Below are 56715 nucleotides of genomic sequence, written 5' to 3'. Positions count from 1 at the left end.
GGCAGGTAGGGTAGTGTCCAGAGAATTCGCATCGCTCAGGGTTTCCATTCCAGAATTTGCAGGGTCGGCTTGAGGGCCAGGCTGACGCCTTGGGCATTGCTCAGTTCAGTGCGGGTGCCGCTCAAGGGGTCGTGAAGTACCGCTGATTTGATCGCGGGGAAATTCAGCGTAGTGCCCGTGGCACTCCAGAACATCAGCAAGCGTTTGCCGTCGCTGCGGGTCCAGGGCACGGCGAATAGATCGCTGGGTACCGCGCTGACGCCAGGCGGGTCGGCTGGTTCAAGGCGCGGACCGGTGATGCTCAGAAAGTTCTTCAGGGCGGTATAGACCGGCTTCGGATTACCCTGCAGATCAAGCAAGCCGTAAGCCTGATCGCGGGCACTGGCGCGTTCGTCGAGATCACTCAGGTTGAACAGAAAAATCCGTTGGTAATCCAGCGCACTCATCAGTGCCAGGCGGCGCAGGGTGTAATCGGCCTGACCCTGCTGGCCGATGATAGCTTGCATTTCTACCGGCCCGTTGTAGCTGGACCAGCCCCATTCAGTCGCCCAGACTTGCTTCACGCCGTTGCTGCGCAGCAGCTTATTCATGGCGTTGGCTTTGACCAGGAAATCCCGGTCTGGCGGTGAGTCGCCTTCCGGGTATTCGGAGTACGGGTGATACGCGGCGACGATGTCGCGTGTGCCCAAACCGCGGTCCAGCAGGGTTTGCAGCATGTAACCGGGGGTGCTGTGCATCTGGCTGTAATAGGCCATGCCCGCAGTGACGATGGTCTTGTCCGGCTCGGCATCGCGGATCGCCTTGGCGGTGGTCGTCAACAGCGTGTCGTAAGCAGCCGGGTCTTCCTTGGGAAGCCAGACAATGTTCGGCTCGTTCCAGACTTGCCAGTTATTGACTTGTGGATAGCGCTTGGCGAGGGCGGCCATGCGCGCTGCAAACAGGTTGAAATCCCGGGGTGGGTACTGATCGCGGCTGGCTACGCCCTCGGGAGCGCTGCTGGCATAAGGTGCTGAACCGACCATATACGCAAGAATGTTGTAGTGGTGAGCGTTCATGGTCGCCATTGCGCCATCCAGATCAACCAGGTCGAACTGGTTCTGCTCCGGCTCGATGATCGGCCAGTGAATGGTCAGGCGCACCCAATTCAGGCCCAGCGCGTCTAGCTGATCCATCTGCTGCTGGTACATGGCCGGTGAAAAATACTGGAACTGCGCGTTGACCCCCAGAAAGTCCTGCCAGACCACTGCACGCGGCGCGCGCAGGACGGTTGCAGCCTGTACCTCAGGGATCAGATCAGACACCAGCGCTGAACAGGCCAGAACTCCGGCCAACCACAAACCCGCTGCAGATTTCATCTCAGTTGGCCTCGCATGCCTGTTGGAAGAGCTGGCGGAAGCGTTCGGCGGTCTGGCTCCAGACTCGCTGTTGGCCGAGTACACTGGCCTGCGCAGCCCATTGCTTAGCCCGTTCCGGCACCGCGCAGACTTCATTCAATGCGGTGCTCAGGGCCTCGACATTGCCCTGAGGAAAAATCATGCCGTTGCCGTGGGAAACCTCTTCCGCGAAGGAGCGCGCATCGGAAGTAATCACGCCACGGCCACAGGCCACCGCCCAGGACAAAGCACCGCTCGTGCCGCGCAACTTGCCGAGTAGTTTCAGCTTGCTGGACTCGCGGTAAGGCAGAACCATGACGTGATGGGCCTGAATGACTTCGGCAATGGCGTTGGCCGGCAGGTCCAGATCCCAATCGATCAAATCGGTCAGCCCGAGTTGCTGAATGCGCAGCCGCAGTTGGTCCAGATAACTGCCGGAAGGACCGAAGGCCATTTCCGGCTCACTGCCGCCCGCCAGCGTCAGGCGCACCCGTGAGCGCAGTTGCGGTTGACGGGTGAAGAGGGCAGCCAGCGCATCCAGCAGGTCTTCAATACCTTTACCGCGATAAATAAAACCGAAGTACAGCAAGCGCATCGGTTGCAATGGCGGTAGCGGCGCGGGCGGGATCGGCAGGTTGCCATGGGCAATCACCGCCATTTGCTCCTCGCGCAAACCCATGCGCTGGCGCAAGGCAACGCCACCTGCCTGGGTCAGCGTTATCAACCGGGTCATGCTGCGCGCCAGTTGCCGCTCTTCGTACAGGCACAACGGGTCGGCAACCACTGTAGCGATTTCCGGCAGAGGCGAGGGCAGCGAACTGGCCATGGACAGCGGCCATGGCAGCCTGGCCCGTCGCCATACCAAGCGCTCCGGATCATGCACTGTCGCCGTCAACGGTAACTGCGCGAAGCGCTGGCGCAAGGCGCGCAGGGCATGAAACTCCGCGAGTCGTCCGCCACCGATTTCGGCGTGCACCAGGTCAATGCCTTGCCAATCGGTTTCAGCCACGCGCTGGACGGCGCGCACCTGGTCGTTGCCGACGCCCGCCAGCGGTGTGCTGACCTGTACGCCGAGCTGCTCCAGCGCCTGCTTGAGGTGCCCGGCGTAGTCGGCAATACCGTTCTGCTCGGGCGGGAGTGGCGCGAGTAGGGCAATGTGCATGTCAGCCTCGGTTCTGGAAGCGCTTGAGGTAATCCATCACGCGTTTCGGCACTTTGTAACGGCGACGGTTGATGATGATGCCGTCAACTTTCTTGAACGCGGTGTGTAGCGTTGCCAGCACGTTTTCCAGCATCGGCACTGTGGTTTCTTCGGCTTTGACGATCAGCAAGATCAGGTCGGAATCACGCAGTAAGGCAAACGCATCCTGATTGCTGAAAATGCTTGAAGCATCAATCAGCACGATCTCACCCGGCGCTGCGGGGCCGGGGCCAGCGGTGCGCACTGTGTAGCCGTGTTCTTTTAGCAGGCTGGCAAGGTGGCCGATGACAAAGCTGACACCTTCGCCCTCGTGAGATGAGGTGAAGCCCAGCGCCAGTCCTTTTTCGGCGACCTGACGCAATGGCAGTGTCCCGTACAACCTGTGCAGGCTGGCCGTGAACGCTGTGTTGCGCGTGTCCTGGGCGTTGCCCAGCTCTTGAAGGCTGGTCCAGACCGGCACCCCGAAACGGTTTTCGATCTTGTCGCCGTCGTGAATCCTTTGATCCAGCAGGTAGAAGAAGTACAGGGCAACCAGACCGACGCCGACACTGAGCGGAAACGCCAGAATCAGCATCAGCAAGCTTTTCGGAAAGACCCGGCTGGGGTTGTAAGTAGCCTGCTCAATGATGGCAATGTTGCTGATCTGACTGCGATCCAGTTCACGGTCTATACGGGCCTTTTCAAGGCTGCTGCTGTACAGGGCGAAGCTCTTCTCGGCGGCGTCCAGTTCACCCTGCAGGCGGGACATCTCCGGTTCCAGATTCAACGCCAGTTGGCGGCTTTTTTCCCACTGCGCCAATTGCAGGTTTTGTTGGGTCAGTTGCGATTGCAGACGCGCGTAGCTGGCTTGTTGGTCGGCCAGCACGTTTTGCATGCGGTTGTAGATCGGGTTGGGCGTGATGCTTTCTGAGCGTTGAATGGTTGCATCCTGCTGGTTCAGGATTTTTTTCAGGTTGTTTATTTCTTCATTGAGTGCACGAACCGGTGGTGCCGACTCCTTGAATGAGCGCAGCAGTTCCTGGCGCTCGACTTCCTTGCCGTTGATGCGGTTTTGCAAATCCTGGCGGTTGGGGTTGAGGCTCAGTTCGCGACCGGCACTGACCGTTTTCGATTGTTGCCTGAGCTGCTCCTGCAACTTGTCGAGACCGGCCTTGGTTGAGGCAATCGAACGCATGGTGTTGTTGCGCTCGGTGGTCAGGTCATTAAGGCCTTGCGAGGTGTCTGCCAGGCGTTGGGCAATGCTCACTGCACCCAGCTGATTGAGGTAGGTCTGGATTTGCTTCTTGTAACTGAGAATCCGCGACTGTGTGTCTTTGACTTCGGTTTCGTAGAATTGATAAAGACTGACGCGGCCGAGTACACGGGTACGTTGCTGCTCGTATTCGGAAATCCAGGTTTCCAGGACTTCCTTGGCCACCTGCGGGTCATTCCAGGAAAAGGTCAGTTCCATCACTGCTGAGCCAGGGTCATGGCTGACTTTGAAGTTCTTCGACAAGTCTTCAGCCAGTCGCTCCTCCGGGGAGCGCTTCTCGACCAGCCCAATGAGTTGCAATGCACCGCGGAACACGCCGATGACTGAATTCACGGTGTCTTTGAGCAGGTTTTTCACCGAGGCCAGAAAACCTTGCTCCTGCTCGGCTTTGGATATCTCGGCCAGGTATTTTTCGGCAACAGTGCGCATGATGGGCCGCCCCGTGAGCATGCGTTCTTCATCGAGGATCGGGTCGCGCTGGGCACTGGGAATCACGATGGCCTGACGGTCAGCAAACTCGATCGGCACGGTGCTGCTGTCGCGGCCAGGTTTGACCAGCAACAGGGCGGTGGATTCGTAGCGATTGGGCAGCAGAAAGGCACCGAGCACGATGATGATGAAAGTCACCATGACGGTCAGTCGAACTTCATGTTTGAAAATGAAGAACAGGCGCAACAAGTCGCGCAATGAACGAATATTGATCATGTCTTTTCCCTGACTTTAGTTTTCGCTGCGCAGGTTGTAATTCACGCCGAAACCCAGTGACTTGGCAAAAGGGATCAGTTGGTTGAAATACAGATTTACGCCGTCGGCCTTGTCACCCGCTGATGACTTGGGCACGAACACCACATCGCCGCGCTGTAACAGCACCGGGCCACGTGGCCCCGAACTGTCTGCCCAGAGCAGCTTGCTGAAGTCGAAAAAGTAGGTCTTGTAGAGGCCGTTGTCTTCCTGACGAAGCAGGGCGACCATCGTCGCGTCGCCGTCATTGGCAACGCCACCGGCACCGACAATCGCCTGAACCAGCGTGGTGGCGACTGTGGCGGGAAGGGTCGTCGAGTTGCGTACCGCGCCGCCGACGAACACGGTGTTGCCCGGCGATTGCGAGATGTTGATGGTCATCGCGGTTTCACGATAGACGTCCTGCAGCTTGCCTTGCAGGTGTTCGGTCAACTGCGGCAATGTCATGCCGGCAGCCTTTACGGAGCCAATGTATGGATAACTGAACGTGCCGTCGTTGAGCACCTGAAACAGGGTCAGCTCGTAGATGGAGTTTGCTGTAAAAGCCGAAATGGACGGTGCTTCCCCGGTATTGCGCACGATACGCAACGTATCACCAGGCCGCACACGTTGCGGTGGCAATGGTTGACCGGCAAGCGCGCGGCCGGCGGCCTTGCCGGCTTCAATCTGTGCTTCGTCGTCTGGCAGACCTACGCGTGCCGGGGTGCTGCAGGCGCTGACCACCAATAGGCTCAGCACCAGCAACGTGTTTCTGACCACCCCCAAACTCCTGTCTTGCATGAAGTACTACTCCCGTATCGGGTAAATCAATCATGTAGGCGGTTTACCGCTGTCATCCGTGTTGCAAAGTGCATACCGCACAAGCAGGTTTATCGTGGTCGCTGTTGTTCACTGCGAGTCAGGGTGTCGGGAGCGGTGCCGCTACCCGACCATAAACATCGGTGAAGCGCACGATGTCGTCTTCTCCCAGGTACTCGCCGCTCTGTACTTCAATCATCACCAGATCGATCACGCCAGGATTGACCAGCCGATGAGTGTGCCCCGGCTTGATGAACGTCGATTCGTTGGTGTCGAGCATGAATTCGCGTTCGCCATTGGTCACTCTGGCCATGCCGCTGACGACAATCCAGTGCTCGCTTCGGTGGTGGTGCATTTGCAGCGACAGCGAGGCTTGCGGGCGAACGACGATGCGTTTGATCTTGAAGCGCTTGCCTTCTTCAAGCACGGTGTAGGTGCCCCACGGACGGGTGACCGTACGGTGCAAGCGGTAGGCATCGTGACCTTGACGCTTGAGTTCTTGAGCGATGTATTTCACGTCCTGAGTGCGTTTGCCGTCGGCGATCAGCAGTGCATCCGGTGTGTCGATGATGATCAGGTCATCCAGACCCACGCCACCGACCATTCGCTTGGAATCGATGTAACAGTTGCTCACATCGTGCAGTACGGTCGGGCCATTGCACTGGTTGCCAGCTGCATCGGCGGGGACCAGTTCGCGTACTGCCTGCCATGAACCGATGTCGTTCCAGCCCAGTTCGCAAGGCACCACCGCGACCTTTTGCGAGCGCTCCATCAAGGCGTAGTCAACGGAAATATCCGGGGCTTTGGCGAATGACTCACTGTCCAGTTCGATTTGCAGCTCGTTATTGCCTTCCTTGCTGGCGCTCACCTCCAGGCAGGCCTTGACCGTTGCCAGAACCTGCGGTGCATGTTCGGCGAACTGTTTGATGAGGCTGTCGGCGCGCATGCAGAACATACCGGCGTTCCATAGGTGCAGACCGCCATCCAGGTAAGCCTGGGCAGTGGCGGCATCCGGTTTTTCGACAAAGCGTGCTACCTGGTAGCCGTCGTTGTTGAGCGACGGACCTTTTTCGATATATCCGAAACCGGTTTCCGGCTTGCTCGGCAGAATGCCGAACGTCACCAGCCAGCCGTCATCGGCCAATACTCTGGCGGCCTGAACCGCCTTTGAGAAAGCGGCCACGTCAGCAATCAAATGATCGGCGGGCAGCACCAGTAACTGCGCATCCTCGCCATACAGCCGGGAGACATGCAGCGCGGCCGCCGCGAGCGCTGGCGCTGTATTGCGGCCGAAAGGTTCGAGGATGAAATCCAGTTTCACTTTGGTTTTGTTGAGCTGGCGATAGTCGTCCACCGTGCGGAAATACACTTCCCGGTTGGTGACCGTCAGCAGGCGTCCGACATCCGGCAGGCCAACGGCCCGGTTGAATGTTTTCTGCAGCAGGCTTTCGCCGTCACGAAGGCGCATGAAAGGCTTGGGCATGGCTTCGCGCGAGACCGGCCACAGCCGGGTGCCGGCACCGCCGGCGATAATGCAGGGGATGAGGATGCTCATCAATAAGCCTCACGAGTGAATAGCACTGCTGGAACAGTGCGAAGAAGGATGTAAATGTCGAACCAGACGGACCAGTTTTCGATGTACTCCAGATCGAATTCCACGCGTTTTTCGATCTTTTCCACGGTGTCTGTCTCACCACGATAGCCATTGATCTGCGCCAGACCGGTAATGCCCGGCTTGACCCGATGGCGTGACGTGTACTCCTTCACCGCTTGCTCGAAAAGAATCCCGGCCGCTTTGGTGGCCGTTGCATGGGGGCGCGGTCCTACCATGGACATGCTGCCTGCAATCACATTGAACAGCTGAGGCAATTCATCCAGGCTGGTCTTGCGGATGAAACGTCCGACCCGGGTAACTCTGGCATCCCCCCGGGTGGTTTGTTGCGCTGCGGTCGCGTCGCTCTGATGGTGATACATAGAGCGAAACTTGCAGACCTTGATCATGCGGTTGTTATAGCCATAGCGGTTTTGCCAGAAGAACACCGGGCCGCGGGAGTCCAGCTTGATGGCGATGGCGGTTGCCAGCATCACGGGTGACAACAGCACCAGGGCGAGGCTCGATAGCACCAGGTCCTCAACCCGCTTGAATAGCGGCGACCAGCCGGAAAGCGGCACGTCTGATGCGTTGAACATCGGCAAGTTGGCGACTTCTGTGATGCGGTTGTGGGCGTGACGGAAGGCGACCATGTCCGGGACCAGCAGCACATTGACCGGCAGGCGACGCAGCTCGCGAATGATGTAATCCATGCGGTTTTCCGCTGACCAGGGCAGCGCCACCAGCACCTGGGTAACCTTTTCTTCGCGAATCAGCCGCTCCAGATCGTCACTGTTACCCAGCAGTGGCAGGCCGGCCATAGTCTTGGGCAGGCGCCCGATCCGGTCATCGATGAAGCCGCTGACGCCAGAGCGGATATCCTGATTTTCCAGCAGATACTCGGCCAGCCGCTGGCCGTTTTCGGTGGCCCCCAGGATGATCGCGTTTTGCAGGAACACACCCTTTTGCATCAGGTGCTTGAAGAGCATCAGTTTGCACAGCCGTTCAATGCAAAACAGCGCCAGGCTGGAGACGTACCAGATCACCAGATGATCATTGGTAATGTAGTCAAAGAACGCCAGAGTCTGATGCATGAACAGCAGCAGGCAGAACGCGGCCGACCACGCGACGATGATCAGCCGGAAGCGGAACGCGTTACTGAACATGGCTTCGGAGTAAATACCCAAGGCTTGAAAGATCAGGACGCTGAGCAGCCCGAAGAGCAGTTGCACGGCGAAATAGCTTTGCGGGACCTCGGAAAGGCTGTCCTTGGAAAAGATCAGAATCAACAGGCCTGGGAGGATGCAGGCGATCCCGTGGGCCAGGCGAATAGCGAAAAGAAAATACACAATCAAACTGTTTCTGGTTTGCAGGAGGCTGTTAACAGGCTGCAATCGCATAACACTTCCTCACTTCATCGGTCCGTGACTACTTATCCGCGATCCAGATACGAAGCGCTTTCAAGTGGAAGTCAATAAAATGTCCTTTTCTGACTTGCTAGGTGAATATAGCCATTTATTTGGCATTCGCACGTCAGGTACTGCTAATTCTCATCATTTCTTAAGAATGGAAACAGGCCTAATACTTTAGTGATGTAGGACTCATCAGTGCGTTAGGTAGGTTTTACCCTCAAATGAGTGCATAAACGGAGTAAAGCTCAAGACTTGCATAAAGCCATCGCATCGAATTGATTTCCTTTCAAAACTCCCTGAAATGGCACCTTTTCATGCCGCGTGTGTTGAAGGGTGTCACCCGCGCGAGCCAATGTTTTCGGGGGGACAGCAGGACAGCTTCGGTGAGTTGAAAAATTATCTGATCAGAACGGGTTTTTTTCCGTCCGGTGAGGTCAACATCTTGCGCATCGACTCAGGGGAGCAAGTAGCAATGACACGGCGGGCATTTTTGATTTTGCATGGCAAACAGGCACTCAACGAAGAAGTTCGCGAGGCTGTTACCCGAAAGCGCAATGAAGGCTGGGACCTCGACGTTCGCCTGACGTGGGAGGGCGGTGATGCTCAGCGTCTGGTGAGTGAAGCGCTGGCGGCCGGGCATTCGCAAATCATTGCCGGGGGTGGTGACGGTACGTTGCGGGATATCGCTGAAGCCATCGCGAATGCCGATACCGACGCTGAACTGACCATCATGCCGTTGGGTACCGCCAATGATTTCGCTCGTGCTGCAGGCGTTCCGCTTGAACCGGATGCCGCGCTGGATTTGCTTGACGTGCCCGCCCGCCCTGTGGATTTGGGCGAGGTCAATGGCAAGGTATTCCTGAACATGGCAACGGGTGGCTTTGGCAGCCAGGTTACTGCCAATACCTCTGAAGACCTTAAAAAGGTGTTGGGGGGCGCAGCGTATCTCTTTACCGGGCTGACGCGTTTCAGTGAGCTGAGCGCGGCCTACGGCGAATTGAGCGGACCTGACTTCCACTGGAGTGGGGACTTGCTGGCCCTGGGGATTGGTAATGGTCGTCAGGCCGGTGGCGGGCATGTGCTGTGCCCGTCAGCGTTGGTGGATGATGGCCTGCTGGATATCAGTATCCTGCCCGCACCTCAGGAAGTGGTCGGGACACTTAGAGGGTTACTGGAGGGCGGGCTGGGCATCGACAACATGTTCATTCGCGCACGGCTTCCGTGGGTGGAGCTCAAGTCGGCGCAGGGGCTGGATATCAATCTGGATGGCGAGCCGCTGTCCGGGGAGAATCTGCGATTCTCGGCGCGTCACGCAGCCTTGAAGGTGCACCTGCCGGTGGGCTCTGAGTTGTTCGGGGAAACACCGCAGCTCAATCGTCCAGACTGATAATGCCTTCACGCACACAAAACAGGACCAGCCCGGCCACGTCATGAATTTGCAGGCGTTTCATGACCTGGGCGCGGTGGGTTTCCACGGTCTTGATGCTCAGGCCAAGGCCGCTGGCAATTTCCCGGGTGGATTTGCCGCGTACGATAAGCCGCAGGATTTCCAGTTGGCGAGCCGTGAGGTTATGGTTCTGCGGTTTTTCGATTTTGCTGGCCTGAACGCTGATCAACGCCTGGCTGATGACCGTATGGGCGATTGCCGGGCTCAGGTAACGTTCGCCATTGCTCAAGGCTTGCAGCGCCTGTTCCAGTTCGGTGGCTGCGGCGTCTTTCAGCAGGTAGCCATGAGCGCCAGCCTCCAGAGCCTGCATGATCCGGGTCGGATCGCTGTGCATCGAGAGGATCAACACTTTGCTGTCGGGCAGAACGCTGTTCAGCTGTTTGAGTGCTTCCAGCCCGTCCACATCCTTCATCGAAATATCCAGCAGGATGATGTCGGGGTTCAACTCCGTGGCCAGAGCGCTCAGTTGCGAACCATCGCAGGCTTCGCCAATGACTGAATAGCCGGGAATGTCGCCTACCAAGGCGCGAACTCCGGCCCTGATCAGAGAGTGGTCGTCAATCAACAGCAATGTGCAGGTCATCTAGCCTTCTTGTTCAGATTTGCTCGTTCATGAGTTCGGGGTGTCCAGGGCAGCAGCACATCGATGCGCGTTCCAGCGCCGGGCTCACTGTTTATCGTCCACGTGCCGTTCAGGAGGGCTGCGCGTTCAGTCATGCCAGCCATGCCGCGCTGCCCCTCAAGGGCAGGGTCAACTGCAGGTGTAAACCCCAGGCCGTCGTCGCTGATATGCAGTTCCAGCCCCAGCGGCGAGCGCCGTACGCGCACCAGCAGGTTTTTTGCCTGGGCGTGGCGCAGAACATTGGTCACGGCTTCCTGGGTAATGCGAAATGCCGCGACGCTCATTTCTTCCGGTATACCCGCCAATTGCTGCTTGCACTCCAGGCTCCAGCGCACCTGGCTGTCAGCCAGGGTTCGGAGCAGATGCCCGCGCAGGCTTGCTTCAAGTCCCAGGCTGGTGAGTTGACGCGGATGGAGGATGGCGGAAACATCGCGGACCTTGGCCAGGGTTTCGTCGAGCGTCTCGTTGAGCTGCCTGCTGTGCTCCAGCAGCTCCGAAGGCAAGCGACGTCTAAGCCATTCGGATTGAAGCTTCGCTGCGGTGAGCATCTGGCCAATGTCGTCATGCAGTTCGCGGCTCAGGCGATGCCGTTCGGTTTCCTGAACCTGAAGCATGTGGTCAGCCAGTTCTTGAGGCTGGAAGCGAATTGACTGGCCATAGCGCAACTGCGCTTGCCAGACGCTGGCAAAGGTCGCGAGATTGAGCAGTAGCAGGGCAACGGGGAATTCGTCAGAAGTCAGGTACAGCGCAACATTGCCAACTGCTGCCCCAATGCATAGAACGGCATTCAGCCAGAGAGCGTTCCTGGTACTTAGCGGCCGAAATCTGAAAACATTGGTACGGGCATGCATAGCGATGGAGCCATCGGGTGGTCACTGCGAACAACCTGCCATCAGGATGCCAGGTCAATATCGGGCGAATCATTGAGACTGCGCGCCTTTACTTCTCTTACCGGTTTTTCGGGTATTTCATCAACCATTCTGCGCGATCATCAGCATGTCAATAATGCTGCGGGTCGTGATATTACATCAATGTTTAAAGATTGAACGAGTCGCCCTGGCTCGGCGCAGGCTTTTCGATAACTTCTGGCAGATAGTCAATGCGCCCAGTACCGCGAGGGTGGGGCAAAGCAGCCCCAGGCACGTTTGGTTTATAGAGGAGCCGCAGGGGCTGGTTTGGGATCTGTGTGCTGTTTTTTCGCTGTGTGCTGACGCCGTTATGGGCAGTCAGCGGTCTGCTAATCCGTGCTGCCCTTCGGATTGAAGCCGGGGTGGTTCCTGAGCGAACTCGGGCATTTCCAAACCACAGGTGTAGGCGAGCTTGTCCAGCAGTTCTTTTTGCTCGGTGTCATCCAGTGGCAGTTGCCCCGTCTGTGGGTCGATCAGTTCAAGTTGCCATGCCAACAGGGTGACGCAGTGTTCCAGCGTCTGCAGCGCATCATCGCTGAGGCGGACACCGGGACACGCAGCATTCAGCATGCTCCGCAACTGGCGCGCGAAATCGGCAGTGCAGGGGATCAGAGCGTTGTCGGCGGCTTCCGATAATTTGAACAGGGTACCCAGCAGGCACTCGACGGCGTCCTGGTCATTACTGATCATTTCCAGGTGCGCGAGGCATTCCTGACAGGTGCTCAGCAGTAACTGTGACTCATCAAAAAAATCGGGGTGGATCTGCTGCCACTCTTTGTCGTTCAGCATGGGGTATCTCCATGGGTCATGGATCGCTCCAGTGTAGTACCCGGTGCGTATTGCAGAACGTTAATGTGGAAGTGAAACGGAAGTCTGTAGGGCGCTTCCGAATGTTTCGAAAAAGAAGGGCGTTTGATCAATGTTGCGCCTGGACGCTGATGGCTTCGAACCGAGCTGAAATTCACAATTGCGGCGGGCACGAAAAAGCGTTCGCCGTATGCGGCAAATCGAGACGGCAATATTTTTCGGGATGCCGACAACGCAAACACGACTTTGACTCCATTCAATAATGAGAATGGTGTCACAATAATGGCTAACGCTTGGCGCGAAAATCAGGTTAGCCCTGAGGCGGGTCTAGGGGTTGCCCTTAGGTATAGAACGCACGGCCCATGCAGGCTGTTGTCGGCGGTGGTTACTGGTCGGAATGAGCGCAGGTCATTCGCCTATGAGTAAATCATGATGTTAAAGTGATATCAACGTTTGTTTTTAAACGTTCATTACTATTAAGGTCCCGCTGTTTTCAGCCGATAACAACTTCGCAGACTCACTGTGACCCACGCTTCAGGAGCAATAAATGGCTGGCATTCTCGACTCGGTAGATCAACGCACACAACTGGTGGGCGAGAACCGCCTTGAAATCCTCATGTTTCGCCTGGCGGGCCGACAGCTGTTTGCAATCAACGTGTTCAAGGTTCAGGAAGTTCTGCAACTGCCTAAACTGACGCTGATGCCGCAGCGTCATTCGTTTGTGTGCGGTGTGGTGAACCTGCGTGGCCAGACCCTGCCGGTCATCGACTTGTCCCAGGCCATTGGGATGAAGCCGCTGGTACCGGGGCCGAACAGCACTATTATCGTCACCGAGTACAACCGCTCGGTACAGGCTTTCCTGGTGGGTGGCGTTGATCGCATCGTCAACATGAACTGGGATGCAATCATGCCTCCGCCAGCCAGCGCAGGCCGTCAGCATTATCTGACGGCAATCAGCAAAGTTGACGATCAGTTGGTTGAAGTCATCGATGTTGAAAAAGTTCTTGCCGAGATCGTGCCGTACAACGCCAAAGTGTCCAGCGAGAAGCTCGAGGATCCTGTACTCGCCGGTGCAGTGGGTCGTGAAATCCTGTTGGTGGATGACTCCAAAGTCGCCCTTAGCCAATTGCGCGATACGTTGTCTCAGTTGGGTCTGAAGCTGCACGTGGCCAGTGATGGTCTCAAAGCGCTGAACATGCTCAAGACCTGGGCTGACAGCGGTGAGGTCATGACCGAGAAATTGTTGATGGTCTTTACCGACGCGGAAATGCCGGAGATGGACGGCTATCGCCTGACTACCGAAATCCGTAACGACCCACGTCTGCGTGAACTGTACGTGGTGCTGCATACCTCGCTGTCCGGCAGCTTCAACGAATCCATGGTGAAGAAAGTCGGCTGTGACAACTTCCTCTCCAAGTTCCAGCCGGACAAACTGGTCGACGTGGTCCGTGAACGTCTGATCATGGTTCAGGGCTGACCGAACCTCCAGGGCCGATGGGCCTGGGCAAGCGAGCCAGGCGCAGCGTTTGATCTGCGCCCTGGCTCGCATTGCCATGCCTGACACCGATCAAGTTCGTATAAGCTTGTGGCCTTCATGATTACGGCGATTCAAGCCGAACAAGGACCAGGCCATGATGCATCTCAGTGCGCTCTATCGTTTCCCCCTCAAATCCTGCAAGGCTGAAGTCTTGCAGCAGGCGTCGTTTGACGAGTTGGGGATGACCGGGGATCGACGCTGGATGTTGGTGGACGAGGCCAGTGGCCGGTTTCTCACTCAGCGTGCCTTGCCGCACATGTCGCAATTGTCAGTGCTATTGAGCGCCGACGGTGGCGTGACCCTTCAGGCGCCAGGCTTCGCGGCGCTGGATATCCCTGTCCCGCAAAATATCGAACAGTCTCTACGCGGCGTTACGGTGTGGCGTGACACGTTGCGTGTTCCGGATGCCGGTGACGAGGCCGCTCGTTGGGTCAGCGATTTTATTGGTAAACCGACCCGCATGGTGCATGTACCGGCTGACCGCGCGCGCATGTTGCCCGGCGGTCTTGGCGTGGACGATAAGCGGGTCGGGTTTGCCGACGGTTTCCCCTTGTTGCTGATCGGTCAGGCCTCTCTCGATGACCTTTCGGCGAAGATCGGCCGTCCTCAGGAGATGCTGCGTTTTCGGCCGAACCTGGTGGTGGAAGGGGCCGAAGCATTCGCCGAGGATGGCTGGAAGCGCATTCGTATCGGTGACATCGAGTTTCGCCTGCTCAAGGGATGCACGCGCTGCATCCTGACCACTATCGATCCCGCCACTGGCGAACGCAATGCGGACCGCGAACCGCTGACGACCTTGAAGACTTATCGTGAACGTGAGGGCGACGTCTGGTTCGGGCAGAACATGGTCAACGACGGGCCGGGCATCATCGAAGTCGGCATGCCGGTGACAGTGTTGGAGTGAAGCCTCGACTCAGGTACTGTCCCTTTTTTCATGGTTTGCGGAGCCCTGCATGACAACCACAGTTTTGGTGCTGGTCGAGAGCGTTAATGAATATCTGCCCATTCTTGAAGACAGCGGCTACCGACTGATACTGGCACCGACCCCCGCAGCGCGTGCTGAAGCCATCGCCACCCGCAGCGACGAAATTACTGCGGTTTTGACCCGCGGACCGCTCGGGTTGTATGCCGAGGAGATCGCGGCGCTGCCGCATCTGCAGATCATTTGCGTGCTGGGCGCCGGGTATGAACACGTCGACCTCGCTGCCGCCCAGGCGCGGGGTATTACGGTCACTAATGGCGCAGGCGTGAACGCCCCCACAGTGGCCGATCATGCGATGTCGTTGTTGCTGTCTATCGTGCGTGATATTCCTCAAGCGGACGCTTCGGTGCGTCGCGGCGAGTGGCGCAAGGAGACGCGTCCTTCGTTAGAGGGCAAGCGTCTTGGCATTCTCGGGCTTGGCGCGGTTGGCCTGGCAATCGCCCGGCGAGCGGCGGGCTTTGGCGTCGTGGTGAGCTATCACAATCGCAAGCCCCGTACCGATGTGGACTACGACTACCGCGCAACGCCTCTTGAGTTGGCCAGCGCTTCGGACTTTCTCGTCATCGCCACACCGGGTGGTGGCGGGACTCAACACCTTATCGACAGTCAGGTCCTTGAAGCTCTGGGGCCGCAAGGGTTCGTGGTCAACATCGCACGGGCCAGTGTGATCGATACCGCTGCGCTGGTTGATGCCCTGCAGCAGCGGCGAATTGCCGGTGCGGCGCTGGATGTCTTTGACGATGAGCCGCGGGTTCCGGATGCACTGAAGGTCCTCGACAACGTGGTCCTGACCCCGCATGTAGGCGGCTTGTCGCCGGAAGCATCAGAAGCGACGGTGCAAATGGTGGCCGATAACTTGCTGGCGTTCTTTGCAGGCAAACCGGTGTTGACGCCAATACATGATTGACCGGAAAGCGTTGATGGGCTTCCTCAATCAATAAGCGCAGGTCGTATCATGAAGTAAGCATCATGACACGGCCTGGAGGCGCTGTTTACATGCGTTGAAGACAGCGTTATAGCGAGGCGAATTAACCGGCGACTCATCAATGCACATATGTTTCCAAAAACTGTCATTTATGACAGTTGTCCATTTGAATAGACGGTATTAGATTCAATACTTGTTAGTGTGCGATTAACAAGGAGAGTTGTGATGGCTACTACCATTAAAGAGTTGTCGTTCAGGGCCGCAGTTCGGCTATACCAAAAAAATAAAACCGCCTATTTTGACTTTTCCAGAATAACCTTAAGCTCGGGGTCGTCTGCCTATGTCCCTCTTTCAGACGAGCAGTTGCAATCAGGGGCTAAGGATGTTTATTTCCGAGGCACTGAAGAGCAAAAGTACCTGGCTGCTACAACAATGCCCCGAGGGGGCACCGCCGCAACTCCTCGTCAGCAGTTCTGGTTTATTTGTCGCCAGTTTGATGATGGGCATACTAGCTATCAGATAAAAGCCAAGCATGACATGTTCGTTGATTTCAAAGGTTTTTTTAATGATCTTGTCACTGAGAAACGAACACAATATAGTTCTCTGACCAGGAGCCTCCAGTCTCTTGATTATTATGTCGCTTCTTCCGGTAGTTCATCTGCCGAATGGAGCGTTCTATGCGGCGGACGCGCGCTAACATCCAGTATTTTAACCGCCGGTGTGCTGGATGACGTTTCAATCATTGCGCCCAATGGTAATACTGTCGGGATTAATAACTCGGAGGCATTTGATCAGCATTGGTGGGCGTATGTTTCTTGTTGCAAGCCCAAGGAGCCGCTTTTCATTGATCAGAAAGTCGTCGTTCCATTGACGCTGGATATTCTTGAAACCAATATTGGAGACCCTGTTGCCTGAACGTACTACCGCAATAGTTTTACACCGTCTGCGTGGGGAGCGGCTTAGCCGGGAAAAGGCCAGAAAACTCATTAAATTTTTGTCTGGTGACCTGCAGCTTTACCGATTAAAGCCGTGGCCACGGTTTAGATTGCCACGGGCGGTTCTCTCGAGCTGCATCTTCTTTCTCACTTACCTGCGCGAATTGCTTTTTTAAATCCTCTCAGCGGGCTATCGTCCTGTTTCATATGCAGAGGAGGATCGTCAGGATGCTCAGCCGTCTGTTGGGGCGCGTGTTGCGCGGGCGTGGTGCGACCGAGAACAAGCTGATCTGGAATCACAAGGCCGTGGCGTTTTCGCCGGTGGTCATTGACGTGCGCAGCCCGGCGTTCGCCTCCATGGCGCAGATTCCGCAGTCCCATGTCGGATCGGCCAAGGGCGGTAATCTTTCGCCGCCATTGGAGTGGCATGGGCTGCCAACCGGCACAAAGGAGCTGGTACTGATCGTTGAAGACGCCGATGCGCCGATACCCTTTGCGTTTGTCCATGCAATTGCCGTCGGTATTTCGCCGCAGCTCAACGGGCTACCTGTCGGGGCGTTAAGCACTGCGTCACGCGGCTTGCTGACCTTGGGGCGCAACACATTTGGCGGCGCGACCTATATCGGGCCGCAGCCTCTGATTGGCCATGGTCCGCATCGATACAGCTTTCAGTTACTGGCGCTGGATCGACAGCTGGATTTCGACAGTCCTCCCAATCGCAATCAGTTGCTCAAAGCCATAGACGGCTCAGTCATCGGTCGTGGGCGGCTGGACGGGATTCATGAGCGCGCCTGATGCCTTGCATGTGTCCGTCGTGGTTGTCGCTTCACACGGGGATGTGCCAGCCTTGGCCACTTGCCGTTCCTTGATTGACGTATTTGCGCAGGCACCTATATGAGCCAGAGTCCGACGACAGTCGCTGTGTTGCAGATTCCCGACAGCTTGCGCATTGCTCCGCGAGTGCTCTGCCATGCAACCAGTCTGCGCAAGGCGACCCGGCGTATTTCGCAGTTGTACGACTCGGTTCTGGCACCCTGCGGTCTGCGTTCGACACAGCGTTCGATCCTGATTCAGGTAGCACGCAATCAGTCACCGGCGGTGACTGAGTTGGCGGCGATTCTGGTCATTGATCGCTCGGCGCTGGCACAAAACCTCAAACCACTGGAGCGTGAGGGGCTGATCTCGGTAGAGGTCGACCCGCAGGACAAGCGCAGCCGCCGAGTGCGATTGACGCAGGCCGGCCTCGACAAGCTGCTGGAATCCCAGGTGCTGTGGGAACAGGCTCAACAATGCTTTGAAAAGTCGCTGGGTCGGCAGCAGGCCTGTGAACTGCGCGAGCTGCTGGCCAAAGTCGCCGCGCTGGATTATGGCGACGATTGTTCAGCCTGAGTCATGATGTGGCAAAAACAAGACCTGTAGGAGCTGCCGAAGGCTGCGATAGCGGTCTGTCAGGATGAAATGCTTCGCAGCCTTCGGCAGCTCCTACAGAAAAAGCTCTTCCATTGGAGGGACACATTTTTAGCACTACGGACGCATCGGCGGTATGTACGCCAGGGTCGAGCCCAGAATCCACAGCAGGAACAACACCAGCGGTGTGTGCACCAACAATTGCACGAACGAGAAGCCGATCAAGTCCCGGGCCTTCAGACCCAGCACGCCCAGCAGTGGCAACATGTAGAACGGATTGATCAGGTTCGGCAGCGCTTCTGCAGCGTTGTAGATCTGTACGGCCCAACCCAGGTGATATTCGAGGTCATTGGCGACCTGCATTACATAGGGCGCTTCGATGATCCACTTGCCACCGCCCGACGGAATGAAGAAGCCCAGTACTGCCGAGTACACGCCCATCAGCAGCGCATAAGTATCATGGGAGGCGATGCTGGTGAAGAACGTCGAGATGTGATGCGCCAGGGTTTGCGCATCGGTGCCTTTGACGGTGGTCATCAGTGCCGCGATGGAGCCATACAGCGGGAACTGGATCAGCACGCCCGTGGTGGTCGGCACTGCTCGCGTCACTGCATCAAGAAAGCTGCGCGGACGCCAGTGCAGCAGCGCGCCGACCATGATGAACAGGAAGTTGTAAGTATTCAGGCCGGAAATCGCGGTGATCGCGGGCTTGGTGGAAAACTCGTTGAAGATCCAGCCGGACGCCAGCAGCACCATCAGAATGATCAGCAGCGGACTGTATTCCAGCCATTCGCCCGGGCGAGTGCGCGCAGGCAGCTCAGGCATGCTGAACGACGGATCGACGCCGCAGGCCTGGGCATCCTTGGCGCTGTTCGGGCCCGGCGCTGTGGCGTAAGCGACCACCAGAGAAACCACCACTAAAGCGGCGAGCAATACACCGGACTGCCAGAGGAAAATCGTTTCGGTGAACGGGATAACGCCAGTAATGGCGAGGATCGACGGCGGCAGGCTGCCTGGGTTGGCTTGCAACTGCGCGGCCGAGGATGAAAGCCCCAACGCCCACACGGCTCCCAGCCCCAGATAAGCCGCGGCACCTGCTGCACGATAGTCCATGCGCAGGTCGGTACGGCGGGCGAGGGCGCGGACCAGCAAACCACCGAATACCAGCGACAAGCCCCAGTTGAGCAGCGAGGCGACCATGGAAATCAGCGCAACCCACGCCACTGCCGAACGACCGTTTTTCGGGATGCGTGCCAGCCGGTCAATGAGCTTTACGGCCGGGGGCGAGCTGGCGACCACGTAACCGCCGATAACCACGAAGGCCATTTGCATGGTGAAGGGAATCAAGCTCCAGAACCCGTCACCGAAGGCTTTTGCGGCGTCTGCAGGCTTGGCGCCCATGGCCAGGGTCGCCACCGTGACGATAACCACTGCCAGTGCAGCGAACACCCATGAATCGGGAAACCAGCGTTCCGCCCATTTGGCGCAACGCAGGGCAAAGCGGGCTGAGCGGCTATCTTCGATATTGGCGGCCACAGGGGTTGTCCTCTTGTATTTATTATTGGGGGTTGAATCTTTATTGCACACCCACTGCAGGAGCTGCCGAAGGCTGCGATGCGGTGTGTCAGTCACTCCGCGATCGCAGCCTTCGGCAGCTCCTGCAAGGGTCTATTTCTGCCAATCAGAAACTCATCTCGACCACATCATCCGGCACGATCAGCTTACCGGCGGTCTTGGCGATGATCTCTTCAACGCTGACTCCAGGTGCGCGCTCACGCAGGATGAAAGCGCCGTTTTCGATTTCCAGATACGCGAGGTCAGTCAGCACCTTGCGAATGCAGCCGGCGCCGGTCAGTGGCAGGCTGCAACGGGAGAGCAATTTGGATTCGCCGTCTTTGGAAGCATGGGTCATGGTGACGATGATGTTGTCGGCACCGGCCACCAGGTCCATGGCACCGCCCATGCCTTTGACCAGTTTGCCGGGGATCATCCATGACGCGATATTGCCTTCCACGTCGACTTCAAAAGCACCCAACACGGTGAGGTCCACATGGCCGCCACGGATCATTGCAAAGGACTGCGAGGAGTCGAAAATCGATGCGCCGACGCGGGCGGTCACGGTTTGCTTGCCCGCGTTGATCATGTCGGCATCGATGGTTTCTTCGGTGGGAAATTCGCCCATGCCCAACAGGCCGTTTTCCGACTGGAGCATCACGTCGATGTCATTCGGGACATAGTTGGCCACCAGTGTCGGAATGCCGATCCCGAGGTTCACGTAGTAGCCATCTTTGAGTTCGCGTGCAACGCGTAGAGCCATTTGTTCGCGGGACAGTGCCATGGTCTGAAGTCTCTTTGTTGTTTTTGTGCCGCTTCCTGTTCAAGGAAGCACCCGGAAACCGAGATTCCCGTCAGGCTTTTTTGACGGTGCGCTGTTCGATACGCTTTTCGAAGGTGCCGAGGATGACCCGGTCAACATAGATGCCAGGCGTATGGATCTGCGAAGGCAACAACACGCCGGGTTCAACAATTTCTTCGACTTCGACCACCGTGATCTTGCCCGCCGTGGCCACCACCGGGTTGAAGTTCTGTGCGGTATGACGATAGATCACATTGCCGAAGTGGTCGGCTTTCCAGCCTTTAACGATGGCGAAGTCGCCAGTAATGGCTTCTTCGAGGATGACGTTACGGCCATTGAATTGACGTGTTTCCTTGCCTTCGGCCACCGGCGTGCCGTAGCCGGTAGCGGTGTAGAAGGCTGGAATACCGGCACCGCCTGCGCGCATTTTTTCCGCGAGTGTGCCTTGGGGAGTGAGTTCGACTTCCAGTTCGCCGCTGAGCAACTGACGTTCAAACAGGACGTTCTCACCGACGTAGGAGGAGACCATCTTACGAATCTGGCGGTCTTCGAGCAGGATACCCAGGCCAAAGCCATCGACGCCGCAGTTGTTGGAAACAACAGTCAGTCCCTTGACGCCCATGCGTTTGATTTCGGCAATAAGGTTTTCGGGTATGCCACACAGGCCGAAGCCACCGCATAGCACCGTCATGTTGTCGGTCAGCCCGGCAAGGGCCTCCTGATAAGTCGCAACTCGCTTGTCGAGTCCAGCCATGATGATCCGCCTTTTATAGTTGTTACCAACAGTCGGCCTGTCGGAGGAGCGTTGCGCCATCTTCTCTCGGGCGCAGTGATTTGTTAATTTTGTTTTTCTGATGGATTAATAAAGAAAACAAATATATGAACGTGAAGCAGCTGCGGGCATTTCTAGCTGTAGCACAGCACTTGAGCTTTGCTCAGGCCGGTGAGCGCCTGCATTTGTCGCAGCCTGCGCTGAGCTTGACCATCAAGAGTCTGGAAGACGATCTGGGCGGTCAGTTGCTCAGTCGCACCACGCGCACCGTCAGCCTCACCCCCGAGGGTGAAACCCTGCTGCCACTGGCTCGGCAACTGCTGGCTGACTGGGACAACGCTGAAGAACTGCTGCGCCAGCGCTTCACCTTGCAGCTGGGCAAAGTGTCGGTGGCTGCCATGCCGTCGTTTGCCGGTAACCTGTTGCCCGGCGCGCTCAAGGTATTCCGAAGTCGTTATCCACGAGTAAATGTCGCGGTTCACGACCTGATCAACGAAGAAGTGCTGGAGATGGTTCGCCATCGACGGGTTGAGCTGGGTATTGGTTTCGAACCGGAGTCCAGTAATTCACTGGTGTTTACGCCTTTGTATACCGATCGATTTGTGGCCGTGGTGCCGCTGGATTCGCCGTTGGCGCAACGTGATGAAGTGACGTGGCAAGAGTTGCTACAAGAGGATTTCATTGCTTTGCAGCGCCCATCGGCCGTGCGTTTGTTGCTGGAGCATCATCTGCAAGCGCATCACGGCAAGTTGTCCGTTGCGTTCGAAAGCCACCAGTTGTCGACCATTGGCCGAATGGTTGCCAGCGGTCTGGGCGTCAGTGCCGTGCCTTCGTTGTGTATTCAGCAGATGCATGAGCTGGGCGCGCATTGCATTGCGCTGGTAGGGCCGACGATTGAACGCCCGATTGGTCTGATGATGCTCGCCGATCACAAGTTATCGGCCGCTGCTCAGGCATTGCGCGAGGTGTTGATCGAGTATGCGCGATCTCAGGTGCCGGGGTTGCCGAGCGTCTAGATCAAGGGCTTGCCGCAAGAGAGGCGGCGAAACTGTCACAAACTTCACATTTGCGCGTCGGCTGTTCCGGTATCGTGTTGGGTAATTACAACTAAATGTTTCTGCTGGCTCGCGGCTGCAGAAATCAACGATAAGGAAGAGCGCCTTGGATGTATCTTCTGCTGCCTGGCTGGTGCACGACACTCGCCTGATTATCTGCTGCCTGATCGCGATTGCCACAATCATTGTCTTGATCAGCGCCACAAAACTCCCGCCTTTTCTCTCTATTCTGATCGGCACGTTCATCGCAGGAATCGGTGCCGGCCTGCCTGCTGAAGAAGTCGCCAAGGCTTTTAGCAAGGGCGCGGGCGGGATTCTGGGGGAGGCCGGGTTGATTATCGCACTGGGTGCGATGCTTGGTGCTTTGATGGCTGAGTCAGGGGCCGCCGACCGAATCGCTACTACATTGCTGGGATTTGGCAAGGGCCGGTCGTTGCCCTGGGTGATGGCGCTGGTGGCCATGGTCATCGGCCTGCCGCTGTTTTTCGAAGTCGGTCTGGTGCTGATGGTGCCAATCATCTTTGTCATGGCCCGGCGTTCCGACCAGCCTTTACTGAAAATCGCGATTCCGGCCCTCGCAGGCATGACCACTTTGCACGCGTTGATGCCACCGCATCCAGGGCCATCGATTGCGGTCAGTGCGCTGCATGCCGATCTTGGGCTGACCATGCTGCTGGGATTGTGCATTGCCGTTCCGGCCGTGATTCTTGCCGGTCCGCTTTACGGCAACTGGTTGTCCAGGCGCATGGACATCAAGGAACCGGCTGAGCTGGGCGAGCTGTTTTCGGCCAGGCCTGACGTCACACGCCAACCGGGATTTGGCATTTCGCTGCTGATTATTCTTCTGCCGGTGATCCTGATGCTGGGCAGCACGCTGGCCAAGGTCCTGATGGACCCGCATAGCTCGCTGGCGCTGACCCTGAAGTTCCTTGGCGAACCGTTGGTAGCGTTAAGTATTGCGGTAATAGCAGCGGTCATTTGCCTGGGCTGGGCCAATGGGCTGACTCGCGAGCATGTGAACGGTACGCTGCGCAAAAGTCTGGCCCCGATTGCGGTCCTGCTGCTGACCATCGGCGCAGGCGGCGGTCTCAAGCAGACCTTGCTGGATGCCGGTGTGAGCCAGACCATCAGCAAGGTCGCAGAGGGCGCGCATATCCCGTATCTGCTGCTGGCCTGGCTGATTGCCGTGGCCTTACGTCAGGCCACCGGATCGGCGACCGTTGCGACGACCACTACGGCGGGGATTCTTGCGCCGATGATGGCGGGGCTGGCCGCTACGCAAAGTTCATTGGTTGCCCTGGCGATCGGTGCGGGTTCGGTGTTCTTCTGCCACGTCAACGACGCGGGATTCTGGATGGTCCGCGAGTACTTCGGCCTTCAACTGAAACAGACGATCTGGGTCTGGTCGGTGCTGCAGACCATCGTGTCGGTGGTGGGGCTGGTGCTGCCGAAGGCTGCGATTGGCGGTGTATCAGAACGAATGCTTTCGCAGCCTTCTGCAGCTCCTGCAGGCATACACTCTGTTCAGGAATTCAATCGTTGCCAGAGGCTGAGGTAACCCCATGCCAGATCGCGAAATCATTGTTCCATCTTCCATGCGCAATATCGTTGAGCGTGCCGGATACGTTCCTGCGGTGAAGGTTCAAGGCACGCTTTACTGTGCGGGCCAGATTGGCCGCACGCCGGAACTTGAGGTCATTAACGACCCTGAGCAGCAGTTCATTGCCTGCTGGGAGAACCTGCGCACTGTGCTTGCCGAAGGCGGTTGCAGCTTTGAGGACGTCGTGGAGATGACCACTTATCACGTGTCGATGAGCGAGCATATGGCCGTTTTTCGTGACGTCAAAGAGCGTCTGTTTCCTCGCGGGTTATGTGCCTGGACGGCCATTGGCGTATCTGAACTGGCTGTTCCGGGGCTGCTGCTCGAGATCAAGTGCATCGCGGTTCAGCGCGGCTGAGCCCCATCAGCTCAGGACCAATCATCCAATAAACCGAACTCGTGAGAGGCTCTCGTTTCCAAATCGGGTCATTCATTAAAAGACCTTGCGAGGAACATCATGAGTACAAACCCTGTAGACAGCCAGGCCGCCCAGACTCCGGGACCCAATCCCAACCCGAGTGAGTCGGATGGCAGGTCCACTTCCGACAATGATGTGCGTGAGGCCGATATCAATGAAGTCGAGCCCGATGATCCCGATGTAGCGGGGGATGACGCTTCTGATAAGCCAAGCTGACGCGTCGTGGCGAGCAAAGTCATCACGTCCCATGACCTGGCGATTGACTTGAAGAGCGGTGGTGAAGTGGCCCTGTTCAAATGGTTTGTCGCCAGTTTCCTGATGGGCAAGCGCATTCAGGCTGACATCGCGGCACAAGCTTATCGGGTGATTGACGAGCAGCATGGTTGTGATTCGCCGCGCAAACTGGCCAATCAGTTCCATCGACAGTTGGTCGCGATGCTTGGTGAGGCGCACTACGTGCGTTATGACGAGACTACGGCGACACGTTTGACGGCACTGAGCAAAAAGCTTATCGGGGAATATGCCGGAAAGATGGGCGAAATTCATGCCCTCAGTGGCAGCCGCGCCGGATTCGAAAAACGCTTGGGTGAGTTCGACGGGGTAGGGCCAAAGACCGTCGAAATATTCATGCGCGAAGCGGGTGAGGTGTTGTATTGATTCAGGTCGGCTGCGCTGGCTGGAGCCTGCCTCGCGAGCACTGGTCCGAATTTGGCGCAGAGGGCACGCACTTGCAGCGCTACGCCACATCGCTATCTGCGGTCGAGATCAACAGCTCTTTTTACCGTCCGCACCTGCCGCAAACCTGGCAGCGCTGGGGTGAAAGCGTGCCTGCTGACTTTCGGTTTTCAGTGAAAATGCCCAAATCCATTACCCACGAGCATCTTCTTCAGGGCTGTGAGCATCTGCTTGATCAGTTCCTGACTCAGTGCCTGCATTTGAAAGAGAAACTGGGTTGTATTCTCGTGCAATTGCCGCCCTCGCTGACTTATGACCCGACAACCGCAACGTCCTTCTTCGAGGCGTTGCGCAAGGCTTATGAAGGCAACCTAGTGATAGAGCCGCGCCATGCGAGTTGGCAGGATGCCGGATTGTTGCTCCGGGATTTTCATGTCGGGCAAGTCGCGGCAGACCCTTCACCCATTGCCGGTGCAGATGCACCGGGAGGCTGGCCGGGTGTTCAGTATTGGCGACTCCACGGTTCGCCACGTATTTATCACAGCGCCTATGAGCCGGCCTGTTTGCACAAACTGGCGGTGAAATTAAAGGCCGCTGCCGACGCTGGCATAGAAACCTGGTGCATCTTCGACAACACCGCCAGCGGGCACGCCGTTCACGATGCGTTACTGCTGCGCAAATTGCTGGCTTGAGCTGGCGGCTGTTCTTTCAACGTGGTGCTTTGCGGCGTTGCTGCATTCTCAGGGGCACCACTGGATTTGAGTAATGCCTGAATCGCCTGGCTGTATGCCTGTCGGCCCACCCGCATGCTGTTGTTATGCGTACCTCCTGGCACCAGCAATAGCTTTTTCGGTTCCTGAGCGGCGGCAAACAACTCCTCGCTGAAGCGCGGCGGTACATAGCGGTCGTCCATGCCGTGCACGATTAACACGGGCATGTGGATGTCGGCGATCTTGTCGACGGAGTCGAATTTCTGTGACAGCAACCAGCGCACGGGCAGTGAGGTGTAGTCAGTGGCTACTGCGGTAGCGACGTCGGCGAGGGTCGTGAAGGTCGATTCGATGATCAGCCCGCGCGCCTGCGCCGGTTGCGCGCCGTCCTGTGTATCGCGACCGAGTTCGGCAGCCAGATCCACCGCCACTGCGCCGCCTAGAGAATGGCCGTAAATCAGGCGACGACTGGCGTCCGGTTGCAGCAGCTTGAGGCGCTCCCAGGCGATGCGTGCATCTTCGTAGACGGTGCTTTCTGACGGCAGCGGCCCACGACTTTCGCCAAAACCACGGTAGTCGATGGCCAGCACCGAAAAACCCAAGGCGTGCAGCTCTTCTATGCGAAACAGTTGGCCGGTCAGGTTCCAGCGTGATCCGTGCAAATAAAGGACAGCAGGGGCATCCTTGCGATTGGCAGGCCACCACCAGCCGTGAATGCTCTGTGACAGGCCGAATTGCGGAGCTTTGAGTTCCAGCTCCTGCACATTGGCCGGTAGTCCGCTGTACCAGCTGGCGGTGCCGGGTTCAATGCGGAACACTAATTCGCGTTCGGTGTGTTGCAGGACCGAGCAGCCCACGGGCAGACCAATGATGAACATCAGCATGCAGGTCCAGGTAAGCCAGCGCGCCCGGATACGAGCCAGAGAAAACATGGCCATGGATTACTTCCCCCGACTTTTCAAGCGAAAGGCTGACTGTAACGACGTTGTCATGATACCGATTGATTGATCGGTTACAGGATATTGCAGGTGCATCCGGTCAGATTTCATGGGCGAAAGTGATCAGCGATCAGGCCGATCATTACTTCGCAGGCAGCGCTGGGGACTCCGGGAGCCTTGACCAGTTGCAGTTCATGGAGCGGAAGCGGCGGAACGCCGTCATCCAGACCGAGGACTCGCATCTGAGTACTGACCCGTCCTCGGTCAATAATGCCGATTGCCATCCCGGCGCAAATAGTCGTCTCCAGAGCACTGGAGCTGGCCGACATCACCACCGTGCGCCAGGCTCTGCCTATTTCATTCAGGGCATCGACAGCAACGCTGCGATACGGGCAACCTTCGCCATGCAGGGCCAGCGGCACCGGTTTGTCAGGCGCCAGTTGATAGCCCGGCGAGGCCACCCAGACGGGTTCGGTGGTGCCAAAGGTGTGCAAGGGTCGATCAGCGCCAAGGGTATCGGCTGGCACCACCAGCAAAGCCAGATCCAGTTGGCCGCGCTGCAATTGCTCATTGAGCCGACCGCTCGAGGCGGTTTCGACTTCCAGTTCTATCTGTGGATAGCTGCTGGTCAATGGTCCTAGCGTGCTATGCAACAGAGTCGCTGCATATTCCTCGGAAATCCCCAGCCGCACCCGACCGCTGATGGTCGGCGTAGCGAAACCGGCCAGCAGCCGATCATGCACCTGCAGCAGCTCGGCGCTTTGCAAGGCGAAGCGACGGCCCAGAGAAGTCAGAGTGACGTTCTGGTTGTCACGCTCGAGCAAACGGCCACCGGCAATTTCCTCCAGACGTCGGATATGCAGGCTCACCGCTGACGGGCTGCGATTGAGAAAAGTCGCAGCGGCGAGGAATTGCTCGAAGCGCACCACCGCTTGAAAGGTACGCAGAAGATCAATATCCAGCGTGGTTTGCATGATTTATAAATCCTGCATCAGTAATGCTGATCATTTCGTTTGATTGAATTACTCGCTTATTCTTAACATCAAGCTCATTCAAGGCAATAGGGGATGCGCGATGAATGGGCAGACGGCCGAAACTGTTGATGCGACGAGCCCGCCACCAGCGTTGCCGGTTTCCGGGTCCAGGTGGGTAAGCGGTGTGCTGTTAGGCGCTATGGTGCTGAGCTGGAGTTCGGGCTTCATCGGTTATCGCTATGCCTCGGAACACAGTGGGGTGATGCTGGTGACTTTTTGGCGCTTCGTGCTGGCAGCGCTGTTGCTCTTTCCGTGGGTGTCAGGCTCGCTGCGGCATCTGAGTTGGGGCATTGTCCGACAGCAGATGTTGGTAGGGCTTTTGGCAATTGCCGGTTTCATTGCTGCGATCGCCTTGTCTATCGAACTGGGCGTAGCGCCCGGCACCAGTTCGTTGATCGCCAACCTGTTGCCGTTAGGCATTGTGCTGTCTGCCGGTTTCATTCCCGGTCAGCGTACGCGCGGATGGCAGTGGTTTGGTGTGGCGCTGTGCATCGCGGGGATGCTGGTTGCCAGTGCTGCGAGTATTGAAATTTCCGACGCGCCAATTTGGGCTTATGGGTTGCCCGCGCTGGCGGTCATTTCGCTGACCGCCGCGACGATATATCAGAAGAAGTCCGCACCCGTTAGCGTGCCAGCAATGACTTCGCTATTTATCCAGATTTGCGCTGCCTTGCCCGTATTCGCTGTGCTTTCGATGCTGGAAGGCAGCACTGCGCCGGTGCTGTCCGCCGGCTTTGGCGCCGCCGTCTTATGGTTGGTGGTCTGCTCAACGCTGGGTGGTTACGGCTTCTATTGGCTGTGCTTGCAACGATTCAATGTTCAAAGCGTCAGCGGCGCGTTGTTTCTGACGCCTCCGGCGACGATGATCTGGGCCTATGTGCAATTTGGTGATCCATTGAGTGGCGGCGCGATGGTCGGTGTGGCCCTTACCTTGGTCGGGCTGCCATTTCTGCGTAAACGCTGAATGACGCGCATGAAAAAGCCGCCTGCCCGTGAGGGGAGGCGGCCTGGACCCGATCCGTTACATCAGGATCGCAATCAGGATGATGACCGGGATTGGAACACCGAGTAACCACAGCAGGATGGAAGGCATAGTCGTTCTCCTTGGCTTAAAGAGCCGTTGTTGTAGTGGTGGTGTATGGACGTTCTTCGAGGTAAGTCACCGCATCGCGACGACGACCGCCATAAATGGCAGCGAAGCTGGCGAAGAAGGCACCGCACAGCAGCGAAACGAAGGTCCACAGAGCAGTCATCGCGGCTACTTTCGCAGCGGTATCAGCAGCTTCTTTAGCTGCAACTTTGGCGTCTTCCAGTGCTTTACGCGCCTGACCATAAACCTGATCGACGCGACGCTCGGCATCTGCCTGGCTGAGGTTGGTACGCTGGGCAATCATCTGTGCCAGGTAAGTACGATCCTCAGGACTCATTTGGCCGTCGTTACTCAGCGTGCGGGTGAAGATGCGCAATACGACGCCGTGGGCAGCGTCATCACTGACAGCAGCGGGACGATCATCACGGAACAGGCTATCGATGTAGTAGCCGTAGTCCTGGCTGCTGGCGTTGCTATTGCTCGCCGCGCTGCCTGCGACTTGAGTCACTGCACCTGCAGCACCTGAAGCTACACTCGCGCCAGCCTGAACGCCGCCGCCAACAATGCTGCTCACCGAACTGGCGATCAATGTTGCGGTGACCAGCGTCGCGACAGCCCATGACAGGAACCCATGGGCGGTGTCTCGGAAATACACTTCATCGCCATGCAGGTTTGCCCACTTCACGCGAAGTCGACCAGCTATATAGCCACCCAGACCGGAAGCGATGATCTGGGTAAATGCCAGCCAGACAACCGTTGAGATGCCCAACCCTTTGGCGCTGATGCCTTCGTTGGCCCACGGCGACACCGCCGAGAAACCCAAGCCGAAGCCCAGCAGGATGAGAATGAGAGAAAGCGCAGCGGCACCGGCGGCACCAGCAAAGATTGCCCCCCAGGAAACACCTGAGTGACTGGATGAATCTTGCGCGGCAGAGTGGAAAGCGTCAGGGGATGAAATCATTATTTTTCTGCTCCGTGAAGGATTTTGTTACAGCGTCCCTTAAAGTGTTGCAGTGGTTATGCCAATAAGCGTTGTTAATTAAATTTCATATAATTCAACGGGTTGAGTTATTTAAGGATTTCAGAATCATGCATTCTGCAAGGATGCGCTATTTATTACAGGCGTTCTGCATGAGTCGGGATTTTGTGGCACATCAAAGAGTTGCGTAACGTTTTTGAAGTACGGCAATCAATGGCTGTTACTGATTAATGCTTTCTATATAAAAGCTTTTCCTGGTCTGCGGTGATGTTGTTCCGTAGCAAACCAATGGTCTGTAGGGCTGCCGAAGGCTGCGATGTCAGTGTGTCGGAGTAAATGCTTCGCAGCGTTCGGCAGCTGCTACAGACTATTCAAATGCACATCTTTTATTAACCGGGCAATGGTTGGAAAGGTCAGGACGGACCGAGCAGTGCCGGATTTTTGTCAGGGGCAGACGTGCACACCGCGATAGTTCGCATATAGTGTTCACACGCTTGTTATTTCCACTCTTCAAGAGGTCACCGCCCAATGTTCTTGAATCGCCCCCTGGAAGAAAAAGACATTCCCTTCGTGTGCGCTCTGCCACAAAATGTCGATGAGCTGTTTTACATGTTTCCCCGTGCTACCTGGCCGCTGACCCCGCCCCAATTGCTGGACGCCTTGCATAACCATTCTGACTCGACCGTAATCGAGATGAACGGTGAGGTTGTCGGCTATGCCAATTTCTCCCGCAGTGACTTTCGCGGACGTTGCTCACTGGGCAACGTGATTATTTCTCCGAAGGCCCGTTCTCGTGGGGTAGGGCGCTATCTGATCGGCTGCATGATGGACCTGGCTTTCGATAAGCATGAGGCTAGCGAAATGACAGCATCGTGCTACAACCATAATGTGCCTGGGCTGTTGTTTTATCCGAAGCTGGGATTTCGGCCCTATGCCATTGACGAGCGTCGGGATAAACAGGGCGGACGAGTGGCATTGATTCACTTTCGGTTGCCACGCAACGACGGGTGATGACTGACGCTGACCGTCGGTCTTCACAGGCGACTGACGGTCGGTATTAGCGAGTTAGCAGTTTATTGATACATGTCATGTAAACAGATGTTCGATATTGCTAAGTGAAACGTTTCTTCTGGTTGTTTATATAAACGGGTGTTTTTCAAACTTTAAAAGGGCGCGGAAATCTTCATTGCTTCAATTCGGGGCGAGGCGTATAAGGAGATAGGCCCTCAATTAAATGACGGCATTTGTCTGGCGACAATGAAAACAAAACTGGCATCGTTATCGGTAAGTCCGTCGTGGCAGGATTTAGCCACGTACGAAGCGAATAAGGAGAAGGATATGATCGCGTACAGGCTTTCCACGCTCGAACTACGAAGTATCGTCGAGAGTGCTTTTTTACCCATGCGCTGCACCTGCAGCGTGTCACAGGATTCGTGCATGACGGTGCAGATAGTCGATCCTCATTCTGATCGCGTTGAGCTACTGGTTACGGGCATTTCACTCGACCGCCTGAATACCCCGCGGGAGATATCCGAGCTGGTAGCTGAGTTGCGCTACGACCTTGCGCATACTCGTCATCATCACGGCAAGGGTCGCATTGCCGTCTGAGCATGCTGAATACTGCACGCGGATGAGCCGCCTTTCATGACTTTTACTGAGGCATGGAGGGCGGCTTTCGTTTGAGCGGAGCAATGTGTTTCTGGTCTTGCTTGCGTAAGAAGTAAAAATTTACGCGACGTTGTTCCAGCCAATGTTTTTCAAGATGTTTAAAAAGTTACCCTGATGGTTATATCGATATGCGTCCTGGCTACAAGCATGCCTGTCTTTAAGTTGTACGATAACTTAGTGGATGGAACGGCGATGTTCGTTTTCGAATAATAATTTGAAAGGTTCTTCGCTATCGCTGTTCATATCGGTGTGGTCACGTATCGGGCCCGCTTCAATCCTCCCCTCAAGTGCGACTCGAATAGCTGTCGATTTGAGCAGATAGTCCGGCACCTCACCTAGAATCGTTAACTCTCTCAAGGTCTGGCCGTTCTGGTTGACGGTGGTCAATCTGACCCGACAGGTCGCTTGCATCGGGACAGGGCCAAACAAGGTGTCGCGGGAATAGTCGATCTCGGCAATGCCCGAGCGATTGTTTTTATCAACGTTCATGTCTACGACCTCAGCATCCATTGGCTTTTGCATGTCTCTTAGGCCATTGATACCCGATCAGAAAGATTAGTTCGGCGCAGGGAGATAAACGGTTCTATCCGTTCATCGGGTATCGCTGATCTCTGGCCTCGCTTTGACCCGCTTGCAAACCCTGCCGTCGTCAAGATGATGGCGTGACCTTTACGACCATTGCATTGGGGGCGATTGATATTTAGTTCAGAGTAATTACTCATCGCTTACCGCAAGACTGGCTGTTTAATGCCGTCAAAAAATAATTAGCTTATTAATCAGTGATTTATTATTTCTCATGGTTATTCTGTAGATGTGTTCATAAAATTGACACTCAGTCTGATGTTTGAAACTATTCCTCCCACCTCTACGGCGCTCGTTCGAGCACTCATCTCACGTGTTGGTTTGCAGCTCACTGTCGCAAGTGACTCTCTGCGGTAGCGTTGCCTTTCGTTGATTTATCTATCTCGCCGTCCTCAGGCGCTGACCGTTCCCACTAAAAAAACGAATGATCCTGGCTATTAGCCAAGGGCCTCCATTGTCGCGCCGTCAGGAATCGGCTCAGCGCGCATTGGCCGTGCCCGCCGCTTTCAACTGACTGCCCATGCCCATTTTTCATTGAGCGCGTTCACGCATCGATTCATTAAAGGAGCCTCATCATGCTTGGAGACCATCTGGAAACTACCTGCGGTTGCGTTGTAGCGGGGGCGGGCCCTGCCGGTATGGGGCTGTTGTTCAATGCTTTGAAGAGCGGCACGCTGCCGGATCTGGCGCGGGACGGGTTGATCGTTGTCGATTCCAGCGCCAACCCAGGCACCGGCAGCCTGGGTGACTACCGAATCACGGCCAATTCGGTGGGGGATGTGTTTCTCGATTGCCTGCGTGACCCCGCGTTGCGTGACGTATTTGCGCCGCTGGAGCATTCACCCACCTATTGGCGGATTCGACGCCAGGCTCATAACGCACCGCAATTGTCAGACGTCGGCGAGCTGTTGGCAGAAGCCTCCCGCTTGATGCTGGATTTCATCGTCCAGCGTTATGGCGTCAGGCTCTGGCACAGCACCACGGTCACTGAAGTGGTCAAAGACGGCGATGAGTTTGTGGTCTGGGTCGAGCATCAAGGGCGTACTCGCCGTATCCGGAGCCGGACCCTCGTGTTGAATTTCGGTGGGCGCCAGAACCCCGATTACTTGTGCGAAGGGCTGGCTGAAGAGGGGCTATTGGTGCCTGCCTCTGCCACTATCATGAGTTCCGATCGATTACTGCGCATGAACGCGGTGCAATTGCGTGAAGTATTCGCCAAGGCGCTGGCCGGTTCACAAAGAATTACTGTGGTGGGTGGGTCTCACAGTGCGTTTTCCATGCTGGAAAATCTCGCCGATGCTCTTGAGTTCGCCGGTCTCAAAGAGGTCACGCTGATACATCGCTCTCCTATCCGGTTGTTCTTCGAAAGTGCCGAGCTTGCCTTGGCTGCCGGCTACGCTTTCCACCCGGTGCGTGATGTTTGTCCGGTGTCAGGGCGTGTCAATCGCTCCAGCGGGTTGCGGTATCGGGCCCTTGATGTGGGGCGCGAGGTGCTGGCTCGCGGCTGGATAGGTAAAACCGGGGTTCGGGCCCGGGTCTTTCAGATTAAAGGAGCAACGCAGGGTGATCATGAGCAGGCAGCTCAGGCGCTGATGGAATCGGGCATCGTGGTGCAGTGCACAGGGTACCAGCCACTTTTGCCGGCTCTCAGTTACCCGGACGGCACTGAAATCAACTTGCGTCAGGTAAAGGGCGGAATTGATTCGGACTTGTCAGGCTGTCCTCTGGATGCGTCTGGCCAGCGTCTTCACGGCCTGCATCTGTTCGGGATCGGCGCAGGGCTTGCCGCCGACGAGCGCCTGGGCAGCGAGCCTTCGTTTGACGGGCGGATTTATGGGGTCTGGCAGTTTCATAATGATGCTTCCCGGGCGGTAATCGAGGCGCTCATGGCCCGCCTTCAGGTCCCGACAGAATTGGCCGTCGACAACCGCAGCCTGACCCAGCGTCTGGGGCAGGGCATGCCGTTTCTGTTCCCCGGTCTGGTTGGCGTGGAAGGCTGAACACGCAGCGGTTACCTGTAAAAACCTACCACTTGTAACTCACCGAGCTGACCACACTGCGTTCGTCCCCGTAGCGGCACGAGTTGGCGCAGTAGATATAGCGCTCGTTACTGAGGTTCTGTGCCCGGACGCTAACTAGCCAGTTGGCGTCGACTTCGTAGCTGACCCTGGCGTCAAACAGGGTATAGGCCGGGATTTTTCGGTCGCTGACGCTGGGCGTGGTGTGCGTCGTGCCGTTGTAGCGGGCTCCGGAACCGACGCTGACTTTGGGCAGGCCGAGCGCGGCAAGCCGGTAGTCGAGCCAGAGTGCAGCGCTGTGATACGGCGTGCCTTCGATGCGCGAGCCTTCAAGACTTTTGTCGTTATCGGCGATGATGTGAGCGTCGGTGTAGGCATAGGATGCGTTCAGCGCCAGCATCGGGGTCAGTTGCGCCTTGGCTTCAAGCTCAAAGCCTTTGCTGCGTTCCTTGCCGGTTTGCTCGTCGAAGTCAGAGCCGGGAATAGAAGTGATGACGTTTTTTTGCGTCAACTGATAGACCGCTGCGCTGATCATCATTTCGCGTCCGGGCGGCTGGTAGCGAATGCCTATTTCATATTGCTCGCCTTCAGTGGGCAGGAAGGCCTTGCCGTCGCTGTCGGTTCCAGCCGAAGGTAAAAAGGACTGGCTGTAGCTGATGTAAGGTGCCAGCCCGTTATTGGCCAGGTAGACGAAGCCGATACGGCCTGTGGTTTTGTTGTCACGAACCTTGGCTTGGGAGTCGTCGCTGTAGTTGCGAGTGTTGTTTTCGGCCCAGTCCTGACGGAGTCCGAACAGCGCAACCCAATGCTCGTCGAACTTGGCCTGTTCTTGCAGGTAAACGCCGAATTGTTCGCTGTGCAGATCCGAACCTCGGTCCGTAGCGGTGTTGACCTGTGGCAGGTTGCCGTAAACCGGATTGGCCAGATTCAACGCCGGTGCGGCACCACTGAAGCGATGGCTGTCGTAGGTTTTGCGGTATAAATCCACGCCGCCCAAAAGCGTGTGCTGCCAGCGACCGCTGTCGATATTCCACTGCACGCTGGTGTCACTGGTCCAGCCGGTGGATACGTCTTCGCGAGAGTTATAGGTGCGCGACAGGCTCGACAGATTCGGCCCGGTAATGCGGCTGCTGTTGAGGGTGATGTAGTCGTAATCGGCGCGGGATTCGTAATAGCGCAGGGCATGGCGCAATTGCAGGTCGTTGCTCAGCCGCCGCTCGAACAGATAGCCAAAGGTTTGCAAGGTGCCGTCGTAATCATCGTAGTCGGGCTCGCCCGGGAACAGGTCGTACGGCACCTTGTAGCCCGGCGTGGCGCTGAAGGTAGTCAGGTTGTACTGGATCGGCGGCGTTAGAGTCGTTTGCGTGCGCTGATGCGTGGCGAGCAGTGTCAGCCGAGTGTCGTCATCCAGTTGCCAGGTCAACGCCGGGGCGATGTATTGCTTGTCGTCGTCAATCTCGTCGAACTGGGTGCCGCTGTCTCGCCACAGTCCGGTCAGGCGGTAGCTGAAACGACCTTCGTCATCGAGCTTGCCGCTGTGATCGGTTGAGATCTGCTTGCGATTGTTGTTGCCATATTCGACGTTTATTTCGTGTAACGGCTCCAGCGTTGGTCGTTTGCTGGTGGTGTTCACCATGCCGCCAGGTGCCAGCTGGCCATACAGTACCGACGAGGCTCCCTTGAGCACTTCTACGCGCTCCAGCCCGTAAGGTTCCTGGCCGCCTTCGAACTGAGTGCTTTGCATCTTCATGCCATCGCGCAGCACGCCACCGGTGCGGGGACCAATGTCGAAGCCGCGCAAACGATAGTCATCGGCCACCCGGCTGTAGCCGTTGGGCTGGCTGACCAGACCTGCGGTGTAGTTGAGCACGTCGGCCAGGCTGTCGTGCTGACGCGACGTCAGTTCTTCGCGCGTGATGACCGAGATGGATTGAGGCGTTTCTCGCAACGACGTATCGGTCTTGCTCGCCGTGGCGCTGTGGGTTGCCACTTTGCTATGAGCCGGACCCCATGCGTCCTGGCCGTAACTTTGACCATTGATGTCGATGTCCGCCAGTTCCACTGCCTGACTGGCAACTACCGGCTCGATGCTGAAGGTGCCGCTGGCGGTGGTGTGCAGCCGCAAAGGTAAACCTTGCAGGACCTGGCTCAGTGCTTGTTCAGCACTTAAGCGGCCGTTGAGTGCGGGCGCGCGCAGGTCGCGAGTCAGTTGGGCACTGAACGCGATGCCGCGCCCGCTCTGTCGGGCGATTGCCGTCAAACTGACATCCAGCGGGCCAGCAGGCACGGAGAAATCCATCAGTTGCTGTTGTGCTGCCGGGGTTTGCGCAGGTGCAGCCACACTGTGCAAGGCTGTCAGGCTCAGGGCTAGCGTCAAAGGCGTCAGGGTCAAGCGAAGTGGGCGGTGCATGACAGCAATTTCCCTCAGGGATAGTCGATGTCAGCTATGTGACGCGAGCAGGGCCGATATTAAGGGGGCGCACAAAATATTTTTCAGCGCAGACTTAATTGCGTCCACCAGTTGAAGTGTGTCTCGACCTTGATCGGCAAGACTTCTTGCAGCGAGCGCAGCGCCTGATCGCTGTCGTCCAGCGGGAACACACCGCTGACCCGCAATGCACGAGCCTGGGGGCTGATGCGCAAAATGCCGCGACGGTAGGGGCGCAACGCTTCGACGATGTCGCCAAGGGACTGATCACGAACTTCCAGCAGGCCGTCTTCCCAGACGCCTTCGCCTGCCTGCCGAGGATCGAGCGGCCGTAGCCCTGACTCGCCAAGTTGCGCGCCCTGACCCGAGGTCAGCTCCAGGCGCGCACCTGCGGGGTCGGTGAGTTGTACGCGCGATTCCTGAACCCATACCTGCACGCCCTGTTCGCGAAGCGTGACCGTGAAGCGGGTACCCAGTGCGCGGATTTCTCCAAATCGGGTCTGTACTATCAGCGGGCGCAAAGGGTCGGCGGCCACCTGAATGCTCAATGCGCCTTCACGCAGGATCAGCCTGCGCTCGCGGACGCTCATGGCCAGGTCGACGCGGCTTTGAGCGTTAAGCACCACGCGGCTACCGTCCTCCAGCACGAACGGACGGCGCTCGGCAAAGCCGCTCTGCAGATCGCTGCTTATAGCGGGCAGCAGTCCGGCGCGTTGCAGCCACCAGCCACCCAGCCCTACACCTGCTACACCCAGAGCCCCGCGTAACAAGTGTCGGCGACTGCTGCCAGCATTGCTCAGTACCTGATGGGATACTTGCGGCAGATCGTTGAGTAGTGAGCCCAATCGCCGCGCCAGCTTTTGCCAGGCGTCACGGTTTTCCTCACTGCTGCGTAACCATTCCTCAAAGTGTTGCTGATCTGCCGTGCTCATCTGTCCCGAGCGTTGCAGTGCGAGCCATTCAATGGCCTGTTTTACCGCGGGCGGCAAGTGGCTGCTGGTCATCGACTTTCCAGCGCCAGGTAACAGAGGCTCAGCGCTTTGACGATGTATTGATGAACCCGTGGTGCCGAAATACCCAGGCGCTGGCCGATTTCGGCGTAGGTCAGGTTGTCCAGCTGGCTATACAAAAAAGCGCTGCGCCCGATCGGCGACAGGCCATCCAGAATCCGGTCAAGTGCGCTGAGCGCTTGCAGCGCCTGAGCCTGTTCTTCGGCGGACGGCTCATGAGCCAATGGTTGCTGAGCCAGAACTTCCAGATAGGCGCGCTCCAGATCCCGGCGGCGCCAACTGGCAAAAATCAGCCGCTTGGCAATCGTCGTCAGAAGGGCCCGCGGCTCGTTGATGCCCGATGGGTCGGGGAGGGCCACAACCTGCGCGAAGGTTTCCGACGCCATATCATCCGCGTCATGGCGACAGCCCAGGCGTGCGTGCAAGCGGGTTAACAGCCAGCTGTGATGATCACCGAACAATTGGCGCAGGACACGGTTGCGCGCGGTCAATTGCTGAGCGTTAAGGGGAGTGGAAGACATGATTTGATAGTGCTAATGAAAATTATTATCAAATAATGACGATTAGCTAATCCTAATGCAACCACGCGCATTTCTCTCCATCCTGCTCAGCATGTTGAGGGTCGCCGTAACATCTTCTACGCTCACTGTTTAACCGTGCTTTGAGTGCGTTGGAGCGGGCAGATTCTCTGCGTTCCATAGCGTCTCGGGAGGTCGATATCAATGCGTATCTTGATCGTTGGAGCGGGGGCCATCGGCGGGTATTTTGGTGGACGATTACTGGAGGCGGGGCGCGATGTGTCCTTTTTGGTACGGCCAGCCCGGGCCGACGAACTGGAACGTGATGGCCTGATTATCCGCAGCCCTCAAGGCAACATCCTGTACCCGTCGCCGCCCTGCGTGCTGAGTAACATGCTCGACGGTCCCTATGATTTGATCATTCTGAGCTGTAAAGCCTATGACCTGGATTCGGCCATGGACGCGTTTGCGCCGGCGGTCGGCCCCGGCACGGCCATTCTGCCGTTGCTTAACGGCATTGCCCATTTGGCGCGTCTCACGGAGCGGTTCGACAGCGTCAATGTGTTGGGCGGTCAGTGCCTGATTTCTGTGGATCGCAGTACCCTGGGCACTATCTTGCATCTCAATGACAGGCATCAGTTGTCGTTTGGCGAGCTTGATGGCGCATCAACTCCGCGCATCCTGCGGGTTGCCGAAGCCTTGGCAGAGGCGGGCTTCGAGGCCAATCTCAGTCAGCACATTGTTCAGGATATGTGGGACAAGTGGTGTTTCATCGCGACCCTTGCCGGGATCACGGGCGCCATGCGCGCCAGCCTGGGGGATGTTCTTGAAGCGCAAGGCCTGCCACTGGTGGTGAAACTGTTCGCAGAGTGTTGCGCCATCGCTGACGCGCAGGGCCATCCGTTGCATGAAACGGTTCGTCAGCGTTACCTGAGCATGCTGACGGCTTCAGGGTCGAAGCTGAGCGCGTCGATGTTGCGCGACATGGAGCGCGGCGCATCGATAGAAGTGGAGCATGTTTTGGGTGATTTGCTGGTACGTCGGGAGGCCCTAGGCCTGGAGCCGTCGTTATCTGTTCTGGGTTTTGCCTATACGCATTTGAAGGCTTACGAAGTACGCCGTCTGCGTGAGCAGGCATAGCGGTTGAACTGGAAGTGGCGAATCTTCGCCAATGAGTCTTTGCAGTCAGAGAGGTGTTCCATGCCGGTCAAGCACGATTTGTACGCAGATCTGAAGCTCACTCGGGAGCAAGTCGCCGAGCGCCGTAATACGGATAAAAAGCTCAATCACTTGCTCGACGATTACGCTCGGATTGATAGCGAGGTTCTGGACGCAGAGTCTGGTCCAGCGGGGGGAATTGGTGATGATCAGTTAAAGAAACTGAAGGAGAAGAGGTTGCTGATCAAGGACAGCATTGTTCAGCGTGTAGAGTCCCCAGAGTGAGAACGAGTCGCCTGTATCGTCCGGACGTGGTCTGGGCCGCATCCGGACGGTACAGGCGATGCAAATCTCGACTAACCCAGCCCGGAAGACATGTCCACCGTCGAACCCTGCTGAGCTGTGCCGGCAGGCTGCGCCGACTTCACCTCATCGACTACGCCCTTCGCTTCCTGCGCAACTTTTTCATAACCTTCGCTCGCGGTCTGTTTGACTTTCTCGGTCAAGGTATCGCTGGCCTGGCCCATCATCTGGTTCTCCCGCTCGGTCGCTGGCAATGCCGCACCCAGGGCCGCGCCTAATGCAATGCCGATCGCCGCCAGTGCCAATGGCTGCTCGCGCAGCATAGAGGTCAGGCTGGATTGCACGTTTCGGGTTTGCTCATGCAGAGAATCACGAGCGTCATGGCTGCCCTTGTTCAAGCGCTCTCCCGTGACCGAGAGTTTTTCACTGACCTCGTCTGACACCTTCCCGGCTTTTTCCTTCATGCGATGCGCAGTCTCTTCGATTCTGGATTTGGCACTGTCGAAGGTGTCCGTCACGCTGTGGGCCATGTCACCAATGCGCTCACCCAGATTGCCGAGGCTGGATGGCCCGTTGGGGGAGGCGCTGCGGTTCTGTCCCATCATCAGCCATAACAGCCCGACCGAAGTAAGCACTGTTGGCAGAGGATTGGTTTTAACCGTATTGCCTAGATTGCTGAAAAACTCGCCGCCGGTGCCTTTGCCATAGCTCAGTGCCTGGTCAAGCAACTGTCCTGGGGAAAACTTGCCTTCCAGTGCGTCAACGATATTACCGATGCTCGAGCGTTGCGCGTCGATCTCCCGCTCAAGCGTTTCCGGGCTTTTGTGCGAATCACTGTCAAAGCTTTCCGGGGTGTCGAATGTGCTGTCGATACTCATGAGACTTTCCTCTGGATGGCGTCCTTGTCTTTTTGCAGGGAGCTGACGGTGCGCTCAGGTGTCAGGTTTGACGCGTCGAATTGCTTCTTGCCGGACTGGATCATGATGAAGCCGATGGCCATGGCGACGACCCCGACGATCAACGCGGCAAGCCATGGCTGCATGAGGTTGGCCAACGCGTAAACCGCCGCCAGCAGCACGATGACCAGCCCGGCCAGCATGACCACTGCGCCGCCGCTGACGGCCGCAACGCCCGCTTTTGCGGCGTTGATCGACTCTCTGACTTCCGCTTTGGCTAACGCCAGCTCTTTGCTGAGCAGGGCCGGAACTTCATGTGCCAACTGGCGGATCAAGCCCAGCGCCGAGGTATCGCCTTCAGGAGGTGTATTGGGAGAAGTGGTCATTGCACACCTCCTCGTGACAGCCCTTCTTTATTCCGGGCAGCCTCGGTCAGATCGTCATCGGATATACCTCCATTCGGCCCGTCCGCAATTGCGGCCCCCGACGCAGCATCAGGCGTAGCGCTTCGGTCGACAACGCCGGGCCTGCCACTGTGATAGACATCACCCATGTGGGCATGGGCAACGGGAGGCACATGATCTGCTTCGACAATCGGGCTCGACTCTGTCTGATAATCGCTGCCCAATTCATCGTTTGGCCTTACGGGCCTCGTGTCGGGCGGCTCTGTGCCGAACGCCTCGGTAGGGGACTGGCCCGAATTGGAAGCCTTGAGAAAGCGCGACAAACCAAAGCCTAATGCCACGCTGCCGGTGACAAACAGCGCCGGATTATCCCGAGCCAGTTTGCCTGCCTGTTGCAGCAGTTCATCGATGCTTTTACCGCGCAGATTACCGGCCAGCGTAGTCATGTTCTGAGCAAGGTCGGTCACGTAGTGAGAAAGCCCCAACGTGTCACCATCCTGCATCTGCTCGGCGGCAGACTGAGCGGAGTGGGCCAGGTTTTCGATCTGATCGACGGCCGTGTCGCGATATTGCTCAAACTGAGCTGAGCCATGCTCCTTGGCGCTGTTGATCGCTGCGACTGCGTCTTCTTGCAGATGGTGCAGGTGATCCTGCGGCGGGTCATTATTCTGGTTTGTGGTGCCGGTCGGGTTTTGCGACGTTGTGTCCATTGTTATTCACCGTTTTGCTGTTCATGAAAATGAAGAGCGTGCTTGGCTCACAACTGACTACGGGCTTTGCATCGATCCTTGTGTTCATGGGGTTGAGTGAGGATTTTCAGCAGGAGTTCTAGGTGGCGGACAAGTGGTCGTAAGCGGCTAATAGCCACATATTGAGCGCCGTGGAGGCTTGTGAAGACTGGAGGCTATAAACGAAGGGGCATAAAAAACGGCGTCCGAAGACGCCGTGGCCGACCTGCCTGATATGAAGCAACCCGGTTTGAATAGGGGGAACGATCAGGTCATTGTGGGTCTTGGTTCGGGGCAAGTTCTGCCTGGATGCGTTTGTAGATTTCTTCACGATGCACAGAAACATTTTTTGGTGCGTTGATGCCCAGGCGTACCTGAAGGCCCTGAACGCCCAGAATCGTGACGGTAATCTCGTCACCAATGTTTATGCTTTCGCCTACTTTGCGGGTGAGTATCAACATAATCGTTTCCTTGATGGCCTCTCAGCAGGAGGCTGGCGTTTGCCTTTGCGTGGTAATAGTTGCCGAGTACATCCAAATGCGTCCATCAATATGACGTTACAGGTGTGAATTTAATTCCCTCGGTACATTTTTCTGTCATCAAGGCCGGTTACCGACCCGATGAGCGCGCCAATTCTGCCTGTTTTTGTTAGCAAAAGCCCGTATTTAGCTGCGCGGCTGGACACCTTTCTGTTCAGAGCGTGAAGCGTGTACCTGAGCGGCAGCATTTTCCCGCAACACATCAAGGTATACGACGGCATATCCCCGATTGAATATCAGCGTAGGCGTAACTTCAGAGATACGCTGGAATCTTCGGAAAGTATTGATGGAAATCGCTACAGGGTGCGTAGGAATACGGTGTTGGTGGGGTCAGATAGGTATGAGCTTGACGGGGAGATTTGCGTCGGGCGACACGATTGAGCTTTACGAGAGTAAACGTGGGTCAAGCGGGGAAGGGGCGTTGCGGCAGTTCAAGAGGTTTGGCGTGTACGCCGTAGGACCGATTGTTGAAGGCCGGCGAAGTGAGCCGGCCCACAACAGAAGTGCTAGATCAAATCACCATCGACAACAACATGATGAAGATCAAACCGACCACCGACAGAATGGTTTCCATCACCGTCCAGGTCTTGAACGTCTCGGCCACAGTCATATTGAAATACTGCTTCACCAGCCAGAAACCGGCATCGTTCACGTGGGACAGAATCAACGACCCGGCACCCGTGGCCAACACCAGCAACTCACGGTTAACGCCCGGGATCAGACCAATCACTGGTGCCACAATGCCCGCACCGGTAATGGTAGCCACCGTCGCCGAGCCCGTCGCAATACGAATCACCGCCGCTACCAGCCAGGCCAGCATGATCGGGTTGATCTGCGCCTGCACCGCCATGTGGCCGATCAAGTCGCCCACACCGCTTGCGACCAGCATTTGCTTGAAGCCACCGCCTGCACCCACGATCAGTACGATAGCAGCCACTGGCGTCAGGCTCTGATCCAGCAACTTCATGATTTTCGTGCGATCAAAACCACGAGCGGTACCGAAGGTGTAAAACGCCAACAGCAACGCCGCGAGCAGGGCAGTGATCGGGTGACCGATGAAGTCCATCCAGATGCGGAAAGTATTGCCTTCAGGCAGTACGACATCAGCGAAGGTCTTGAGCAGCATCAGGAACACCGGCAGCAGAATAGTCACCAGCGTGATGCCAAAACTTGGCAGGTTGCTCGCGGTCGACTCTTTGCCAATCTGCTCCATCAACTCCTGCGAAGGGGTGCCCGGTACGTATTTGGAAATCCATTTGCCGTAGATAGGGCCTGCAATAATTGCAGTAGGCAGCGCAACCAACAGACCGTAGAAAATAGTCTTGCCGATGTCAGCACCAAAGATCCCGATGGCCAGCAGTGGGCCCGGGTGTGGCGGAACCAGGCCGTGAACGGCGGACAGACCGGCCAGCAGCGGGATGCCGATCTTGACGATGGACACGCCGGTACGACGAGCAACGATGTAGACCAACGGAATCAGCAGCACGAAGCCGATTTCGAAGAACAATGGGATGCCGACCAGAAAGGCGGCAAACATCATTGCCCAATGCACGCGCTGTTTACCGAACGAGCGGATCAGCGTTTGTGCGATCTGATCGGCACCACCGGAGTCCGCCATCAGTTTGCCGAGCATGGTGCCCAGGCCGAGGATAATGCCGACGAAGCCCAGCACGCCGCCGAAGCCGTCCTGAAATGCTTTCATGACCTTGTCCACCGGCATGCCGGACGTCAGACCAAGGAAGCCTGCGGCAATCGTCAACGCGACGAAGGGGTGAACCTTGAATTTGGTGATCAGCAGGATCAGGCCGATGATCGTAACCACCGCGTCGACCAACAGGTACGTCTCGTGTGTCATACCGAACATGGATGTCTCTCCGGTTATCTTTATTGTTTATGGAGCTACGGCTAAACGCTGTCGTTCCACTATTTTCAGCACATTTCTATGCAAGACAGCGCTGTCTTTCGCGCTCACGCCTTTAGCTGGCTATGGACGCTTTCCACCAGTTCGCCGCTTGAGTGCTGATGTCGTCGACTGACTGGCCAGCATCAACCACAAGCGTTTTGTCCTCGCCATACGGCGGCTCGAGCGTTGCGAACTGACTGTCGACCAGACTGGCTGGCATGAAGTGACCCGGGCGGTGGGAGCAACGTTCTACCGCCATCTCCTTGGTCAACTCCAGAAATACAAAGCCTAGACCAGGCACAGCTTTACGCAGGCGTTCGCGATAAATGAGTTTGAGGGAGGAGCAGGTCAGGACTGGACGTTCGCCATTGCTCAGGGCTTTGGCCATCTCCTGGCCCAGCGTTTCCAGCCAGCCAGCACGGTCCTCGTCGTTGAGAGGGTGGCCGTCGCTCATCTTCTTGATGTTTGCGGGAGGGTGGAAGGCGTCGCCTTCGATCAAGCGGCCTCCGCTTTTGCCAGCGATTTCAGCACCTACGACACTTTTGCCGCAGCCCGAAACGCCCATGATCACCAAAGCGGAAATAGCAGAGTTCGCAGTTGTCACAGTAGGCCACCTTAGCTGGAGACAGCGCTGTCTTTGTCGGCTAGAACATAAGAACAGCAAGAGCTGGGTCCAGTTCTTGTCATTGTTTTGAATGCATCGGTCATCATCGGACGTTACTCCAAGTCAATAAAATGACTGAAAGCATTGGCAGGGTCGATGAGACAGCGCTACCTTAGAGCCCATTAGATGCCTTTGGCAACCCCTTGCAGATAGCGTGATAACTACTGCGCTCGACAACCCGATGTTAAAAACAGTCGAAAAATGCTCATTTAGAACACCTGGACTTCACTTTTTCGACTGTTTTTGCCTTGTCTTGTCATCGCTCGCTACGTTCTCACGCGGTCTGCCTGCTCATCCTTATGTAGTTGGCAACGCATGACACGCATTGGTTCCCGCTCTACTGGCCGTCCGACCCTCAACGAAGTTGCACGCCAGGCTGGCGTTTCGCCCATTACCGCTTCCCGCGCGTTGCGCGGAGTCAGTACCGTTGCCCCCGAGTCCGTAGAAAGAGTTCGCGCCGCGGCGCTTGCACTGGGCTATGTCGCCAATCCGGCAGCGCGGGCTCTGGCGTCTTCGCAAAGCCAGACCGTCGTGGTGCTGGTGCCGTCGCTGTCGAACCAGTTGTTTATCGAAACGCTGGAAGCGATTCAGAACGTCCTGCGCCCACGAGGTCTGGACGTCGTGATCGGCAATTACCATTACTCTCCGGAAGAAGAAGAGAACCTGCTGCGCAACCACTTGGTAAACAGGCCGCGAGGGTTGCTGCTCACCGGCTTTGATCACACTCCGGCTTTGCGTCAGCTGCTGGTCGCGAGCGGTGTGCCCTGTGTGCACATGATGGAGCTGGATCCCCTGCGCGCGGCTTACTGTGTAGGTTTTTCGCAGGCCCTGGCGGGCGCGGAGGCGGCACGGCATCTTTTGGGGCGCGGCCGTAAACGACTGGCGTACATCGCAGCCCAACTCGACCCGCGTGTCATGCAGCGTGGCGAGGGGTTTCGTCAGGTCCTGGAGGAGCGAGGCCTCTACGATCCGACCTTGCAGGTAATGACGCCGCAGCCTTCGTCAATCGCGCTGGGTGCCGAGTTGTTCATGCAGTTGATGACGGAGCACCCGGATGTAGACGGGGTGTTTTTCTGCAACGATGACCTTGCGCAAGGCGCAGCGCTGGAGGCCTTGCGTCGCGGTATCAGTATTCCGCAGCAAGTGTCTCTGGTGGGTTTCAATGATCTGCCCGGATCGGCGCACATGGTGCCGCGTCTGACCTCTATCGCTACGCCGCGGCAGGAGGTCGGGCAGCGCGCCGCGCAACTGTTGTTGGGCCTGATCGATGGTGTCGCGCAGAAACCCCAGGTGGACCTGGGGTTTGAGCTGGTGGTGCGCGAAAGCTCTTGAGTAGGAGCTGTGTGGCTTATCAGTAGCCGTTGCGCTTGAGGATGTTTTCCATGCTTTCTTTGGCTGGGCGACCGTAGAACTTCAGCAATTCCGAAGTGCGATTGGTGAAGAAACCATCGACGCCGTCCTGGCTGATTTGTTTGAAGTCAACTTCGTCATCTACGGTGTAGGGATGCACAACCATGCCTTTCTCATGAGTTACGTTGTTCATCCACGGCTTGACCAGGTCCATGTAGCTCTGATCGCCACCGTTAGTGAGCTTCGCTGAAGGACCGGTACCGATTGCGCCGTGCGCCTTGGCCCAATCAACCCAGGCGACGAACTCTTCCTGGGTTTTCGGCTTCTGAGCGCCATAGTAAGTGGCTTTGTCTTTAGCGCCTGAGTCTGCGAAGGTGACATCGGATTCGGGTTCGATAGAGCCTTTGCCAATCCACAGCAACAGTACCTTCGGCACCTGCGGCATTTCTTTCTGCAACAGCACCAGGCTTGGTTTCTCGAAGGTTTGCAGAACCACACGGCCGGGCATTTGCGCGACGTTTACGTAACCTGGGGCAGCGGCGGGGCGGGTGTTGAGCCAGCCGCGCTTGGCGAGCACTTTTTTGAGGTCCGCTTCGATACCGGGAAACTGGCTCGGCGCTTTGGTTTCGATGTACAGGCCTGGCTTGTTCTTGCCGCCTTCAGCGATATCGATCACTTCTTCCAGCGTCAGAATCTGCAGGCCTGTGTAGGCTTCCCGCGCGCGGTCCGGGTGAGCCTTGTTGAACCAGCTGCCCGCATCAAGCTGCTTTACTTCATCCAGAGTGAAGGTGTTCAGCGGGTCTTTGACTCGCTTGGGAAAGACTTGCGCGATGTTGGTCGTGCGCTCCAGGGTGTCATCGTGCAGTGCGATCAATACACCATCCTTGGTGCGCTGAATATCCATTTCCAGATAGTCCGCGCCCAGGTCCCGAGCCACTGTGTACGCAGGGATGGTTTCTTCCGGGGCGTCATAGGAAGCGCCGCGATGGGCAATCACTGCGGGCCACGGCAAGCCGATTTTTGCGCTCAGCGCTTTGCCCGGCGCTTCGGCCGAGATTGCTGGTGCTGAGGCTATCATCAAGCCCGCCAGCATGCTGCCGGTCAGAAGGCTGCTCAAGGGCGTCTTGAGGAGCAGCGTTTTTGAAATTCCTTTCAGCATGGTGTCGATAATCCTTCTTTTTGTGATCATTGGTGATCCGGTCGATCATTGCCTGCAAAACCTGATGCAGAGCTTTAGCAGCCTCTTATTCACCCGGCAAGTGCTGCGTCGTTCTGTGACTGTTGATGTCGTTACCGGAAGCTAGCTGAATGCCGTTATTTCTGTAGGAGCTGACGAGCACCACGAGGCCGCGAAAGCGTCCTGTCTGATCCACCGCCATCGCGGCCTCGCGCTGCTCGTCAGCTCCTACAGGTTCGGTGCGGGTTCTGGATATGCAGGAAGCTGGCGAGCCAGAAAACAATCCCCAGTTGATCAGCCTTTTGTTGCAGCGCAATGAAGTCCGGCGCTGCAAACAAAAATGCCAGTCAGGGTGAGCTGACTGGCATCGGGCATTGCGTCGGTTACTTACAAATCATCAAAGAACCGTTCATGCCAGTCCACCAGCGGCTGTGGCGAGTTGAGCTTCTGGCCGTAGATCACCGAGTAGGACAGGACGTTCTGCACGTACTGACGGGTTTCGTCGAACGGAATGCTTTCTACCCAAACATCAAAGGCCAGGTGATTGGCACCTTTGAGCCACTGCCTGACGCGCCCGGGGCCTGCGTTATAAGCAGCGGAAGCGAGCACCCGATTGCCATTGAATTGGGCGTGGACCTGGCTCAGATAGGCTGCGCCAAGCTGGATATTCTTATCCGGGTCCAGCACTTGCTGCGGTGAAGCCAGCGGGATGCTGAATTTACGCGCAGTTTCCTTGGCGGTGGCAGGCATCAATTGCATCAGACCGCTTGCGCCAACACCCGAGCGGGCATCGTCCATGAAGGCACTTTCCTGCCGTGTGATCGCAAACACCCAGCTTGAGTGCAGGCCGCGAACCTTGGCTTCACGGACCAGCGTATCGCGGTGTGCCATTGGGAAGCGGATATCCAGATCGTCCCAGTACTGCGCCTGGCTGATGGTGCGGATGGCCGGGAAGTACCATTTCAAGTCGTAGGCCAGCTTGGCCTGGGCAACCATTTCATCACGATTGAAGTGTCGGCTGACGTGGTACCACTCGCGGCGGCCGTCGACGATTTGCCCGCGAGCATGGAACTCCAGCGCCCGACGTACACCCGGTGTGTTGCGAACCTTGTTGATCAGCGCCTGGCTGAGCACCAACGGTTTGTTGTTGATCTGATAAGAACTCTGCGTCCGGTCTGCTGCCAGGAAGCCATAGAAGTCACGCTCCTTGGCGACGTCCTTATAGAGGGCCGGGATCAGCGGGCTGTGCGGTTGGGCCAGCTCCAGCGAGCGGGCTTCCCAATAACGCCAGCGATTGGTGTCGGCCAGGTCTTTGGGCAGGCGACGGCTGAGTTCGTAGGCATCTTCCCAGCGACCGAGGCGCAGCAGCAGGCGCAGACGCCATTCGGTGACTGTGTTGTCTCGCAGGTCCGGGTCGTACTTGGTCATGACTTCAAGCGCGCGGCCATCGTAACGGCGTGCCAGAGTCAGGCCGATTTCCTTGGCGATCTGCACTTGCTCCTCATGGGAGAAGTGCATCTTTGCCGAATAACCGTCGAGCATTTCCATGGCTTTCTGCGGGTCTTGCTTGGCCAGGCGGCGCAGGCCCAGGCCCACAACGTCGGACATCGCTTCGTCGACAGGGGAGAACTGCGCCGGATTGTTGAGCATCTCCGGTTTTTTAGCGATTTCCAGCAGCAACTTGCCCTGTGGTGCAAGGCTGTTGAGGCTGTTAACCAGCGTGGTCGCTAAAGGATAGTTGCCGGCCTGTGCGGCGAGCTTGGCTCGCTGCCAGCGTTTCTGTTCCGGGAGTTGCCCGTCAGTGGCCCATTGGGCAAAGAAACCGTCACACGCGGCAGGCAAACTTTTGCCCGTCATCCAGAGCTTTTCAGCGCTGGCGTAACCTTCGGCTTTCTTGCCGTGGCCTAACAGATACTGGCCATACAGGCAGTCGAGCTCCACGAAATTCATCTTCGGATCGTAATACTTGACGAATGTTGCCCAGTCGCCCCGTTCTGCCAGCCAACGCAACCAGCGTAATTTCATCCAGTTGGCTTGTGGCAGGTCGCCGTGCTCAGCGAGGAATTTCTCGATCTCCGGATTACTCGCGGTCTTCAGGCGGGCCGTGAGCTCGTCGTAAGCCAGATATGGCTCGAGAGGATAATCCGCGAGTGCCGCAGCATAGGCCCGATAGGGGCCGGTATCGCCTTTGGCCAAAGCGCTTTTGGCCACATCGTAATACTGACGCTGTTGGTTGAGATCTGCGGCGTAAACAGTTTGAGCCGCAGTAGCAGAGAGGAGCATGCAGGAAAAAAGGCTGAACAAGCGACTGCGCATGAGACTTCCGAGCAGATGAATCGTGAAAAGTGTCGCTAGCTTAGCCTTTTGCCAGCTCCGGTTGAAAGCGTTGCAGACCGAGGGTTTGCAACTGGAAACAAATGAAGACGACTAAAGGCGCGCGGTTGTGCATTCCAGACAGTGCGCCTGTCATTGAAACCCGACATATGGCTTCTATCTCAGGTAGAATGCGCCCCCGGTTTTTGGAGAAGCTCATGACCCTGCTCAAATTCAGCGATGTGTCCCTTGCGTTCGGCGCTATGCCGTTGTTGGACAAGGTATCCTGGCAGATCGCCCGTGGTGAGCGGGTGTGCATCATCGGTCGTAACGGTACTGGCAAGTCCAGCATGTTGAAGCTTGTCAAAGGCGTACAGAAGCCCGATGACGGTGCAGTCTGGCGTGCGCCAGGCCTGAAAATCGGCGAATTGCCCCAGGAATTGCCAGTAGCCGACGACCGGACAGTGTTCGACGTGGTGGCCGAAGGCCTGGACGGTGTGGGCGCCTTGCTGGCCGAGTATCACCATCTTGCGCAGAACTGCGTCACCGAGGAAGACCTGAACAAGCTGATGCACGTTCAGCAAGACCTCGAAGCCCGTGACGGCTGGCGCTTGCAGCAACTCGTTGACAGCACGCTGAGTCGCCTGCAATTGCCAGCCGACAAGACGCTCGCCGAGTTGTCCGGTGGCTGGCGTCGTCGCGTGTTGCTGGCCCAGGCGCTAGTATCCGAGCCGGATCTGCTGCTGCTCGACGAACCAACCAACCACCTGGACATCGGCGCGATTGCCTGGCTGGAAGACGCGCTCAAGGAATTCCAGGGCGCCGTGCTGTTCATCACGCACGACCGTTCTTTCCTGCAAAACCTCGCGACCCGCATCCTTGAACTGGACCGTGGCGGTCTGATCGACTGGAACGGCGACTACGCCAGTTTCCTCGTTCACAAGGAAGCCGTGCTGGCTGCCGAAGAAACCGCCAACGCGTTGTTCGACAAGCGCCTGGCTCAGGAAGAAGTCTGGATCCGTCAGGGCATCAAGGCGCGTCGCACTCGTAACGAAGGCCGTGTGCGTGCCCTCAAGGCATTGCGCGTCGAGCGTGGCGAGCGTCGTGAGCGTACCGGCAAGGCCAATATCCAGCTGGATACGGCCGACAAATCCGGCAAGCAGGTCATGGTTCTGGACAACGTCAGCTTCGCTCACCCGGGCGGCCCGATGCTGATCAAGGACTTCTCCATGGTCCTGCAGCGCGAAGACCGCATCGGTCTGCTGGGTGCCAACGGTACCGGCAAGACCACATTGCTCAAGCTGATGCTCGATAACCTGCAGCCAACCAATGGCTCGGTTGAAGTCGGTACACGTCTGGACGTTGCGTACTTCGACCAGTTGCGTCATCAACTGGATCTGGAAAAAACCGTTATCGATAACGTCGCCGAAGGTCGCGACTTCATCGACATCGATGGCCAGAGTCGTCACGTACTGAGCTACCTGGGCGATTTCCTGTTCAGCCCGCAACGTGCCCGTACACCGGTGAAAGCGTTGTCAGGTGGTGAGCGTGCACGTCTGTTGCTTGCCAAGCTGTTCAGCAAGCCAGCCAACCTGCTGGTCCTCGACGAACCGACCAACGATCTGGACGTGGAAACCCTCGAGCTGCTTGAAGAAGTGCTGTTGACCTTCAAGGGCACCGTACTGATGGTGAGTCACGACCGGGCATTCCTTGACAACGTCGTGACCAGCACCCTGGTATTCGAAGGCGAAGGCAAGGTCCGCGAGTACGTTGGCGGGTATCAGGACTGGCTGCGTCAGGGCGGCTCACCAAAACTGCTCGGTGTCACTGATTCCAAGTCTGGCAAAGCCGAACTGGCCACTGCCGTGGTTGAGGCTGTGCCGGTTGAAGCCAAGGAAATACCGGTGGCGAGTGCCAAGAAAAAACTCAGCTACAAATTGCAGCGTGAGCTTGAGGCGTTGCCAGAGCAGATCGACGAAACCGAAGCACAGATTGCTGCTCTGACTGCCGAAATGGCCGAACCTGGCTTCTACCAGCGTCCTGCCGAGCAAACTGCTGCGGTGCTGGCTCAACTGGAAAACCGTCAGGCCGAACTGGACGGTTTGCTGGAGCGCTGGGCCGAGCTGGACGCCTGATACTCAAGGCAAATAAAAAGCCCGGATCATTGCTCCGGGCTTTTTATTGTGTGGCGCAAGTGGGAAGGCGTTTTCCAAATAACATCCAAGTTATTTGAGTTGCCCCCAAACCTGTAGGGGCTCACCGAGGTTACGAGGCCAGCGATGACGGAGTGCCAGACAAACCGCGATCGCTGGCCTCGTAACCTCGGTGAGCTCCTACAGTCCGATGTTCGTGGCGAAACAGCGCCATGGCACGGACAGAAGATGCGCTCATTAACCCTGCGGTTGGATCACTCTGCTTTTTTCAACCGCACTGCGAGTACATCACAAGGTGCGCCATGCAATACGTCATTGGCGGTTGAGCCGAGCAACAGGGCCAGACCATGGCGACCGTGGCTGCCAACAACGATCAAGTCGCATTTTTCCTTGATCGCCAACTCGTGAATTTCCTGGCGGGGTTGGCCATACACCAAATGAGCCTCACCAATATTAGTATCGGGATATTGAGCCTTCAGCGCGGCAAGCTTCTCTTTCGCTTGATCAAATTGCTGCTGTTGAAGTTGCGAGAGATCCATCGGCACGTCGCCGCCAAAGGCCATGGCCATCGGCTCGACGATATGAACCAGCGACAATTTGGCCCCGTTGCGCTCGGCAATTTCGCGACCGCGGGAAAGGACAGGGTTGCACTCGTCAGTCAGGTCAACGGCGACCAGAACGTGTTCATACTTCATGAGGAAGTCCTCCGTAAGGTTGCGATGCGTTCAGTATGGCTCTTTCAGCCCGATCTGGGCAGGCCATTATCTTCATCAATGGGTTAGCGTATAAAAGGCAGCAAGCAATATGACGTTCTGGATAATTCTGTCAATCGTTGGCGTGATGCTCAGCCCATTGGTCTGGCTGCGGCCGTCCCGTCAGCAGGGCGGCAGAATGGCTCTGCGGATGGAAGCCCGGCGGATGGGGCTGGCGATGCAGCTCTCCGCGCAGGACTGGCCGCACTGGCTCTCCAGGCAACCGCCAAGCCCGTGCGCGCAATACCACCGACCGCGACGCAGCAGCAAACCTTCCGTGTGGGCGTATTGGCAGACAGAGCCCGGTGTTTGGCTCAATCAGTGGCGCGAGCCCTGTGAAGATGCTGGTTTGCTCGTGCACTTCAATACCCTGCCAGCTGATGTGTACAAGGTCGAAGCGGATCAGCAAATGATCACTCTGTGCTGGGGCGAGCAGGGCGAAGCAGAGGTGTTACAGCGTATTGCTGCAGTGCTGAAAGCGTTGGCTTGATGCTCGTCAGCTCAAATTTCAGGCATTAAAAAGCCCGATAACAACATCGGGCTCGGGTTGGCCAGGCAGGCCGGTAATTCTGTAGCGCTTTGCGGTGCAATGCCCAAAGCGTGTGACTCATGCAGTCAGCGAACCCTGAAAGGCTAGTCTCGTGCCGTCGTGCGCTGAATGTAGACTCTTTGCTCTCATTTGTCGCGCTTTCTTGTATTTATTTTCATGCGTGACCCTCTTCGGTGCAAAACCTTCATGGGGGTTGTTCGCTTTCTGCCGATAAACACAGTGAATAGAGCCTGATCACGCTGGGCTTGCACGCTCTTGGACGTGCGATGCTTTATGGGATGACCCGCATTTGTGGGTGATTCGTCGAATTGACAAACTGCTGGATTTGCATGAAGGTAGGCGCACCCAAATCAAACGGGCGTATGAATTGAGCGTTTGGTAGTAAGACAGTTCTTACAGATCCCGGCTACCGCATCGACGGGTGTGCCTGAAGATTTGGCGTTTCACCGACGATAACGTCGTAGTCGCGCCAGATTTCAGCGTCCGGTGTGTATTGTTCAGCTTCCATATCGTGGAGATCAGTTGATGATTTACGAAGGTAAAGCCATCACGGTTAAGGCTCTTGAGAGCGGCATCGTCGAATTGAATTTCGATCTCAAGGGTGAGTCCGTCAACAAGTTCAACCGTCTCACCCTCAATGACCTTCGTCAGGCTGTGGACACCATCAAAGCCGATGGCTCCATCAAGGGCGTGATTGTCACCAGCGGCAAGGACGTGTTCATCGTCGGCGCCGACATCACTGAGTTTGTCGACAACTTCAAGTTGCCGGACGCAGAACTGCTGGCTGGCAATCTGGAAGCCAACCGGATTTTCAGTGATTTCGAAGACCTTGGTGTGCCGACAGTGGTGGCCATCAACGGTATCGCCCTGGGTGGCGGCCTGGAAATGTGCCTGGCCGCAGACTATCGCGTGATGTCCAGCAGCGCCAAAATCGGCCTGCCCGAAGTCAAGCTGGGTCTCTATCCCGGTTTTGGCGGTACGGTTCGTCTGCCGCGTATCGTCGGTGCCGACAACGCTATCGAGTGGATTGCCTCTGGCAAAGAAAACCGTGCTGAAGACGCCCTGAAAGTGGGTGCAGTCGACGCCGTGGTCGCTCCGGAAAAGCTTCAGGAAGCTGCGATTGACCTGATCAAGCGCGCGATTTCTGGCGAGTTCGACTACAAGGCCAAGCGTCAGCCGAAGCTGGAAAAACTCAAACTCAACGCTATCGAACAAATGATGGCATTCGAAACCGCCAAAGGTTTCGTTGCGGGGCAGGCTGGCCCGAATTATCCGGCGCCGGTCGAAGCGATCAAGACCATTCAGAAAGCGGCCAACTTTGGTCGTGACAAGGCGCTGGAAATCGAAGCCGCCGGGTTTGTCAAAATGGCCAAGACTTCTGCGGCGCAGAGTCTGATTGGCCTGTTCCTGAACGATCAGGAGCTGAAGCGCAAAGCCAAGGTCTACGACGAAGTCGCCAAAGACGTGAAGCAAGCCGCCGTGCTGGGCGCTGGCATCATGGGCGGTGGCATTGCCTATCAGTCTGCTTCCAAAGGCACGCCGATCCTGATGAAGGATATCCGCGAAGACGCCATTCAGTTGGGTCTGAACGAAGCCTCGAAGTTGCTGGGCAACCGTGTTGAAAAAGGCCGTCTGACCGCAGCCAAAATGGCTGAAGCGCTGAATGCGATCCGGCCGACGCTGTCTTACGGCGATTTTGGCAATGTCGATCTGGTGGTCGAAGCCGTTGTCGAGAATCCGAAGGTCAAGCAGGCGGTATTGGCAGAGGTCGAAGCTCAAGTGGGCGATGACACGATTCTGGCCTCCAACACCTCGACCATTTCCATCAGCTTGCTGGCCAAAGCCCTCAAGCGTCCGGAAAACTTTGTCGGCATGCACTTCTTCAACCCGGTGCACATGATGCCGCTGGTTGAAGTGATTCGCGGTGAGAAGTCCAGTGAGCTGGCAGTTGCCACCACCGTGGCCTATGCCAAGAAAATGGGCAAGAACCCGATCGTGGTCAACGATTGCCCAGGCTTCCTGGTCAACCGCGTGCTGTTCCCGTATTTCGGCGGTTTCGCCCGACTGATCAGTGCCGGTGTGGATTTTGTCCGCATCGACAAAGTCATGGAGAAATTCGGCTGGCCCATGGGCCCTGCGTATCTGATGGACGTTGTCGGTATCGACACCGGCCACCACGGTCGCGATGTCATGGCTGAAGGCTTCCCGGATCGCATGAAGGATGACCGTCGCTCTGCTATCGATGCTCTTTATGAAGCCAAGCGCCTGGGCCAGAAGAACGGCAAAGGTTTCTACGCTTACGAGACCGATAAGAAGGGCAAGCCGAAGAAAGTTACCGACTCTGCGGTGCTCGAAGTTCTCAAGCCGATTGTCTACGAACAGCGCGAAGTGTCCGACGATGACATCATCAACTGGATGATGATCCCGTTGTGCCTGGAAACCGTGCGTTGCCTGGAAGACGGCATTGTCGAAACGGCCGCTGAAGCTGACATGGGCTTGATCTACGGCATCGGCTTCCCTCCGTTCCGTGGCGGTGCGTTGCGCTACATCGATTCCATTGGTGTCGCTGAATTTGTTGCCCTGGCCGATCAATATGCTGATTTGGGCGCTCTGTACCACCCGACTGCGAAGCTGCGTGAGATGGCCAAGAACGGCCAGAGCTTCTTCGGTTAAGCGCCTTTCAGGAGTGAATGTATGAGTTTGAATCCAAGAGATGTGGTGATTGTAGACTTCGGTCGCACACCCATGGGCCGCTCCAAGGGTGGCATGCACCGCAACACCCGCGCTGAAGACATGTCCGCGCACCTGATCAGCAAATTGCTGGAGCGCAACAACAAGGTTGATCCGGCCGAAGTTGAAGACGTGATCTGGGGCTGCGTCAACCAGACCCTGGAGCAGGGCTGGAACATTGCGCGTATGGCTTCGTTGCTGACGCAGATCCCGCACACCTCGGCAGCGCAGACGGTCAGCCGCCTGTGTGGCTCGTCGATGAGTGCTTTGCACACTGCCGCCCAGGCAATCATGACTGGTAACGGCGATGTATTTGTGGTCGGCGGCGTCGAGCACATGGGCCACGTCGGCATGATGCACGGCGTTGATCCAAACCCGCACATGTCGCTGTATGCCGCCAAGGCATCCGGCATGATGGGCCTGACCGCAGAAATGCTCGGCAAAATGCACGGCATCACCCGTGAGCAGCAGGATGCCTTTGGCGTGCGTTCCCACCGCCTGGCCCACAAGGCCACGCTGGAAGGCAAGTTCAAGGACGAGATTATCCCGATGCAGGGGTATGACGAGAACGGTTTCCTCAAGGTCTTCGACTACGACGAAACCATCCGTCCCGAGACCACTCTGGAAAGCCTCGCGGCCTTGAAACCAGCCTTCAACCCGAAAGGCGGTACTGTGACGGCGGGCACGTCTTCGCAAATCACCGACGGTGCTTCGTGCATGATCGTGATGTCCGCCCAGCGTGCTCAGGACCTCGGTATTCAACCGTTGGCGGTGATTCGCTCGATGGCTGTGGCAGGTGTGGATCCGGCAATTATGGGTTATGGTCCGGTTCCGGCGACCCAGAAAGCCTTGAAACGTGCCGGTCTGAGCATCGCTGATATCGACGTCTTCGAGCTCAACGAAGCTTTCGCTGCACAGGCCTTGCCCGTGCTGAAAGATTTGAAAGTGCTCGACAAGATGGATGAGAAGGTTAACCTGCACGGCGGTGCCATCGCCCTGGGTCACCCGTTTGGTTGCTCCGGCGCTCGTATCTCCGGCACTTTGCTTAATGTCATGAAGCAAAATGGCGCCAATCTGGGTGTTGCAACAATGTGCATCGGTTTGGGGCAGGGTATTGCTACCGTCTTCGAACGCGTCTGACGCGTTTGTTTGATGCGAGCCGGGGCCAGGTGCCCCGGCTTTTGTATTTTTGTAAAAGCCATTCCGGAAAAGTTTTTCAGTTTTTTTTGCGAGGACAGCAACATGAATTTACAGCCAGGGCTCTATCGCCATTACAAAGGCCCCGAGTACCGCGTATTCAGTGTTG

General features: G+C 56.9%; 53 protein-coding genes and 1 pseudogene (2 of these 54 cut by a window edge). 25 read left to right on the top strand and 29 right to left on the bottom strand.

Annotation, left to right across the window (positions count from 1 at the left end; all coding sequences use genetic code 11):
* From AUC60_RS05855 to AUC60_RS05825, 7 genes are all read right to left on the bottom strand, one after another.
* Positions 1 to 32 carry the beginning of a glycosyltransferase family 4 protein gene (locus AUC60_RS05855; protein ID WP_087265147.1) on the bottom strand. Its footprint begins 1192 nt before the window's first position, so 32 of the gene's 1224 nt are visible here — the first part of the coding sequence; the start codon lies at positions 30 to 32; its stop codon lies beyond the left edge, outside the window.
* 3 nt (positions 33 to 35) lie between these two features.
* On the bottom strand, positions 36 to 1355 hold the full coding sequence (locus AUC60_RS05850) for a cellulase family glycosylhydrolase (RefSeq protein ID WP_087265146.1): 1320 nt from the start codon (positions 1353 to 1355) through the stop codon (positions 36 to 38).
* A gap of 1 nt (position 1356) precedes the next feature.
* The gene (locus AUC60_RS05845) at positions 1357 to 2535 is read right to left on the bottom strand and encodes a glycosyltransferase (protein WP_087265145.1); all 1179 of its coding nucleotides are present in this window, start codon (positions 2533 to 2535) and stop codon (positions 1357 to 1359) included.
* Between the two features lies 1 nt (position 2536).
* Positions 2537 to 4531, bottom strand: coding sequence for a GumC family protein (locus AUC60_RS05840; protein WP_087265144.1), 1995 nt, complete (start codon positions 4529 to 4531; stop codon positions 2537 to 2539).
* Positions 4532 to 4546: 15 nt separating this feature from the next.
* Positions 4547 to 5347 carry a polysaccharide biosynthesis/export family protein gene (locus AUC60_RS05835; RefSeq protein WP_087265143.1) on the bottom strand — a complete coding sequence of 267 codons (801 nt, stop codon included), beginning with the start codon at positions 5345 to 5347 and terminating at the stop codon, positions 4547 to 4549.
* Positions 5348 to 5465: 118 nt separating this feature from the next.
* Positions 5466 to 6920, bottom strand: coding sequence for a mannose-1-phosphate guanylyltransferase/mannose-6-phosphate isomerase (locus tag AUC60_RS05830; RefSeq protein WP_087265142.1), 1455 nt, complete (start codon positions 6918 to 6920; stop codon positions 5466 to 5468).
* On the bottom strand, positions 6920 to 8356 hold the full coding sequence (locus AUC60_RS05825; RefSeq protein ID WP_087265141.1) for an undecaprenyl-phosphate glucose phosphotransferase: 1437 nt from the start codon (positions 8354 to 8356) through the stop codon (positions 6920 to 6922). The genes AUC60_RS05830 and AUC60_RS05825 overlap by 1 nt, the downstream gene beginning before the upstream one ends.
* A gap of 484 nt (positions 8357 to 8840) precedes the next feature.
* On the opposite strand from AUC60_RS05825, the gene yegS reads away from it, so the two are divergent.
* Positions 8841 to 9755: a lipid kinase YegS gene (gene yegS, locus AUC60_RS05820; RefSeq protein ID WP_087265285.1), complete on the top strand. Its 915-nt coding sequence runs from the start codon at positions 8841 to 8843 to the stop codon at positions 9753 to 9755.
* On the opposite strand, the gene AUC60_RS05815 is transcribed toward yegS, so the two are convergent.
* From AUC60_RS05815 to AUC60_RS05805, 3 genes are all read right to left on the bottom strand, one after another.
* On the bottom strand, positions 9739 to 10398 hold the full coding sequence (locus AUC60_RS05815; RefSeq protein WP_087265140.1) for a response regulator: 660 nt from the start codon (positions 10396 to 10398) through the stop codon (positions 9739 to 9741). The two genes, yegS and AUC60_RS05815, sit on opposite strands and share 17 nt — an antisense overlap.
* Positions 10395 to 11288: a sensor histidine kinase gene (locus tag AUC60_RS05810; protein WP_087265139.1), complete on the bottom strand. Its 894-nt coding sequence runs from the start codon at positions 11286 to 11288 to the stop codon at positions 10395 to 10397. The genes AUC60_RS05815 and AUC60_RS05810 overlap by 4 nt, the downstream gene beginning before the upstream one ends.
* A gap of 375 nt (positions 11289 to 11663) precedes the next feature.
* A complete protein-coding gene (locus AUC60_RS05805) occupies positions 11664 to 12134 on the bottom strand; it encodes a hypothetical protein (RefSeq protein WP_238599519.1) in 471 nt (156 codons plus the stop codon).
* A gap of 565 nt (positions 12135 to 12699) precedes the next feature.
* On the opposite strand from AUC60_RS05805, the gene AUC60_RS05800 reads away from it, so the two are divergent.
* The 6 genes from AUC60_RS05800 to AUC60_RS05775 all read left to right on the top strand — a co-directional run bounded on the left by AUC60_RS05800 (position 12700) and on the right by AUC60_RS05775 (position 17920).
* Entirely contained in the window at positions 12700 to 13629 is a 930-nt protein-coding gene (locus tag AUC60_RS05800) for a chemotaxis protein CheV (RefSeq protein ID WP_087265138.1), read from the top strand.
* A gap of 154 nt (positions 13630 to 13783) precedes the next feature.
* Positions 13784 to 14593: an MOSC domain-containing protein gene (locus tag AUC60_RS05795; protein ID WP_087265137.1), complete on the top strand. Its 810-nt coding sequence runs from the start codon at positions 13784 to 13786 to the stop codon at positions 14591 to 14593.
* A 49-nt stretch (positions 14594 to 14642) separates the two neighbouring features.
* Positions 14643 to 15578, top strand: coding sequence for a 2-hydroxyacid dehydrogenase (locus AUC60_RS05790; protein WP_087265136.1), 936 nt, complete (start codon positions 14643 to 14645; stop codon positions 15576 to 15578).
* Between the two features lie 243 nt (positions 15579 to 15821).
* Complete coding sequence (locus AUC60_RS05785; RefSeq protein ID WP_087265135.1) at positions 15822 to 16511, top strand: hypothetical protein; 690 nt, start codon at positions 15822 to 15824, stop codon at positions 16509 to 16511.
* A gap of 248 nt (positions 16512 to 16759) precedes the next feature.
* Complete coding sequence (locus AUC60_RS05780) at positions 16760 to 17326, top strand: YbhB/YbcL family Raf kinase inhibitor-like protein (RefSeq protein WP_087265134.1); 567 nt, start codon at positions 16760 to 16762, stop codon at positions 17324 to 17326.
* A gap of 99 nt (positions 17327 to 17425) precedes the next feature.
* Positions 17426 to 17920 carry a MarR family winged helix-turn-helix transcriptional regulator gene (locus AUC60_RS05775; RefSeq protein WP_087265133.1) on the top strand — a complete coding sequence of 165 codons (495 nt, stop codon included), beginning with the start codon at positions 17426 to 17428 and terminating at the stop codon, positions 17918 to 17920.
* Positions 17921 to 18055: 135 nt separating this feature from the next.
* Here AUC60_RS05775 and AUC60_RS05770 read toward each other — a convergent pair whose 3' ends face one another.
* The 3 genes from AUC60_RS05770 to AUC60_RS05760 all read right to left on the bottom strand — a co-directional run bounded on the left by AUC60_RS05770 (position 18056) and on the right by AUC60_RS05760 (position 21048).
* Positions 18056 to 19474: a short-chain fatty acid transporter gene (locus tag AUC60_RS05770; RefSeq protein WP_087265132.1), complete on the bottom strand. Its 1419-nt coding sequence runs from the start codon at positions 19472 to 19474 to the stop codon at positions 18056 to 18058.
* A gap of 145 nt (positions 19475 to 19619) precedes the next feature.
* On the bottom strand, positions 19620 to 20276 hold the full coding sequence (locus AUC60_RS05765) for a CoA transferase subunit B (protein WP_087265131.1): 657 nt from the start codon (positions 20274 to 20276) through the stop codon (positions 19620 to 19622).
* A 70-nt stretch (positions 20277 to 20346) separates the two neighbouring features.
* Positions 20347 to 21048 (bottom strand): CoA transferase subunit A, encoded by a 702-nt coding sequence (locus AUC60_RS05760; RefSeq protein ID WP_087265130.1) that lies wholly within the window; start codon positions 21046 to 21048, stop codon positions 20347 to 20349.
* A gap of 125 nt (positions 21049 to 21173) precedes the next feature.
* On the opposite strand from AUC60_RS05760, the gene AUC60_RS05755 reads away from it, so the two are divergent.
* The 6 genes and pseudogenes from AUC60_RS05755 to AUC60_RS05735 all read left to right on the top strand — a co-directional run bounded on the left by AUC60_RS05755 (position 21174) and on the right by AUC60_RS05735 (position 25506).
* The gene (locus tag AUC60_RS05755; protein WP_087265129.1) at positions 21174 to 22082 is read left to right on the top strand and encodes a LysR family transcriptional regulator; all 909 of its coding nucleotides are present in this window, start codon (positions 21174 to 21176) and stop codon (positions 22080 to 22082) included.
* Between the two features lie 145 nt (positions 22083 to 22227).
* Positions 22228 to 23565, top strand: a pseudogene (locus AUC60_RS05750) (GntT/GntP/DsdX family permease); the annotation flags it as partial.
* 118 nt (positions 23566 to 23683) lie between these two features.
* Entirely contained in the window at positions 23684 to 24079 is a 396-nt protein-coding gene (locus tag AUC60_RS05745; RefSeq protein WP_087265128.1) for a RidA family protein, read from the top strand.
* A gap of 99 nt (positions 24080 to 24178) precedes the next feature.
* Positions 24179 to 24355: a hypothetical protein gene (locus AUC60_RS27820; RefSeq protein ID WP_158099101.1), complete on the top strand. Its 177-nt coding sequence runs from the start codon at positions 24179 to 24181 to the stop codon at positions 24353 to 24355.
* A gap of 6 nt (positions 24356 to 24361) precedes the next feature.
* Positions 24362 to 24796 (top strand): DNA methylase, encoded by a 435-nt coding sequence (locus AUC60_RS05740; RefSeq protein WP_167384316.1) that lies wholly within the window; start codon positions 24362 to 24364, stop codon positions 24794 to 24796.
* Entirely contained in the window at positions 24796 to 25506 is a 711-nt protein-coding gene (locus AUC60_RS05735) for a DUF72 domain-containing protein (RefSeq protein ID WP_087265283.1), read from the top strand. The genes AUC60_RS05740 and AUC60_RS05735 overlap by 1 nt, the downstream gene beginning before the upstream one ends.
* On the opposite strand, the gene AUC60_RS05730 is transcribed toward AUC60_RS05735, so the two are convergent.
* Entirely contained in the window at positions 25470 to 26462 is a 993-nt protein-coding gene (locus tag AUC60_RS05730) for an alpha/beta hydrolase (protein ID WP_158099100.1), read from the bottom strand. The two genes, AUC60_RS05735 and AUC60_RS05730, sit on opposite strands and share 37 nt — an antisense overlap.
* 107 nt (positions 26463 to 26569) lie before the next feature.
* Complete coding sequence (locus AUC60_RS05725; RefSeq protein WP_087265126.1) at positions 26570 to 27436, bottom strand: LysR substrate-binding domain-containing protein; 867 nt, start codon at positions 27434 to 27436, stop codon at positions 26570 to 26572.
* Between the two features lie 100 nt (positions 27437 to 27536).
* Between AUC60_RS05725 and AUC60_RS05720 the strand changes: the two genes are divergently transcribed.
* A complete protein-coding gene (locus AUC60_RS05720) occupies positions 27537 to 28460 on the top strand; it encodes a DMT family transporter (RefSeq protein WP_087265125.1) in 924 nt (307 codons plus the stop codon).
* A 145-nt stretch (positions 28461 to 28605) separates the two neighbouring features.
* Here AUC60_RS05720 and AUC60_RS05715 read toward each other — a convergent pair whose 3' ends face one another.
* Positions 28606 to 29547, bottom strand: a complete 942-nt coding sequence (locus AUC60_RS05715; RefSeq protein WP_087265124.1) for a hypothetical protein — start codon at positions 29545 to 29547, stop codon at positions 28606 to 28608.
* Positions 29548 to 30093: 546 nt separating this feature from the next.
* Here AUC60_RS05715 and AUC60_RS05710 point away from each other — a divergent pair.
* Both AUC60_RS05710 and AUC60_RS05705 read left to right on the top strand, forming a co-directional pair.
* Positions 30094 to 30576, top strand: coding sequence for a GNAT family N-acetyltransferase (locus tag AUC60_RS05710; RefSeq protein WP_087265123.1), 483 nt, complete (start codon positions 30094 to 30096; stop codon positions 30574 to 30576).
* A gap of 327 nt (positions 30577 to 30903) precedes the next feature.
* On the top strand, positions 30904 to 31173 hold the full coding sequence (locus AUC60_RS05705) for a DUF1652 domain-containing protein (protein WP_087265122.1): 270 nt from the start codon (positions 30904 to 30906) through the stop codon (positions 31171 to 31173).
* Positions 31174 to 31407: 234 nt separating this feature from the next.
* On the opposite strand, the gene AUC60_RS05700 is transcribed toward AUC60_RS05705, so the two are convergent.
* Positions 31408 to 31722, bottom strand: coding sequence for a hypothetical protein (locus AUC60_RS05700; RefSeq protein ID WP_144443231.1), 315 nt, complete (start codon positions 31720 to 31722; stop codon positions 31408 to 31410).
* A 668-nt stretch (positions 31723 to 32390) separates the two neighbouring features.
* On the opposite strand from AUC60_RS05700, the gene AUC60_RS05695 reads away from it, so the two are divergent.
* A complete protein-coding gene (locus AUC60_RS05695; RefSeq protein ID WP_087265120.1) occupies positions 32391 to 33815 on the top strand; it encodes a pyridine nucleotide-disulfide oxidoreductase in 1425 nt (474 codons plus the stop codon).
* 25 nt (positions 33816 to 33840) lie between these two features.
* Here AUC60_RS05695 and AUC60_RS05690 read toward each other — a convergent pair whose 3' ends face one another.
* The 3 genes from AUC60_RS05690 to AUC60_RS05680 form a co-directional block, all read right to left on the bottom strand.
* Complete coding sequence (locus AUC60_RS05690) at positions 33841 to 36243, bottom strand: TonB-dependent siderophore receptor (protein WP_087265119.1); 2403 nt, start codon at positions 36241 to 36243, stop codon at positions 33841 to 33843.
* 83 nt (positions 36244 to 36326) lie between these two features.
* Positions 36327 to 37265, bottom strand: a complete 939-nt coding sequence (locus AUC60_RS05685; protein WP_087265118.1) for a FecR domain-containing protein — start codon at positions 37263 to 37265, stop codon at positions 36327 to 36329.
* A complete protein-coding gene (locus tag AUC60_RS05680) occupies positions 37262 to 37792 on the bottom strand; it encodes a sigma-70 family RNA polymerase sigma factor (RefSeq protein ID WP_087265117.1) in 531 nt (176 codons plus the stop codon). Before AUC60_RS05680 ends, AUC60_RS05685 begins: the two co-directional genes overlap by 4 nt.
* 201 nt (positions 37793 to 37993) lie before the next feature.
* On the opposite strand from AUC60_RS05680, the gene AUC60_RS05675 reads away from it, so the two are divergent.
* Positions 37994 to 38929, top strand: coding sequence for a ketopantoate reductase family protein (locus AUC60_RS05675; RefSeq protein WP_087265116.1), 936 nt, complete (start codon positions 37994 to 37996; stop codon positions 38927 to 38929).
* Positions 38930 to 38989: 60 nt separating this feature from the next.
* Complete coding sequence (locus AUC60_RS05670; RefSeq protein WP_087265115.1) at positions 38990 to 39232, top strand: DUF465 domain-containing protein; 243 nt, start codon at positions 38990 to 38992, stop codon at positions 39230 to 39232.
* Positions 39233 to 39303: 71 nt separating this feature from the next.
* On the opposite strand, the gene AUC60_RS05665 is transcribed toward AUC60_RS05670, so the two are convergent.
* The 6 genes from AUC60_RS05665 to AUC60_RS05640 all read right to left on the bottom strand — a co-directional run bounded on the left by AUC60_RS05665 (position 39304) and on the right by AUC60_RS05640 (position 44285).
* Positions 39304 to 40128 (bottom strand): DUF3618 domain-containing protein, encoded by an 825-nt coding sequence (locus AUC60_RS05665; protein ID WP_087265114.1) that lies wholly within the window; start codon positions 40126 to 40128, stop codon positions 39304 to 39306.
* Entirely contained in the window at positions 40125 to 40532 is a 408-nt protein-coding gene (locus AUC60_RS05660) for a phage holin family protein (protein WP_087265113.1), read from the bottom strand. The genes AUC60_RS05665 and AUC60_RS05660 overlap by 4 nt, the downstream gene beginning before the upstream one ends.
* Complete coding sequence (locus AUC60_RS05655) at positions 40529 to 41260, bottom strand: hypothetical protein (RefSeq protein WP_087265112.1); 732 nt, start codon at positions 41258 to 41260, stop codon at positions 40529 to 40531. Before AUC60_RS05655 ends, AUC60_RS05660 begins: the two co-directional genes overlap by 4 nt.
* Positions 41261 to 41550: 290 nt before the next feature.
* The gene (csrA, locus tag AUC60_RS05650) at positions 41551 to 41739 is read right to left on the bottom strand and encodes a carbon storage regulator CsrA (protein WP_002554157.1); all 189 of its coding nucleotides are present in this window, start codon (positions 41737 to 41739) and stop codon (positions 41551 to 41553) included.
* Between the two features lie 589 nt (positions 41740 to 42328).
* On the bottom strand, positions 42329 to 43681 hold the full coding sequence (locus AUC60_RS05645; protein ID WP_087265111.1) for a GntP family permease: 1353 nt from the start codon (positions 43679 to 43681) through the stop codon (positions 42329 to 42331).
* Positions 43682 to 43793: 112 nt separating this feature from the next.
* Positions 43794 to 44285 (bottom strand): gluconokinase, encoded by a 492-nt coding sequence (locus AUC60_RS05640; RefSeq protein WP_087265282.1) that lies wholly within the window; start codon positions 44283 to 44285, stop codon positions 43794 to 43796.
* Positions 44286 to 44699: 414 nt separating this feature from the next.
* Between AUC60_RS05640 and gntR the strand changes: the two genes are divergently transcribed.
* Positions 44700 to 45716 (top strand): HTH-type transcriptional regulator GntR, encoded by a 1017-nt coding sequence (gene gntR, locus AUC60_RS05635; protein ID WP_087265110.1) that lies wholly within the window; start codon positions 44700 to 44702, stop codon positions 45714 to 45716.
* A gap of 19 nt (positions 45717 to 45735) precedes the next feature.
* Here the strand turns inward: gntR and AUC60_RS05630 are convergent, their stop codons facing one another.
* Positions 45736 to 46890 carry a glycerophosphodiester phosphodiesterase gene (locus AUC60_RS05630; RefSeq protein WP_167384323.1) on the bottom strand — a complete coding sequence of 385 codons (1155 nt, stop codon included), beginning with the start codon at positions 46888 to 46890 and terminating at the stop codon, positions 45736 to 45738.
* 408 nt (positions 46891 to 47298) lie between these two features.
* On the bottom strand, positions 47299 to 49227 hold the full coding sequence (locus tag AUC60_RS05625; protein WP_087265108.1) for a transglycosylase SLT domain-containing protein: 1929 nt from the start codon (positions 49225 to 49227) through the stop codon (positions 47299 to 47301).
* Positions 49228 to 49442: 215 nt separating this feature from the next.
* On the opposite strand from AUC60_RS05625, the gene AUC60_RS05620 reads away from it, so the two are divergent.
* The gene (locus AUC60_RS05620; RefSeq protein WP_087265107.1) at positions 49443 to 51359 is read left to right on the top strand and encodes an ATP-binding cassette domain-containing protein; all 1917 of its coding nucleotides are present in this window, start codon (positions 49443 to 49445) and stop codon (positions 51357 to 51359) included.
* 272 nt (positions 51360 to 51631) lie between these two features.
* Here the strand turns inward: AUC60_RS05620 and AUC60_RS05615 are convergent, their stop codons facing one another.
* Positions 51632 to 52072 (bottom strand): universal stress protein, encoded by a 441-nt coding sequence (locus tag AUC60_RS05615; protein WP_087265106.1) that lies wholly within the window; start codon positions 52070 to 52072, stop codon positions 51632 to 51634.
* A gap of 109 nt (positions 52073 to 52181) precedes the next feature.
* Between AUC60_RS05615 and AUC60_RS05610 the strand changes: the two genes are divergently transcribed.
* The 4 genes from AUC60_RS05610 to AUC60_RS05595 all read left to right on the top strand — a co-directional run.
* A complete protein-coding gene (locus tag AUC60_RS05610) occupies positions 52182 to 52619 on the top strand; it encodes a hypothetical protein (protein WP_087265105.1) in 438 nt (145 codons plus the stop codon).
* A gap of 585 nt (positions 52620 to 53204) precedes the next feature.
* Positions 53205 to 55352, top strand: coding sequence for a fatty acid oxidation complex subunit alpha FadB (gene fadB / locus AUC60_RS05605; RefSeq protein WP_087265104.1), 2148 nt, complete (start codon positions 53205 to 53207; stop codon positions 55350 to 55352).
* Positions 55353 to 55373: 21 nt separating this feature from the next.
* On the top strand, positions 55374 to 56549 hold the full coding sequence (gene fadA, locus AUC60_RS05600; protein ID WP_087265103.1) for an acetyl-CoA C-acyltransferase FadA: 1176 nt from the start codon (positions 55374 to 55376) through the stop codon (positions 56547 to 56549).
* A gap of 102 nt (positions 56550 to 56651) precedes the next feature.
* Positions 56652 to 56715 carry the 5' portion of a DUF1653 domain-containing protein gene (locus AUC60_RS05595; protein ID WP_087265102.1) on the top strand. Its footprint extends 173 nt past the window's final position, so the window shows 64 of its 237 coding nt (coding positions 1-64); the start codon lies at positions 56652 to 56654; the stop codon falls past the right edge of the window.

The sequence above is a fragment of the Pseudomonas caspiana genome (genome assembly GCF_002158995.1).
Classification (GTDB): domain Bacteria; phylum Pseudomonadota; class Gammaproteobacteria; order Pseudomonadales; family Pseudomonadaceae; genus Aquipseudomonas; species Aquipseudomonas caspiana.
The sequence above is the reverse complement of the archived record's forward strand: the minus strand, read 5'-3'. Positions and strand labels throughout refer to the sequence as shown.

Excerpts from the sequence above, each read along its gene's own strand:
- AUC60_RS27820 (WP_158099101.1), top strand. The coding sequence starts at position 24,179 with ATGAGTACAAACCCTGTAGACAGCCAGGCCGCCCAGACTCCGGGACCC.
- AUC60_RS05790 (WP_087265136.1), top strand. The coding sequence starts at position 14,643 with ATGACAACCACAGTTTTGGTGCTGGTCGAGAGCGTTAATGAATATCTG.
- AUC60_RS05665 (WP_087265114.1), bottom strand. The coding sequence starts at position 40,128 with ATGAGTATCGACAGCACATTCGACACCCCGGAAAGCTTTGACAGTGAT.
- AUC60_RS05840 (WP_087265144.1), bottom strand. The coding sequence starts at position 4,531 with ATGATCAATATTCGTTCATTGCGCGACTTGTTGCGCCTGTTCTTCATT.
- AUC60_RS05850 (WP_087265146.1), bottom strand. The coding sequence starts at position 1,355 with ATGAAATCTGCAGCGGGTTTGTGGTTGGCCGGAGTTCTGGCCTGTTCA.
- AUC60_RS05785 (WP_087265135.1), top strand. The coding sequence starts at position 15,822 with ATGGCTACTACCATTAAAGAGTTGTCGTTCAGGGCCGCAGTTCGGCTA.
- AUC60_RS05660 (WP_087265113.1), bottom strand. The coding sequence starts at position 40,532 with ATGACCACTTCTCCCAATACACCTCCTGAAGGCGATACCTCGGCGCTG.
- yegS (WP_087265285.1), top strand. The coding sequence starts at position 8,841 with ATGACACGGCGGGCATTTTTGATTTTGCATGGCAAACAGGCACTCAAC.
- AUC60_RS05780 (WP_087265134.1), top strand. The coding sequence starts at position 16,760 with ATGCTCAGCCGTCTGTTGGGGCGCGTGTTGCGCGGGCGTGGTGCGACC.
- AUC60_RS05685 (WP_087265118.1), bottom strand. The coding sequence starts at position 37,265 with ATGACCAGCAGCCACTTGCCGCCCGCGGTAAAACAGGCCATTGAATGG.
- AUC60_RS05625 (WP_087265108.1), bottom strand. The coding sequence starts at position 49,227 with ATGCGCAGTCGCTTGTTCAGCCTTTTTTCCTGCATGCTCCTCTCTGCT.
- AUC60_RS05810 (WP_087265139.1), bottom strand. The coding sequence starts at position 11,288 with ATGCATGCCCGTACCAATGTTTTCAGATTTCGGCCGCTAAGTACCAGG.
- AUC60_RS05805 (WP_238599519.1), bottom strand. The coding sequence starts at position 12,134 with ATGCTGAACGACAAAGAGTGGCAGCAGATCCACCCCGATTTTTTTGAT.
- AUC60_RS05680 (WP_087265117.1), bottom strand. The coding sequence starts at position 37,792 with ATGTCTTCCACTCCCCTTAACGCTCAGCAATTGACCGCGCGCAACCGT.
- AUC60_RS05710 (WP_087265123.1), top strand. The coding sequence starts at position 30,094 with ATGTTCTTGAATCGCCCCCTGGAAGAAAAAGACATTCCCTTCGTGTGC.
- AUC60_RS05830 (WP_087265142.1), bottom strand. The coding sequence starts at position 6,920 with ATGAGCATCCTCATCCCCTGCATTATCGCCGGCGGTGCCGGCACCCGG.
- AUC60_RS05725 (WP_087265126.1), bottom strand. The coding sequence starts at position 27,436 with ATGCAAACCACGCTGGATATTGATCTTCTGCGTACCTTTCAAGCGGTG.
- AUC60_RS05825 (WP_087265141.1), bottom strand. The coding sequence starts at position 8,356 with ATGCGATTGCAGCCTGTTAACAGCCTCCTGCAAACCAGAAACAGTTTG.
- AUC60_RS05695 (WP_087265120.1), top strand. The coding sequence starts at position 32,391 with ATGCTTGGAGACCATCTGGAAACTACCTGCGGTTGCGTTGTAGCGGGG.
- AUC60_RS05655 (WP_087265112.1), bottom strand. The coding sequence starts at position 41,260 with ATGGACACAACGTCGCAAAACCCGACCGGCACCACAAACCAGAATAAT.
- AUC60_RS05845 (WP_087265145.1), bottom strand. The coding sequence starts at position 2,535 with ATGCACATTGCCCTACTCGCGCCACTCCCGCCCGAGCAGAACGGTATT.
- AUC60_RS05745 (WP_087265128.1), top strand. The coding sequence starts at position 23,684 with ATGCCAGATCGCGAAATCATTGTTCCATCTTCCATGCGCAATATCGTT.
- AUC60_RS05730 (WP_158099100.1), bottom strand. The coding sequence starts at position 26,462 with ATGGCCATGTTTTCTCTGGCTCGTATCCGGGCGCGCTGGCTTACCTGG.
- AUC60_RS05775 (WP_087265133.1), top strand. The coding sequence starts at position 17,426 with ATGAGCCAGAGTCCGACGACAGTCGCTGTGTTGCAGATTCCCGACAGC.
- AUC60_RS05690 (WP_087265119.1), bottom strand. The coding sequence starts at position 36,243 with ATGCACCGCCCACTTCGCTTGACCCTGACGCCTTTGACGCTAGCCCTG.
- AUC60_RS05715 (WP_087265124.1), bottom strand. The coding sequence starts at position 29,547 with ATGATTTCATCCCCTGACGCTTTCCACTCTGCCGCGCAAGATTCATCC.
- AUC60_RS05610 (WP_087265105.1), top strand. The coding sequence starts at position 52,182 with ATGACGTTCTGGATAATTCTGTCAATCGTTGGCGTGATGCTCAGCCCA.
- AUC60_RS05705 (WP_087265122.1), top strand. The coding sequence starts at position 30,904 with ATGATCGCGTACAGGCTTTCCACGCTCGAACTACGAAGTATCGTCGAG.
- AUC60_RS05765 (WP_087265131.1), bottom strand. The coding sequence starts at position 20,276 with ATGGCACTGTCCCGCGAACAAATGGCTCTACGCGTTGCACGCGAACTC.
- AUC60_RS05720 (WP_087265125.1), top strand. The coding sequence starts at position 27,537 with ATGAATGGGCAGACGGCCGAAACTGTTGATGCGACGAGCCCGCCACCA.
- AUC60_RS05615 (WP_087265106.1), bottom strand. The coding sequence starts at position 52,072 with ATGAAGTATGAACACGTTCTGGTCGCCGTTGACCTGACTGACGAGTGC.
- AUC60_RS05620 (WP_087265107.1), top strand. The coding sequence starts at position 49,443 with ATGACCCTGCTCAAATTCAGCGATGTGTCCCTTGCGTTCGGCGCTATG.
- AUC60_RS05795 (WP_087265137.1), top strand. The coding sequence starts at position 13,784 with ATGATGCATCTCAGTGCGCTCTATCGTTTCCCCCTCAAATCCTGCAAG.
- gntR (WP_087265110.1), top strand. The coding sequence starts at position 44,700 with ATGACACGCATTGGTTCCCGCTCTACTGGCCGTCCGACCCTCAACGAA.
- AUC60_RS05640 (WP_087265282.1), bottom strand. The coding sequence starts at position 44,285 with ATGGGCGTTTCGGGCTGCGGCAAAAGTGTCGTAGGTGCTGAAATCGCT.
- AUC60_RS05800 (WP_087265138.1), top strand. The coding sequence starts at position 12,700 with ATGGCTGGCATTCTCGACTCGGTAGATCAACGCACACAACTGGTGGGC.
- AUC60_RS05645 (WP_087265111.1), bottom strand. The coding sequence starts at position 43,681 with ATGTTCGGTATGACACACGAGACGTACCTGTTGGTCGACGCGGTGGTT.
- AUC60_RS05755 (WP_087265129.1), top strand. The coding sequence starts at position 21,174 with ATGAACGTGAAGCAGCTGCGGGCATTTCTAGCTGTAGCACAGCACTTG.
- AUC60_RS05700 (WP_144443231.1), bottom strand. The coding sequence starts at position 31,722 with ATGAACGTTGATAAAAACAATCGCTCGGGCATTGCCGAGATCGACTAT.
- AUC60_RS05815 (WP_087265140.1), bottom strand. The coding sequence starts at position 10,398 with ATGACCTGCACATTGCTGTTGATTGACGACCACTCTCTGATCAGGGCC.
- AUC60_RS05670 (WP_087265115.1), top strand. The coding sequence starts at position 38,990 with ATGCCGGTCAAGCACGATTTGTACGCAGATCTGAAGCTCACTCGGGAG.
- fadA (WP_087265103.1), top strand. The coding sequence starts at position 55,374 with ATGAGTTTGAATCCAAGAGATGTGGTGATTGTAGACTTCGGTCGCACA.
- AUC60_RS05675 (WP_087265116.1), top strand. The coding sequence starts at position 37,994 with ATGCGTATCTTGATCGTTGGAGCGGGGGCCATCGGCGGGTATTTTGGT.
- csrA (WP_002554157.1), bottom strand. The coding sequence starts at position 41,739 with ATGTTGATACTCACCCGCAAAGTAGGCGAAAGCATAAACATTGGTGAC.
- AUC60_RS05835 (WP_087265143.1), bottom strand. The coding sequence starts at position 5,347 with ATGCAAGACAGGAGTTTGGGGGTGGTCAGAAACACGTTGCTGGTGCTG.
- fadB (WP_087265104.1), top strand. The coding sequence starts at position 53,205 with ATGATTTACGAAGGTAAAGCCATCACGGTTAAGGCTCTTGAGAGCGGC.
- AUC60_RS05760 (WP_087265130.1), bottom strand. The coding sequence starts at position 21,048 with ATGGCTGGACTCGACAAGCGAGTTGCGACTTATCAGGAGGCCCTTGCC.